Here is a 57,671-nt window from a genome sequence, read left to right as displayed (position 1 = left end):
GTTGTTATTTCTCCTTTTTTTATAACTGATGGAGCAACACCATGAATACTTTTAAATGCACGATTAAAGGCAGTTGGAGAAGAATATCCATATTTTAAAGCTACATCAATTATTTTTTTATCATCATTCTGTAATTCTACAGCTGCCAAAGACATTCGTCTACGACGAATATATTCAGAAAGTGGTACATCTGCCATATAAGCAAACATTCTTTGAAAATGATATGTAGAACAACAAGCTATTTTTGCAACTTGTTCATATTCAATTTCTTTTGTTATGTTTTCTTCAATATAGTTAATTGCTTTGTTTAATCTTTCAATCCATTCCATAAAATCAGCTCCTTGTAATTTATATAATATATATTTTAAAATAGTTAATCCTCTCTTTCTATGCACTAATTAACTAGCTTAATAAAGAATGAACATGAGAAAGTCTGTAATTAACTACAAAAATGAACAAATAGTATTGTTTTTCACATTAAAGTATATCACAAATTAGTATCTAATTTTTATAGAAGATAACAGTTTTAATTGATTATGAAATTTTTATAATATTTTAGGTTAAACATTTAATTATATATAATATTTTATTCATAGTTAACTATTTTTGAGGGTTTGCTTTTAATCAAGCAAAGCTTAGTTACTCAATTATAAATAATCATTGAGAATAGGACAATTTTTAAGATACATAAAATATAAAGAGGAGGGGATTTAAATGCCAAAGATAGAAAAAGACTTGGACGGTACAACTACTATAATATATCTCGACGACGATGTAGATGTTCCAACAGACGAGAATGGTTATAAAATATCCATGACAGTACTACATGGAAAGACAATCTGTCATGTAGTATCTCCTGAAACAACCTTAGGAAGAAAGTTCACATTAGAAGAAAAACAAGAAAAAGATACAATAATATATGAAGCAATAGAAAAAATAATGGTAGATAGACAATTACAAATAAAAGATTCAAACAAAGAAGTTGCTAGTCATTAGCACTTCTTTAATAAGTTAAGTAGGACAAGTATTTTTTATAATATTATTGACTTATAGTCTAATTAGACTATAATATAAACATAGATAGTCTAATTAGACTACCATGAAAAATAAATACAACAAGAGTTTAAGAAAGGACAATAACAATGATTAAATCATTTTTAATGTTAGGACAGTCCAATATGGCTGGAAGAGGATTCATAAGTGAAGTGACTCCAATTTATAATGAAAGAATACAGATGTTACGTAATGGAAGATGGCAAATGATGACAGAACCTATTAATTATGACAGACCAGTTTCTGGGGTAAGTCTTGCTGCATCATTTGCAAATACATGGTGTTGTGAAAATCAAGAGGATAGAATTGGGCTAATTCCTTGTGCTGAAGGAGGCAGTTCCTTAGATGAATGGAATATAGATGGTATACTTTTTAAACATGCTATAAGTGAAGCTAAATTTGCCATGCAAAGCAGTGAATTGACAGGAATTTTATGGCATCAAGGAGAAAGTGACAGTAATAATGGCAACTATAAATTTTATTATAAAAAATTACTTTCTATTATTGAAGCTCTTAGAAAAGAATTAAATATTCCAGATATGCCAATTATTATTGGTGGATTGGGAGACTTCTTAGGAAAAGTAGGTTTTGGGAAAAGTTGTACTGAGTACGTATTTATCAATCAAGAGTTACAGAAATTTGCTTTTGAACAAGATAATTGTTACTTTGTTACAGCAACAGGCCTTACATCTAATCCTGATGGTATTCATATTGATGCAATATCTCAAAGAAAATTTGGATTACGTTATTTTGAAGCTTTTTATAATAAAAAGCATATTATGGAAGCATTAGCTAATGAAAGTGAGTTGATAATACCAAGTAATTCCAAGACATATACAAAAACAGAAAAAATATATATAAATAGTATGGACTTGGCACTAGGAAAGATATCATATGATGAGTTTGAATCTAAACTTATTAAACTTAATGATAATTAGATAAAATATTCATTAATATATTAGTAAATATAGCTTGAAAAAAGAGGTGATTTTTTGATACCATTATTAATTTTAGGATTATTAAAACAAAATCCAAATTCTTATGGATATGAGTTGTTAGCATTAATGGAGAAGAAGCATTACAAGTACATAGTAAATTTCACTAAAGGTTCTTTTTATTATAATTTACAGCAACTTGAAGAAAAAAAGTTTATTGAAAAAGTTGAAAATAAACAATCTAATAAAAGTAGAGAAACTCATAACTATATAATTACTGAACTTGGATGTCAAGAATTTGAAAAACTAATGTATAAGTATGGTTCTAAAACAGAGTATATAAATCTATCATTTTACGCAACACTGTTATTTGCCAATGATTATAAAAATGAAAAGTTAATAGAATTGTTGGAAACGCAAATTAAGCAAACTCAAGTAAGAATTTCTCTGTTAAATGAATCCATAGAAAATAACAAAACAAATTCACATTATTTTAATAGAATGCTAGAAAATTCTCGTTCTCACCATTTAGTTAATATTGAATGGTTTGAGAAGTTACTAAATGATATTAAAGATTGATGTTAATAATTGATGTTAATAATAAAAAAATCTACATATATACTTTATATAAATGTAGGATATATAGATTAAAATAAGGCAGATAATTTCCAATTGGATATCTGTCTTTTTATTATATAAGATGTTAAAAGACATTTATACTATGTAAATAAAATTTATAAATATAAAGTTATTAATCGTTGAATTACAGACACTTAAGATGAAAAGTATGACATCTGATATAATAAAATTGTTTGAGTATTAATTAATGGTATAAATAGTTTTAATATAATTGTATTTATAAATAATTATAAAATAATAAATTAATTTTTTTATACTGACTTTTTTATAGTATAAATCGTTATATATAATGACGGAGGTGATAATAGTGAATGATGCTCGGATTATATCAAGAATAAAAGCAGGGGAAAAAGAATTGTTTGATACTCTAATCAAAAAATACTATGATAGCATCTATTGTTATTGTTATCGCCATGTAGACAATCAAATGACTGCACAAGACTTAACCCAAGATGTATTTATAACAGTTATAAAAAATATAAGTGATTATAAACATTATGGTAAGTTTGAAAACTATTTATATGTTATCGCAAAAAATAAGTGTAAGGACTTATGGAAGAAAAAGCAACCGATATATTTGGAGTCATTAGATAAAGAGATGTCAAAGCAAGAATTAGCAGATGTTGAAAACAAAATATTTGTAAAAGAAGCTTTGATTAAATTACCAGAAGTAGAGTTTGAAGTGATAATTTTAAGGTATTATCATGATTTAAAATTTAAGGATATTGCTAAGATTATGGGTTCAAGCGTCTCTGTAACAAAGTATAGAATGAATAGAGCATTAAAAAAACTAAAATTATATCTGGAAGGAGGTAAATTATGAATAATAAAAAACTTAAAGAAAGTCTATTTGAATATAAAGTTCCAAAATATGATGTTTCAGCAATTGAAAAAACGGTTAAAGCTATACATGAATTAACATTTAATAATGCAGATAAAAGAATGAATAGTATAGAATTTTTTATCTCTCAAATTGGCTTTATACGAAAAAGAACTTGGATTATGCAATTTTTAGTACTGTGTATAATATGCTTATTTTTATTTAGTACATCAAGAGATAGCAATTCACTTTACAATACTTTATCCTTGATTTCCGCAACATTTCCACTTCTCATATTAACTAATATAGAAGAGTTAGCAAAAGTATATAATAGTAGTATTTTAGAGATAGAATTTTCAACCAAAAATACACTACACAAAATTATTGCTACAAGAATGCTTGTATTTGGAATAAGTGATTTGTTGCTTATGCTTATTGTCTTGATATCTGCAAAACAAACTATTAATTTAAATGTACTGTATATAATAATTTATATACTAGTGCCCTTTAACTTAATGTGTATAGGATGTATGGAAATTATAAATAGAAACAAAGGTAAAAATACGAATTATTATTGTATGATATATGGTGTATCTCTTGTATTATTGATATTTACACTAGGTACTTTTAGAAAAAGTATATATCAATTTGAATCAATAAACCAATGGCTAATCGTTTTTATAATCACATCATTAATATTAATTTATGAAATAAGAAAAACATGGAGACATATTCGTTCGTTTGAAAATATTATTGTGTAAGAAAAAAATAAGAATATACAGTATCAGGAGGAATAAGTATGGAGCTAAGTGTAGAAGGATTAACAAAACAGTATAATAACAAAGTTATAGTAGATAAAATAGAATTTAGATTGAATGAAGGTATATATGGATTTTTAGGAGAAAATGGGGCAGGAAAGACCACTCTTATGAGAATGATTTGTGGGATATTAAGTCCATCATCTGGAGAAGTAAAGATAGATGGTAAAAATAACTTGGATATGGGAGAAGATTTTAGAGATATGATTGGATATCTTCCTCAAGACTTTGGATATTATCCAGATTTTACTGCAAAAGAATTTATGCTATATATAGCTTCATTAAAGGGATTGATACCTAGCCATGCAAAGAAAAAAACACAAGAATTATTAGAAATGGTTGGTTTATCAGATGTAATCAATAAAAAAATAAAAACATTCTCTGGAGGGATGAAACAAAGGCTAGGATTTGCTCAGACACTACTTAACGACCCTAAAATTTTAATATTAGATGAACCAACAGCAGGATTAGACCCTAAAGAACGAGTTAGATTTCGTAATTTGATTTCAAAATTCTCTAAAAAGAAAATTGTTATTTTATCTACTCATATTGTATCTGATGTAGAACATATTGCAGATAAGATTTTAATAATGAAAAAAGGAAGATTCATTTTAACTGGTTCAGTTGAAGAGGTAACTTCAAAAATAGAAGATAAAGTATGGAAATGTGTAATTAATGAAAATGAAGTAGAGTATATGTCTGATAGATATTGTTTAGCAAATATTCATCATTCTGGAGGAGTCGTAAATCTTAGAATTATAAGTGATATAAAACCACATGATAATGCATGTAATTTGAAACCAACATTAGAAGATTTGTATTTATATTGTATCAATGAGGAACTATAAATATATATAAGGAGATAAGTATGTCTACATTAATTAAATTTGAATTAAAAAAAATAATAAAGAGAAAGTCTACAATAGCAGTTATTTTAGGAAGTCTAGCCTTAAGCATAATCCTTTTTTCTTTAATGCCACTTCAAGAAAAAGCTAATGATGAGAATGGAAAAGAGTATAGAGGTCTACAGGCCATTGAAATAAAAAAACAACAATCTAAATTAAATGATGGGTACATAACAAATAAAAAAGTAGAAAACTCAGTTAAAGAATATCAAAAAATGTTTAATAATCCAGATAATATTATAAAAGATGAAAGTGGTTTTTCAGATTTTAAACCAGATATTTATTGGAAATTTTTTTATCCTAGTAAGAGTTTTTACAGTTTTATAATAGAGTCATATAGTAAGCCTAATGATTTTGATTCCTCTATAATTAGAACAATGTCACTAAAGAATGGCATTGATTTTTATAAGTCTAGAAATGAAAAAGTAAATACAATCTTAAATATGGAATATGCAGATGGAAATTATACACAAAAAGAAAAGGAATTTTGGTTATCTAAGAATAAGGAAATAAGTGAGCCCTATTTAAATGGATATTATCAAGGTTGGGATTATTTCATATTATCGAGAGATTTACTGATTTTTACTATATTAGCTATTTGTATAAGTATAGCTTCTGTATTTTCAGGAGAATATCAATCAGGTACTGATTCAGTGATATTATCTTCTAAATATGGAAAAAGTAAAGTTATAACAGCCAAAATAATAAGTTCCTTTTTATTTGGGACAATTATTTTTATTATAAACACAATTGTATGTGTTGGAATACTCACTCTGTCTTTTGGAATGGATGGATGGAATTTACCATTACAACTTACAACTAGTTCAGTTCCATATCCATATACACTTTTACAGGCAACATTACTAAGCATATTAGTTATTTATATTATATTAATAGCATTAATTAGTTTTACACTTTTATTATCTTCTTGCATGAAATCACCTTTTCCAGTTTTAATTACAAATATAATAATACTTTTCGTACCAATATTTTTACAATATAGTGAAACAAACAAACTTTATAATCTGATTTTACGAATTTTGCCATCAAATGCTATTTCATTTTCGTTTGCCAATTATATAGATTACAAGATTGGTAATTTAATAATAGATTTACCAACTATGATTATTTTTACATGTTTAGTACTTGCAATTATTTTCTTACCTTTTACTAAAAATAATTTTAAAAAACACCAAGTTAATTAAACTATATAATATAAAAAGCTTGAGGATACAGAAATAAATTATAGTTAATTTCTGTATATTCAAGCTTTGAAGTTTTGTGTTTAAGTTGAGCAATTATAAAATATGTAGTTTAGAGATTATAAGTTTATGTTATAAACATACTGATTTTTGTACATCAGTTCTTACATTAACATTACCTGCTTTTAGATTTTCTCCTATAGTAAGCCCTTTGTCTTTTAGAACATATTCAAAAGTCATAAGTGGAACTCCACCTTTTCTGCCACCTAATATTTCTTTTCCTTTTAAATCATCATAAGAGAAATTAGACATTTTTTTTCTAGCTACTAAAAAACTTCCATCTCTTTTAGTCAATTGAGCAAAGTTCACTGCATAATCATTTTTATTTTGATTATATACATATATAGATGCTTCAGGACCCATTAGACCTACATTTGCTTCACCTGAAATCAAAGCTGCCATAGTTTTATCAGCACCTTGAGTATTTATAAGGTCGATTTTTATACCTTCATCTTCAAAAAAACCTTTTGTAATAGCAGCATATTGTGGAGCGTAAAAAACGGAATGAGTAACTTCTGCTATAGTTACCTTATCTAGATTTTTAGATGAAGAGTCATCTTTTTTATCATTGGAACTAAAATCACATCCAGTTAGACATAGCGTGCCTATAACAACAGAACTTGCAATTGCAACTATTTTTTTAAACATAATAAATACCTCCCATAAGACATCCGAATAATATATAGTATTAAATATTTATTGTAGTTGTTACAAAAATGTATCTATATTTATTCAATTTCTACAAAAACCTAAAAATAAATTTAAGTTTTATGTTTTAAACAATGTTTAATCTTGGGTAAATTATATTGATTATTTATAATTTAAAGGGTAAAATTAAAATAATATTATTTTAGAGTACTATATATAAATACTAATTTATATGAAAAGAATTTATATATAAAGTTAGATTATTTTTATATGAAATAACCTAACTTTATATTTTGCAATTACTTGAGTATTACTGGACAAACATAATTAAAATGGAGGAAATTATATGAAACAAAATAAATATGATAATGATGAATTCTTTGATAAATACAGTAAAATGGAACGTTCTATAAATGGTCTAGCAGGTGCTGGAGAATGGCATGTTTTAAAAAAAATGTTACCAGAATTTAAAGGAAAACGCGTTTTAGATTTGGGCTGTGGATTTGGATGGCACTGTCAATATGCAGTTGAAAATGGAGCAGATTCTGCTATTGGAATTGATATTTCAGAAAAAATGCTAAAAGAAGCTAGAAACAAAACAAAATTTGATAATATAAAATACATATGTATGCCTATTGAAGATATTAATTTTCCAAAAGATAGTTTTGATATAGTTATTAGTTCTTTGGCACTACATTATATTCAATCATTTGAAGATATATGTAATAAAATAAGTGACTGCCTTTCAAGTGGAGGTGAGTTCGTATTTTCTGTTGAACATCCTATATTCACTGCATATGGAACTCAAGAATGGTATTGTGACAAGGATGGTAATCATCTTCATTGGCCAGTTGATAGATATTTTACAGAAGGAGTACGTAAATCTAATTTTTTAGGAGAAGAAGTTATAAAATATCATAAAACACTGACAACTTATCTAAATACTTTAAATAAAACTGGATTTGAAATATTAGAAATAATCGAACCTCAACCAGAAGAAAAACTATTAGATACAATTCCTGAAATGAAAGATGAATTACGCAGACCTATGATGTTACTTGTAGCTGCAAGAAAAAGATAGTAAAGAATAGTTAATTTAGCTTATAGAGAAAATTTTAAATGCTAAGCTGAAAGATTAATTGTATTTTTTAAAGAAGGCAAAAGTAATGATTTCTTTTGCCTTTTCTAGTAAGTAATAATTATACTTCTACATAATATATTTCATTTCCATTTTGCTCTATAAGTTTTTTCATGTCTTCAAATTTCAAAAACACAGTAGCTGTGTTGTCATTTGGATGTATACCTATTTTATCCATTTTTAATAAATCTTTATCAAATACAACTTTTACAACAGCATCTGTATCATTTAATATACCAAAAGGAGTTACAGCTCCCTTAGTAAGTTTTAAGTATTTCTGAAGTCTTTCTTCTGATGCAAAACTAAGAGGCTTACTATCAATTTGTTGACGAATGTCTTTTAAATCTGCTTTTTTATCCTTACCTAGTACAACTAAAAAATGTTCTTTCCCTTTAGCATCACGAAGAAATAAATTTTTTACAACAAATTCCATATGTAATGTTTCTAATTGTTCCATTTCTTCAATTGTATAAACTGGTGGATGATTTATAGCTTCATAAGGTATATTTAATTCATCCAATTTTCTATATACTTCTTGTTGTTGAGTATCCATAATATCCTCCTATTAGAAATTTATTTTATATATAAACAATATTATCACATAAAACTTCAAAAGAAAACGTTTTATGGTGTGTAAATGCTATATTATTTGCTTTTAGATAAAGCTCTAATGTACAAATATAATTCTATAAAGTTAAAAAATTTTAAAAATACTTGTAAAAAGGACATTATTTACTATTTATAAATTATATAAAAAGAGATTATATAAAGTCACATATGAAAAAACTATATTATACTATCTTTTCTTTTTGGAATAAACTATACTTTAAATAGAGATATTTAATTTTAATAAATTTTACAGTATTAACGGTAAATTACCTTAGAAAGGAACGTGCTTTATATGTCTACAGACAAAGTTGTTGGAATCATAGATGAAGAAACTGCAGAACTTGCTGGAATTGAATATACTGGTAAAATTTATGCTTCTTCTGGTGTTATAAAACATATAAAGAAAAAACACAGGTGTCAATTAAGTAAGGATATTGTTAATGATATAATAGATACTATAAAAATGGTACTCAAATCTCCTGAATATATAGGCAGTCATCCTAAAAAGCCTGGAAAAAGTGTGGAGTTTATAAAAAAAATTGGTGATTATATTTTAGTGGCTACAGAACTAGATACAAAAAAGGGATATTTATATGTATCTTCACTATATGCTATAAAAGAAGCCAAATTAGAAAGTAGAATTAGTAGTGGAAGAGTAAAACAATACGAAAGTTAACATAATATTATTATTTTTGAAACTATTGAAAAATATTGTTAAATAAGTTATAATATTAATATATATGTAGATATTTATTAGTTAGATTTGAGGTTGGAAAGGGCACCCAATACGCTACTATGGAGTAGTTAATAGAGATGCAGGATACGCCGCCCTGCCAAATCTAATTACATTTAAAAGAGAGGATTAATTCCTCTCTTATTGTTTTTTGAACTATTAAGTAAATTTATATAAAAGATTTGAAGTATAAGAATACTTACTTTATCCTAAATAATTTCTTAGATATTCATATAATGTGATTTATGGAATAATATGAATAATCTTATATCTATAAAAAAGTATTTTTTTGTATTAGTTTCTAAAAATTTAGTTAGAAACTATATCATTATGGAAAAAAATGTATTATAATATTTAGAAATATTATAATAAGGGGCGATTAGATATGAGTTTATCAAAGAAAATAGAAGATAAGAGAAAAGCTAAACAAAGAGCTGAAAAAGTTAAGCAAGCTAAAGTTGCTACAGCTGGTGTAGTGTTAGGAGCAGTTACTGGTGCAGTGAGTGGAGTATTGTTGGCTCCTAAATCAGGAAAAGAAACAAGAGAAGACATAAAAGATGCTTCACAACAGATTGTTGAAAAAATAAATATTAAAACAGTAGATGTAAAAGATAAAATGTCTAACAAGCTAGAAGATAGAAGAGGAAATTTTATGGAGTCAAAGAAAAAAATAAGAAAGTATATAGATACTAAAAAGAACATTGAGCATTCTAATGAGGAAGATAAAATAATAGATATTGTTGAACCAGTTAGTGTCACTGAGGAATAGGAATGAACAATACAATAACAATCAATATAAGTATAATATATATATTATTAGCTATACTTGGATGTGTTGCTTTAGTTTATTTAATTATTGTACTTGCTAAATTACATAAGATTTTAAGTAATGTTGGAACTGTTTTAAATGATAATACACAAAATATAAATACAACTTTAAATAATCTTCCTAGTGTTGTAGAGAATTTTGGAGAAGTAGGAGAAAATATGAAAGATGTAACTGAAGCAGTTACTGAAGTTACAGCAGATTTTCTTGTTACTAAAGACAGTGTCAAATCAAATATGGATGTTATAGTTGATATATTGACTATAATCAAAAACATTTTTTTAGATAAAAAATAATTCTAGTTTTAATGAAAAAATTATTAAAACAGAAAATAATTTATCGATAAAGTTAATATGAATAAATAAAGATGTATCTATTAATTAATAAACTAACAAGTAGATACATCTTTTTATTAGATTTTTATAAAATAATCATTCTCTTATAATTTATCTATTTGTTTTAATGCTAATTTAACAGTTTCATATCTATCAGCACCATTTATTACTACATCACCTTTTACAAGTTTATTAGCTTCTCCACCTATAACATAAACTTTTTTCCCTAAACCTTGCTTATAACTAGATGCTTCAACCATTAAAGCATCTTTTAATTGCCAGTATAAAATCTGAGCTGCTACTTTGTCAGCATCTCCTGTATAAACTATTACATTTTCATACACTTTATTTCCCCCCTGAGAATCTGATATAGATTTATTTAATATTCCTTCTGCTATCAATTTAGCAACTTTATCTTTATTGTTAATGTAGTAATCTGTATCTGCCTTACTATCTACAAAACATACTTCTATTAATATTGCTGGTGCATCAGTATGATTAAGCCAATAAAGACCTCTAACATCAGATTTTGCTCCTCTGTTTTTAAATACTGTAGCTAATTTAGCATTTACTCTTTCTGCATGTATTTTCCCATTATTAGTTTTATATATTGTTTCTGTACCTTCTGGAGCTGAAGTTGTGACATTTGCATTAAAATGAATTTGAACAGCTAAATCAGTTTCTTGTTTGTTTGCTATTTTACACTGGTCTGCTAAATGATTATTTGATTCATCAACTCTTCCTGTGTAAACAGTAGCTCCCCCCATTTTAAGCCATTTGACAATCAAGTCATTCATTATTCTTGTTTCTTTACCTTCATTTATATATCCAACAGCTCCTGTACCTTTTCCAGTTAAAGTATGCCCTGGTATTACTACTACTTTCAAGCTATGCATCTCCTTTTCAATTAAATTTAACCTCTATTTAATATATGCATAACTTAGAAATTTGTTTCTTTTTATGTCTTATAGATTTAATATAAGATATCTTGTAAATTCATAGAGCATTTAGGTAAAATGTATTAAAGTTATAGTTTTGTATATAATACATTGCTTGATTTCAATAATTTTATAGCATATTCATCCATTCTATATCCATTTCTATAATATATATGTTTAATTCCAGATTGAATTATGGCTTTAGTACAATTTAAACATGGAAAATGAGTTACATAAATGGAACAATCTTTAACTGCGATACCTTCTTTGGCACAATAGTAAAGAGCATTTTGTTCAGCATGAATTGTCCTAATGCAATGCCCATCTCTCATCTCATGACCAACTTCACTGCAATGCTTATCTCCAGAAATACTACCATTATAACCAGTAGATACAATTCTATTTTCTGAATTTACAATTATAGCACCTACATAGGCTCTATCACAAGTACCTCTTTCAGCTACTGTCTCACATAATCTCATAAAATATTCTTGCCATGAACATCTATTTTCAATTTTATTTTCCAAATTAATCCCTCCAAACTTATGTCTAATATATAAAGTTTATACCTTAAAAATAGTATTAAAAACAAATTTATATATAAATTTGTTAGAAACAAAGCAATTTAAAATAAGAAAACTGTCTCAATAAAATCGAGACAGTTTTATAATCAAGGTTTATAATAGAAGTTCATATTTTTCTTTAAATTCTTTTACAGCTTCAGGCCATGCCTTTTGCTCTGTAATCCCTTTTTCTTTAGCTATTTTAATTGCAATTTTTCTTATCATTGCAGCTCCCTCTAATATTCCCATTTTTAATCTCCCTTCAAAATATCTTTTTGTATAGAATATAAATAGTGCTAAGATTTATTACATGCTGCATATACAATATTTATACAACATGTAACTTCTAAATTCCTTTTATTTTCATACGTCTTTAACCGACATATAATTATATTCAGTAAGTTTTAAAATTATCACTTAAATAATTATTATTTAATCTTTTTTATTATTTACTTTCTTATTTACACACTAAAAACTGTAGGTAAATTTGTCTTATATCTTCACAAATATTCCTACAGCTTTAATTATTAAAAATGTATCTCTTTAATTTCGAAAAATGATTACTTATAAGAAATCATTCCTTATTATAATCACTAAAATAATCAAATATCTTGAATAAAATTTTACTTATCTAGAATTGTATATTTTTTCTATAATATTAACTACAGCGTACATTGCCCATGCACAGATAGCCAATACAAATACGCCCATCATTACTAAATCTAATTTGAATACTTGAGAGCCATATACTATTAAGTATCCTATTCCATATCTTGAAACCAAAAACTCTCCAACAATTACACCTACCCATGCCATACCAATATTAATCTTAGTTAAATTTATCAAATTTCCTGTATTTGCGGGTAGTATAAGTTTAAAAAGTATTTGGGATTTACTTGCTCCAAAACTTTTTAGCATTTTAATTTTCTCTTCATCTATATTCATAAAATAATTGTAAGCTGAAAGTATAGTAACAACAACCGAAATAGTTACAGCTGTTACGACGATTCCTTCTATTCCAGCACCTACCCAAACTATAATTATAGGAGCCAAAGCAGTCTTAGGAAGAGCATTTAAAACTACCAAAAATGGGTCTAATATTTTTGATAATTTCTCTGACCACCAAAGAGCAATTGCTACCAATATACCTAAAACAGTCCCTATAACAAGACCAAGGACAGTTTCATATACAGATATTCCAATATGCTTAAATAACTGTCCACTAGATGCATATTGAATAAATAAATTGTAAATATCACTTGGTTTGCTAAATAGAAATGTATTTATAACATTTAAGTCAGCTAGAAGTTCCCAGACTATGATAAAACCAATTAGAATTAATAACTGGTAGAACAATACATTTCTTTTTTCTCTTTTTACACCTTTAACATAGTTTATATATCCTTCTGATCTTTTATTAAGCCTCATGTGTATCTAGCTCCTTCCATAATATGTCGAAATACTTTTGAAAATCCGGAACTTTACGTGTTTTGAGAGGCGTTTTTGTTCCATCCATATTAAGTTCAATGTCGTAAATGTTTTTTATGGTAGCAGGTCTTTTAGATAATATTGCAACCTTATCTGATATGCTTATTGCTTCTACTATCACTAAGAAAGTGCAACTAATTATTTAAAGAAACAGAATCATCTATTTCAGCACCCATATAAAGAATGTTAAGGTCTCCTAAACTACTATCCCAAATAATAGAATCAATAATAGTAGACAATAATAATCTCTTATCATCCAGGCTAGCATTATCAACTTCATTATTAAATTTCTTCAAATTACTAACAATAATGTCCAAATTAAAACAATCACTACTAGTATTTATATCACTAGACTCTAAGTCATCAATCTTACTCTTTAAGATACTAATCTCATTATTTAAACTTTCAACTTGAGAAATTATGTAATCAGAAGCGATACTGCCAGTATTTTTTGCAAGCTCTTTAATTAAATTGTTAATAAGTTTTTCCTTCTCTAAAACCTTGTTTTTAAGTAAATCAGTCTCGGAGTGTAAATCATTAAAGGCATAATCAATCTTGATTTTATTACTATCAAATGCACTTATGATAGATTCTAAATCACAATTTTTAATTTTATCTACAACTAAACTTTCAACTAATGGACCATTAAGATTTTTACAGTTACAACCATCAACACCAAGTGTTTTTTTAGTTCCACATACATAATAATATTTTAAATCTTTATCAGTTTTTTTACCTTTATAAGTGATTCTCATATTAGCACCACACTTACTACATTTTATAAGACCAGATAAAAGAGCAGTTTTACCAGTTGCTATTCTAGGTGCTTTATCACGATTTTTATCCAGTTGATTTTGTGTTTTAAGCCATATCTCAGGTTCTATAACTCCAAGATGCTTTGCAATTGCAGCTATGGAATCAGATGTATTTTTAGCATATGTCAATATTCCACATTTTCCGTCTGGAGTTCCTATAACCTCCATACCATTGTCTCTGAGATATTTTAAAATTTCATCATTAGCTTTTACATATGCTGGATTTCTAAGTATTCTAGATAAAGAGCTAGGGTCAAATTTACCACCATGAGGACCTCTTATACTATTGTGATAGACATATTTATATAATTTTGATAAGGACCTAAATTCTAAGTACTTATTATATATTAGCTTTACAATCTCCATTTGTTCATCATTTACTTGGAGTTTATACATACTTCTTTCTTTTAGATTTTCATCCAAAAAAGTGATTTTTTCACTGTTAAATCCATGAGGTGTTTTGCCTCCAAGCCATCTACCACTACGAGCCAATTCATACATATTATCTTTTACACGTTCTGCAATGGTTTCTCTTTCTAATTGAGCAAATACACTTGATATAAACATCATAGCTCTTCCCATTGGAGTAGAGGTATCAAATTGTTCTTTAATAGATATAAACGATATATCTAGTTTGTTTAATTTTTCTATTAAAGTAGAAAAATCAGATACATTTCTCGAAATTCTATCCAATCTATAACAAATTAGATAATTAAATTTTTTGTCCTTGGCATCTTGCATCATTTTTTTAAATTGTGGTCTATCTATATTACTACCACTAAAGCCCTCATCTTCATATATATAAAAATCTTCTATACCAATAGATTTGGCATAATCCATACATAGTTGTATTTGATTTTCTATAGAATCACCTTTCCCAGTGAATCTTGATTTTCTTGAATAAATTGCAGCTTTCAAAATTAAGACCTCCTATAAATTCGAGCTATCTATTTTAAATTATTTATTATAGTATTTCAAATGAATATATTAATTAATTGAATTTATATAATTATCCCCTTTATAATATATGACTATTTATTTTTTTTATTTCTTTGCCATTAAAATTCCAAATGAGTTAGGCAAATTGATACTTAGTTGTATCAGGACAAATCTATAACTTCATAGATTAATATAAGATACTTAAAATCCAGATATTTTAAAATATGATTTTTAAAACTAGTAGTTATAACAAAAATGTGTAGGGGGCTTGCATATGGAAATCAAGGTTATAGAAATTTTTCCTAAAGATGAAGCTAAACTCAATGAAATAGAAATGGCTAAAGCTAATTGGTTTGTAAATATAATAAGTAAAAAATATCCTAAAGAAATTTTAGGGGAGGCTTTTACCCTTTTAGAAAAAGAATTAAACGTAAGTAAAGCTGATACATAAGCTTCGATTATTGATTTTAATGTACTATGACTTGACATTATATTAATCAAATAGTATATTTTAAAATATAACACAATGAAGTGTTAAAAGAGCAATGGAGCTCCATAGATAAAGTCTATGGAGCTTTTTTGCGTATTTAACTTAAGGAGGATGGTAATTTGAATAATTTTGAGATTAAAACTAAAATAAAATTTGGAGAAGGTTCACTAAAAGCACTACAAGAATTAAAAAACAAAAATGTATTAATAATAACAGACCCATTTATGGTTAAATCAAAAACAATAGATAAAATAACATGTAATTTAATAAATTCAACATATCAAGTTTTTGAAGAAATAGTGCCAGACCCACCAATAGAAATAGTAGTAGCGGGAATAGAAGCATTTAAATCTATAAATCCAGATGTAATAATAGCATTAGGTGGAGGTTCTGCAATAGATGCTGCAAAATCTATAATGGATTTTTCTAAAAAAATATTAAAAACTAATGAAGTAGAATTTATAGCAATACCAACAACAAGTGGAACAGGTTCAGAAGTAACATCATTTGCAGTAATATCAGATAATCAAAAGGGATGCAAGTATCCATTAGTAAGTGATGATTTACTTCCAAATATGGCAATACTAGACCCAGAACTTATAAAAACTGTACCAAACTTTATAACAGCAGATACAGGTATGGATGTATTAACACATGCTATAGAAGCTTATGTATCTACAAAGTCTAATGATTTTTCAGATGCATTAGCCGAAAAAGCTATAAAACTAGTATTTAAGTACTTAATAAAGGCATATAAAGATGGAAATGATATAGAAGCTAGAGAAAAAATGCACAATGCATCTTGTCTGGCAGGTATGGCATTTAATCAAACATCACTTGGTATAAATCATTCTATAGCACATGTATTAGGTGGAAAATTTCATATACCACATGGAAGAGCAAATTCAATATTACTTCCACATGTGATAGAATATAATGCATCAATAGTAGGATATACTAATACAACTTACTCAGATACAGCCATGAAATATGCGCAAATAGCAGAATTAGTAGGGTTTGGAAATGGTAATATAAGGATAGCAGTTAAAAACTTAGTAAATGAAATAAAGAAATTGCAAAAAGAAATGAATATGCCAACTAAATTAACACAGTGTAAATTAAATTTAAAAGATATAACTAATGAAGAAAGAGAAATAGCAAAACTTGCTATAAAAGATACTTGTACATTAACCAATCCTAAAGTACCAACTGAAGAGGATATAATAAGCATATTAAATAATATTAAATAATTACATTTTATTACATGCAAACATAATATTATACAAATAGGGAAAATGTTTTTAAAAATATAAATAATATATTGACAAATATAAAACATAAAACTATAATGAAAGTATCACAAAGGCGTGATACTTTAGTAAAAAGCAACGGAGCTTCTTAGGAATATTAATATTATTCTTATGGAGCTTCTTTTATTTTAAGCAAATAACTTTTTAGTAAACTATATTTAAAGAAAGTAGGGAATAAATTTGGCTGAAGAATCTAAGCAAAGAGTCATTCAAGAATATGTTCCTGGAAAACAGGTTACATTAGCACATATAATAGCTAACCCTAATGAAGATATATATAAGAAGTTAGGATTGGTACTTGATAAAAAAGATGCAATAGGAATACTTACAATAACACCCAGCGAAGCATCAATAATAGCAGCAGATGTTGCTACAAAATCTTCAAATGTATCTTTAGGTTTTATAGATAGATTTAGTGGCTCTGTAGTAATATCAGGAGATGTAAGTTCTGTAGAATCTGCATTAGATGATGTTTTAGAAGTTTTAGGAAATATGCTAAACTTCTCATCTACAAAAATAACAAGGACATAATAATATAATGAAGAATATAATATTTATGGGAAAGACGGGTAGTGGAAAAACTACTCTATGTCAAAAACTAGACCAATTGGAATTGAAATATAGAAAAACTCAGTCAGTAGAACTTTATAATAATGCAATAGATACTCCAGGTGAATATATAGAAAACAGAAATCTATATAATGCATTAATAACAACATCAGCAGATGCAAAGATTATAGCAATAGTGTATGATGCTACACAAGAAGAAAATTATATAGCACCAGGGTTTGCAAGTATGTTTTGTAAAGATGTAATAGGGATTATAACTAAAATAAATAAAGCTACTGAAGATGAAATCAACATAGCTTATGAGAGACTATTACTAGCAGGAGCAAGTCAAATATTTAAAATAGATACAGTGGATAATATTGGGCTTGAAACATTATTTAAATATCTAGAAAAATCTAAAAATATAGATGAAATTTAAGGGGAAATGTTTTTTTAACTAAAAAATATGATAAAATTATATGGATAGTTAAAGAAAATATAAATTAGTATTTTATAAAGAAATATATAAACTATTCTAAAAAGATTTAATCTTTAAGTGAGGTAGGAACATGGGGAAAAAAATACTATTGGTTGATGATGAACCACTGTTAAGGATGGATACAAAGGATATACTAGAAAGTCATGGTTATGAAGTAATAGGAGAAGCAAGTGATGGATTTGAAGCTGTTGAAATGTGTAAAAAACACAAACCTGATTTAGTTATAATGGATATAGAAATGCCAATACTTGATGGTATAAAAGCAGGCAAAATAATATGTAAAGAAAATCTAGCAGGTGGAGTGCTTTTATTAACTTCATTTGAAGATAAAGAATATATAGAAAAAGCCAAAAGTATAGGTGCTTATGGATACTTGGTAAAAACAGCAAGTGAAAAGTCATTTATCCCAACTATAGAAATGTGTTTAAATAAGGTAAATGAATTTGAAAAAATGAAAAAAGATTTAGAAAAGGTAAATTCTAAATTGAATGAAAGAAAATTAGTAGAAAGAGCAAAAGGTATACTTATAAGAGAGTTTAAGATTTCTGAGGATGAAGCATACACTAGAATAAGAAAATTAAGTATGGATAAAAGAACTACAATGATGGAAATTGCCAAAATGATTATTATAGGATACGATGACTAATACGATAAAAAAAATAGCAACTACACAAACATACTTAAATAATAATGAAATTGAAAAAATTATAGAAGTATCAAAATCCTTAGATTTAATGGCTTCCTTTTATGAGGCTGATGTTTTTATAGATGTACTAAGTAAACTTGATGATGAAGCGATTGTTGTGGCACATAGTAGACCTAAAGAAAAGTCAGTCTACAGTGAAAGTGTTGTAGGTAAAAAGGCTCTAATTGAAAATGAACCAGGAGTTATAAAGTGTCTAAGAACTGGAGAAAGAGCAAGAGATATAAAAGCTTTAACACAAGAATACAAGCTGGTTAAACAAAATATTCAGCCAATAACATTAGATGACAAAGTTCTAGCAGTATTAATAGTTGAAAAAGATATAAGCAGTGAAGTTAAAAGTGAATTTGAAACTAACGAGGATGAAGAAAATAAGAATTTACATCAGTTTATAAAATTGATAGGAAATAATGATTTTTTAGTTGACAATTTAAATTCTGCCATCCTTATATTTGATAAAAATGGAAAACTAAAAATTAAAAATCGTATTGCAACTGAGATGTATAAAAACCTTGGATTTGATTGTGACATACAGGATATGCATTACAACGACTTATATATAGAAACTAAAGTATTTGAAGATATATTAATAGATGAAAATTATGATGAAACAAATGAAGTTTCGATAGGTAATATGTTTTTCAAAATAAAAACTATATACATCAAAGATGATGAATTTAAAGTTTGTAAAATAGTACAAGATATAAGTGATTTAAAACGAAAAGAAGAAGAACTAGTTTTAAAAACAGTAGCTATTAGAGAAGCTCATCATAGAGTGAAAAATAATCTTCATACAGTAATATCTATAATAAAAAAGCAAAGTAGATTATCTCAAAATGAGGAAGTTAAACAATGTTTAGATAATATAATAAACCGAGTGTTTGCAATACTTTCAACTCATTATCTGTTATCTAAGGAAGTAGATAATAATATATCTATACGAGAAGGTATCAACTTATTAGTATCAAATATTCAAGGTGGTTATTTGTTTAGTAAAGATATAGATATATGTATAACAGGTGAAGATTTTAAAATTAGTGGAGAAAAAGCAACCGCCATACTTTTAGTTATAAATGAAATATTACAAAATTGTTATGACCATGCTTTCATTGATAGAGAACGTGGCAATATACAAATACTAATAAATAAAGATAATGATTCTAGAAATATAGCTATTATAGATGATGGCGTTGGATTTGATAGTGATAATATAAATAAAAATAGTTTAGGAACATATATAATAGATAGTTATATAACTCAAATGTTAAAAGGAAGTATAAAAAGAAAGAGTAGTAAAAATGGGACAGAAGTATTAATTACTATACCTACACAAATTAATATTTAAATAATAACTCATCTACAAAGTAGTAGTTTTAATTGAGCAAAGAGGCTTAAGGTTATTAATAAATTAAGTTAGTTGAATATATTTATAAAACTTGTAAATATGAATTCAATTTAACAGATATTTATTATAGCTTTAAGCCTCTTTGCTTGTTTAAGACATACTTAAACTTTAGGAGGTGAGAAAATGAGAGAAGAGTTATTAAGTGTTGGTATTGACATTGGAACAAGTACTACTCAGTTGATTTTTTCTAAGTTAATAGTAGAAAATACTGAATCAAATTTTTCGGTACCTAGGATAAGTATAGTAGACAAAGAAATTATTTATAAAAGTAAGGTTTATTTCACTCCCCTTATCTCAAATAATGAAATAAATGGACAGCAAATAAAAGAAATAGTTGAAAGTGAATATAAAAAAGCAAATATATCTAAAGTAGATATACATACAGGAGCAGTAATAATAACTGGCGAAACAGCCAGAAAAGAAAATGCAAACGATGTGCTTCATACTTTAAGTGGATTTGCAGGAGATTTTGTTGTTGCAACAGCAGGTCCTGACCTAGAAAGTATAATATCAGGTAAAGGAGCTGGAGCTCATATTTATTCAAAAGAACATTCAACTACAATTGTAAATATAGATATAGGTGGGGGAACTAGTAATATAGCCTCATTTAAAAGAGGAGAAGTAACTGATACCGGGTGCTTGGATATAGGTGGAAGGCTTATAAAAGTAGATAAAATAAGTAAAGAAATAACTTATATATCACCTAAAATAAATGAAATCATAAAAGATAATAATTTAAATCTTCAAGTTGGAACTGTAGCTACAATAGAAAATACAAAACCAATAGTTAATATAATGGTTGACTTATTAATAGAAAGTATAGGATTAAAAACTCAGACACCTTTATTTGATTTTATAATAACTAATAAATCAATCAATATAGATGAAGATATTAAGAATGTCTCATTTTCAGGTGGGGTAGCTGATTATATTTACTATGATGGAGAAATAAAAGATTATTTTGAATATGGTGATTTGGGAATTTTACTTGGTCAAGCAATAAAAAATTGTGAGTACCTTAAAAAAGTGAACATAGTCAAATCTATGGAGACAATAAGAGCTACAGTAGTTGGTGCAGGTTCTCATACTACTGAGGTAAGTGGAAGTACAATAACTTATACTAGTGAAAATTTTCCACTTAAGAACTTGCCAGTTTTAAAATTATCAATGGATGAAGAAGTAGGTACTTCAAAACAAATCAGTGAAGCTATAAAAAACAAACTTAACTGGTTTAAGTTAGAAAATGATTTACAGAAAGTTGCTATAGCTATGATAGGCAAGAAAAACCCAGCCTTTTCAGATATACAAGAATATGCCAAAGGATTTGTGGATGGAATGCAACAAATCATAGAAAATGATTTGCCTTTTGTAGTAATTGTTGAAAACGATATGGCAAAAGTATTAGGTCAAGCAATATATGCATTATTAAATTATGAAAAAGAAATTGTCTGTATAGACAGTGTCAAGGTCGAAAATGGAGACTATATTGACATTGGGAAACCTATAGTTGAAGGTAAAGTTTTACCTGTAGTAATAAAAACATTAGTTTTTAATTAATAGAAGGAGGTAAGTAAATGATTTTAAAGACAAAATTATTTGGACGTACTTATCAGTTTAAAAGCTTATATGATGTAATGGCTAAAGCAAATGAAGAAAAATCAGGAGATAAATTAGCAGGTCTTGCAGCAGAATCAGCTGAAGAAAGAATAGCAGCAAAGGTTGTTTTATCACACATAAAGTTAGAGGATATAAGAAATAATCCTGCAGTAGCATATGAGGAAGATGAAGTAACAAGAATAATACAAGATGCTGTAAATGAAAAAGTTTATGAAGAAATAAAAGAGTGGACAGTATCAGAACTTAGAGAATGGATATTAGATTCAAATACTACAAGTCTTGATATAAGAAGAATATCAAGAGGATTAACTTCTGAAATAATAGCAGCAGTTGCAAAGTTAATGTCAAATATGGACTTAGTCTATGCTGCTAAAAAAATAAAAGTTACTGCTCATTGTAATACAACTATAGGAGAACAAGGTACATTATCAGCAAGACTTCAGCCTAATCACCCTACAGACGACCCAGATGGAATACTTGCATCACTTCTTGAAGGTTTAACTTTTGGTATAGGAGATGCAGTACTTGGTTTAAACCCAGTTGATGACTCAGTTGAAAGTGTTACTAAAGTGTTAAAAAGATTTGAAGAAGTAAAACAAAAATATCAAATACCAACTCAAACATGCGTATTAGCACATGTTACTACACAAATGGAAGCAATAAGAAACGGTGCTCCTGCAGATTTGATATTCCAATCTATAGCAGGTTCTGAAAAAGGAAATGAAGCATTTGGATTCAATGGTGATACTATCGAGGAAGCCAAACAATTAGCTTTAAAACATGGTACAGCTACTGGACCTAATGTTATGTATTTTGAAACTGGACAAGGTTCAGAATTATCTTCAGAAGCACATCATGGGATAGACCAGGTTACTATGGAAGCTAGATGTTATGGATTTGCTAAAAAGTATGAACCATTCTTAGTAAATACAGTTGTTGGATTTATAGGGCCTGAGTATTTATATGATGCTAGAGAAGTAGTAAGGGCAGGACTTGAAGACCATTTTATGGGTAAATTACATGGATTACCAATGGGTGTTGATGTTTGTTACACTAACCACATGAAGGCTGACCAAAATGATATGGAAAACTTAGCTATACTACTGACAACAGCAGGATGTACGTATTTTATGGGAATACCTCATGGAGATGATGTAATGCTTAACTACCAAACAACAGGATACCATGAAACAGCATCACTTAGAGAAATGTTTGGATTGACTGCAATAAAAGAATTTGATGCTTGGATGGAAAAGATGGGATTCTCTAAAGATGGTAAGTTAACAGAGTTAGCAGGAGACGCATCTATATTATTAGGATAGGAGGTATTTAGTATGAATGAGAAGGATTTAAAAGCATTAGTAGAACAGTTAGTTGGACAAATGGTTGGAGAATTAGATACTAATGTTGTATCTGAAACGGTTAAGAAAGCAACTGAAACTGTAATTGATAACAGTGCTTGCATAGATGATATAACAGAAATTGATATAAGAAAGCAATTACTAGTAAAAAATCCTAAGGATGCAGAAGCTTACTTAGATATGAAAGCCAAAACACCTGCAAGATTAGGTATAGGAAGAGCTGGTACAAGATATAAAACAGAAACAGTTTTAAGATTTAGAGCAGACCATGCTGCTGCACAAGATGCTGTATTCTCTTATGTAGATGAAGAATTTATAAAAGAAAATAATATGTTTGCAGTAGAAACTTTATGTAAAGATAAAGATGAATACTTAACTAGACCAGACCTAGGAAGAAAATTCTCTCCAGAAACTATAAATAATATAAAATCTAAATTTGGAACAAATCAAAAGGTTTTAATATTAGTGGGAGATGGACTTAGTTCAGCCGCTATAGAAGCAAACTTAAAAGATTGTGTGCCAGCTATAAAACAAGGTCTAAAAATGTATGGAATAGACTCAAGTGAAATTTTATTTGTTAAACACTGTAGAGTTGGTGCTATGGACCACTTAGGTGAAGAATTAGGTTGTGAAGTTATATGTATGTTGGTTGGAGAAAGACCAGGATTGGTTACTGCTGAATCAATGTCAGCATATATAGCATATAAGCCATATATAGGAATGGCAGAAGCAAAGAGAACAGTTATATCAAATATTCACAAAGGTGGAACAACTGCAGTCGAGGCAGGTGCTCATATAGCTGAACTTATAAAAACTATGCTGGATAAAAAAGCTTCAGGAATAGACCTTAAATAAAGTCGAGGGAGTGTAGAATATGAAAAACGATATGATTCGTCCTAATATACTAGGAGTTAAAATAATTTCGAATATAAGTCCAGAAATGGCACAAAAACTAGAATTAAAATCACACCATAAAAGCTTGGGGTTAATAACTGCAGACTGTGATGATGTTACATACACAGCTCTTGATGAAGCAACTAAAGCTTCAGAAGTTGATGTTGTATATGCAAAATCAATGTATGCAGGTGCAGCAAATGCTTCAACAAAACTTGCTGGTGAAGTTTTAGGAATAATAGCAGGACCAAGCCCAGCCGAAGTAAGAAGTGGATTAAATGCAATAATTGATTTTATGGAATATGGAGCAACTTTTATAAGTGCAAATGATGATGATTCAATAGCATATTACGCTCATTGTGTATCAAGAACAGGCACATACCTTTCAGAAGTAGCAGGAATAAGAGAAGGTGAGGCATTAGCTTATTTAGTAGCACCACCACTTGAAGCAATGTATGCTTTAGATGCAGCGATGAAGGCAGCAGATGTTAAAATGTGCGAATTATTTGCACCTCCAACTGAAACAAACTTTGGTGGAGCATTACTTACAGGTTCTCAATCAGCTTGTAAAGCAGCATGTGATGCATTTGCCGAAGCAGTAAAATCAGTTGCAGACAATCCAACAGGCTTTTAGGATAATTAAATGGATGCTATAGGCTTAATAGAAGTAATAGGGTATGTTGCTGCAATAGAAGCTTCTGATGCTTGTTTAAAATCTGCAAATGTTAATCTTGTAAGAATTGATAAGGCTGGAGCAGGTATTGTTACTTTAACAATAAGTGGAGATGTTGGTGCTGTTAAATCTGCTCTAGAAGCAGGTGAAATGGCAGCTTCAAGAGTTGGTACATTAAGGGCATCACATATTATACCAAGAATCCATAATGAAGTAACAGATACTTTATTTAAAAAGGAAGAATCTAAAGTCTGTGAAGTTTTGGAAAAGACAGATAAGAACTTTGAAAATATATTAGAAATAGATAACGTAATTTTAGATGATATTGAAAATAATGATAAACAAGATAGTAATATAAAGAAAGTTAAAAATGAAATAGAAACAGTCGATGATAGTTTAACTGAAGCTAATGAAGAAAAAATAGAAAATTCTAATGCTCATAAAGAAGTATTAGAACAAGTTAAAATAGAAAACACTGATTTCGATAAAGATGATTTATCAAAAAACAGTGTAAAAAAACTTAAAGCTATAGCTAAGAAATTAGACTCTTCAATAACTTATAAAGATTTAAATGTTCTTAAGAAAGAAGAATTAATAAACTTAGTTAAAAAGCTTAGCAGAGGGGATAAATAGTTATGACACTTTTAGATAAAGATTTAGTATCTATACAAGAAGTCAGAACTCTTGTAAAAAAAGCTAAAGTGGCTCAAGAGAAACTTTCTAAAATGAGCCAAGAGCAAATAGATAAAATAGTAAAGTCTATTGCAGATGCAGCATTTAATAATGCTACTAAGTTAGCTAAAATGGCAAATGAAGAAACTGGATTTGGAAAATGGGAAGATAAAGTAATAAAAAATACTTTTGCATCTATGGGAGTTTATGAAACTTTAAAAGATACAAAAACTATTGGAATAATTGGCGAAGATAAAAAAGAAAACACTATAGATATAGCTACACCAGTTGGAGTTGTAGCAGGGCTTATACCTTCAACAAACCCAACATCAACAGTAATATATAAAACCATAATATCTATAAAGGCAGGAAATACTATAGTTTTCTCTCCACATCCAAATGCAAAAAAATGCATACTTGAAACAGTTAAAATAATAAACGAAGCAGCTATAGATGCTGGAGCACCAGAGGATTCAATATTATGTATAACTAATCCAAGTATAGTTGGAACAAGTGAATTAATGAAGCATAAGGATACAAACTTAATATTAGCAACTGGAGGAGAAGCAATGGTTAGAGCTGCTTACTCTTCAGGAACACCAGCTATAGGAGTTGGCCCTGGAAATGGACCAGCATTTATAGATAAGTCAGCAAATGTTAAGTTGGCAGTCAAGAGAATAATAGACTCTAAAACTTTTGATAATGGTGTTATATGTGCATCAGAACAATCGATAGTGGTAGAAAAGTCCATGGAAGAAACTGTTTTAAAAGAACTTAAAAACCAAGGAGCATATCTTTTAAATGAAGAAGAAAGTGAAAGATTAGCAAAGTTCATATTAAGAGCTAATGGTACTATGAATCCGCAAATAGTTGGTAAGAGTGTTGAGGTGATAGCAAATTTAGCAGACCTTGCAAATGTACCTAAAAATACAAAAGTCTTAGTTGCAAGAGAAACTAAAGTTGGTCACAATGTAGCCTATTCAAGAGAAAAACTTACACCAATACTTGCATTCTATGTTGAAGATAATGTAGATGCTATTATGAATAGATGTAGAGAAATACTATTAAATGAAGGTGCTGGACATACTTTCTCAATGCATGCAAATGATGAAGAATTGGTAAAAAGATTTGCTCTTAACATGCCAGTATCAAGAATACTTGTGAATACTCCTTCAGCACTTGGAGGAATAGGTGCATCAACAAATCTTGTACCAGCACTAACACTTGGTTGTGGTGCGATAGGTGGAAGCTCAACTTCAAACAATGTAGGTCCACTTGATTTAATAAATATTAAAAGAGTAGCTTATGGAATCAAAGAAATAGAAGAACTTGGTAGAGATAAATCTCAAGTTGAAAAATCAATGTTTGACTCAATGGATAAAGAAGAATTAATAAATCTTCTAGTTCAAAGATTAGTCAAAGAACTAGCATAATTAAAATAAACAATGAAACTTATAGTTTATAACTATAAGATTTCTAAAAATAAAAAACTATAAAATAATATTAAATTTTTGGAGGATAAGATTATGGCAAGTGCAAATGCATTAGGAATGATAGAAACTAAAGGATTAGTAGGAGCAATAGAAGCAGCAGATGCAATGGTTAAAGCTGCAAACGTACAATTAGTAGGAAAAGAGCAAGTAGGTGGAGGATTAGTTACTGTAATGGTAAGAGGAGATGTTGGAGCTGTTAAAGCTGCTACAGATGCTGGAGCTGCTGCTGCTGAAAGAGTTGGAGAACTAATATCAGTTCATGTTATACCAAGACCACATTTTGAAGTAGATGCTATATTACCAAAAGTATCAGCTGAGTAATATAAATGTAATTTGAAAATTTAAATTTTGATTAAAAAAGAGGCTATCTCAAAAATGAGTCTTACTAATAAACTCAATGTATTTTGAGGTAGCCTTTTTTATACATCTAATAGGAGATGTGATAAAATGGGTGTTTTAACAGAAAATGAAGTGAAAAGAAAAATTGGAAAAAATAAAGATAATATAACTGAATTTTGTATAGAAAAAGGGCAAATAATAACTCCTTCTGCAAAATCTTATTTAGCTGAGAGAAGTATTGAGCTTAAGTATGTTGATAAACTTCCAGTCATAAATAATGAACCTAAGGAAGTTATAAAAGAAGTAGTTAAAGAAAAAACATATAGATATACTACTGTATTTGGTGCTAAATTGGATGAGAAACCAGAACATATGACTCAATTAAGTGGAAATCTTTTAGTTTTTAAAGACCATAAAAGAATAATACTAAGAGGTAAAATAGATTCACTTGAATCAGAAATACTGAAAACTCAAGTTCTTTGTCAAAAGCTAGATATGCCAAAGCTTGTTAAGGAATTACAAGAAGTATTAGATTTTGTAAGAAATATAATGAGATGTGAAGTTTTGGAAGAAAAACTAGAAGACTTTAAACTTTTAGGGTTAACTCCTCAAGAACTTAGAGAACAATCTCACTATCCTAAAAAATATTTTGGCATAGGACATGAATTCCCAAGTTATGAAATGGGTGAAGCTGTAGTTGCTATAAACAGTATAAGAAGCAATGCTAGAGAGGTTGAACTTGCAGCTTATGAAGCATTTAAGGGTGAGTATGGAAATGTTAATAGAGAAGATTTAATAAAGGCACTTAATAGATTGTCATCTGTATTTTGGATAATGATATATAAAGTTAGGACTAATAAGTATAAGTAGTTGGAGGATGTAATGGAAAGTCTATTAAACGAAATAGTAGAAGAAGTAATAAATAGAGTTAAAAAAGAAGCCTTTATAGAGGTTGAAGCATCAGGAAGACATGTTCACTTAAGTAGAGAAGACGTAGATAAATTATTTGGTAAGGGGTACACTCTTACAAAATTAAAAGACTTATCTCAACCAGGTCAATATGCTTGTAAGGAAAGAGTTACTATTACAGGGCCTAAGGGAAGTATAAAAAATGTAGTTGTACTTGGACCATGTAGAGAAGAAACTCAAGTGGAAATCTCTTTAACAGATGGTTCAACTCTTGGATTAAAAGCTCCTATAAGACAAAGTGGAGACTTAGAAGGAACTTTAATGGTTAAAATATCAACACAACATGGTGAAGTTGAACTCGATAAAGGATTAATGGTTGCTAAAAGACACATACATATGACGCCTGCTGATGCAGAAAAATTCAATGTATGTGACAGAGAAATAGTTGAAGCTAAAGTGATGGGTCAGAGACCTCTAACATTTGATGATGTAGTAATAAGAGTTAGTGATAGTTTTAAAACTTACATGCACATAGATTATGATGAAGCTAATGCATGTGGTTATTCAAAAGGGACTGTTGCTAAAATAATAAAGAAAGCATAGATTTAACCTGCTATATAGATTACCTCTAGGGAGGATTTAATATGAATTATGATAAGCTTGTAGATTTAGTAATAGAAGAAATATATAAAAAAATAAATAATGATGAATTAAAAGTATCTAATAAACCTAAAGCTGTAACTGTGTTTGAACAGGATAACAGTAAATTTAATTTATTAAAAGATGAATTTGAAATAGTAGAATTTAATAAAAGCATAAAAGAATGCGAGGTCGTGATAGTTTCAAAACTTTGTATGAGAGGATTATCAAACTTAGCACTTGGAAATTCAACAAGTGACGAAGAGAGATTTATACTAAAGATGCTTATTAAAGGTAAAAAAGTATATGTCTTAGATGAAGGAATTGAATACAAACGATATAAAGATACTGCACCAAAAGCATTGTATAAAAAATTTATATCATTTGAAGATGAAATACGTAAATTTGGTGTTGAAATTATAAAAGACTTAAATACTATAGCTAAAAGTAAGTTAAGTATAAAAAATGAAACTACAGAAATTTTAAATAAAGATACTATAAGTTTAATCAATACAGAGAATACAAAGATAGTTAATGAGTTTAGTTTAGATTTAAGAAATAAAAAGCTTATATCAGAAGTTGATTTAAGAAAACCTACTATAAATGGAGTTAAAAATATATTAGTTAATAAAAAAAGTATAATAACTCCATTAGCTGTAGATTTTATGAGAATACACCATCTCGAACTAAAGAAAATGTAAGGAGGTAATTTTATGGATATAGGAAAAGTTGTAGGTAATGTTTGGGCCACAAGAAAAGATGAAAAATTGTGTGGTCAAAAACTTTTAGTCGTAAAAATTTTAAAAACTAAAGACACATACAAAGAAGGCTTCATGGTTGCGGCCGATAATGCAGGAGCAGGAAATGGAGACTTAGTTCTTATATCCAAAGGTTCCTCAGCAAGAGAATCTATTGAAAAAAAACATGTTCCAGTAGATGCAACTATAGTTGGAGTGGTTGACTCCTTTGAGGTATTTGATGAATAAAAGTATAGGCGCTATAGAGTTTAAAAGTATAGCTAAAGGTATAGAAGTATCTAATGAAATGGTAAAAAAATCATCAGTCGATGTATTATACTTAAAAAGTATTTGTCCAGGTAAATTTTTAATAATAGTAGGTGGAGAAACTTCCTATGTAAATGAATGCATAAGTTATGGAATGGAGCTTGGAGAAAAGTACATTGTAGATAATTTTGTAATAAATTCAATTTCACAAGAAATATTAAATGGATTTAAAAATAGGTACCAAACATTAGATAATATAGTCTCTATAGGTGTTGTTGAAAGTAGTAAAGTATGTGCTGGAATAAAAATGCTTGATAATACTTTAAAATCAGGCGACTTAGTATTAGTAAAGCTTCAATTATCTTTTGCTATAGGTGGAAAGTTAGTATATATAGTCGCAGGAGATTTAAGTAGTTTAGAATATGCATTAAAAGAAAGTGAAAAAGTTGTAAAAGAAAAAGAAGTAATCTATAAGACTGTAATATCATCAGTAGACAGTCAAATAATAAAAAGTCTAATAAAATAATGGGGGGCATTATGAGTATAAACGAAATTATAATCTATGTAATGGTAGTCTTCATGGCACTTGGAGCTATAGATAAGTGTATAGGCAATAAATTTGGTCTTGGAGAACAGTTTGAAGAAGGTATAATGGCAATGGGTTCGCTTGCAGTTGCAATGGTTGGTGTTATATGTCTAGCACCAGTACTTGCTGATGTATTAAGACCAATTGTAGTGCCAGTATTTGATATGCTTGGAGCTGACCCAGCTATGTTTGCTGGAAGTTTATTAGCTAATGATATGGGTGGTGCGCCACTTGCTCTTGAGCTTGCAAAAGACCCAAATGCTGGATTATTTGGCGGATTAATAGTAGGAGCTATGATGGGACCTACAATAGTATTTATAATACCAGTTGCACTTGGGATAATAGAAAAAGAAGACCAAAAATTCTTAGCAACAGGAATACTTGCAGGAATAATAACGATACCTGTTGGGGCGTTTGTTGGTGGATTAGTTGCAGGATTTGAGGTAATGATGGTTCTTAGAAACTTAGTGCCAATAATAATATTTGCAGTAGTTATAGCACTTGGATTATTGAAGTTTGAAAATGCTATGATAAAAGGATTCACATACTTTGGAAAAGGTGTAGTAATAGTTATAACTTTAGGGCTTGCTGCTGCGATAGTTGAAGCCTTAACAGGAATAGTTGTAATACCTGGAATGAAACCAATAGGTGAAGGTATAGAAATAGTAGGGGATATAGCAATAGTTTTAGCAGGGGCATTCCCACTAGTGTTTGTTATAACAAAAGTGTTCAATAAACCACTGATGGCTTTAGGAAAAGTTCTTGGAATGAATGATGTATCAGCAGCAGGTCTTGTTGCAAGTTTAGCTAACTGTATACCAATGTTTGGTATGATGAAAGATATGGATAATAGAGGAAAGATAATAAACGTGGCATTCTCTGTTTCAGCAGCATTCGTATTTGGAGACCACTTAGGGTTTACAGCAGGGTTTAATGCTAATATGATAACACCAATGATAGTTGCTAAATTGGTTGGTGGTATAACAGCAGTCCTATTAGCTATGGTTATAGCAAATAAAACACTAAAAAAGGAGAATGCATAAGATGGATATAACAAATATAGATAAAAACTTAATTGAAACATTAGTAAGACAAATAATAGAAGAAAAAGTAAATGGAACTAAAGATAGTGTAGATTTCGTTAGAAATAAAGATGCTAGTGGAATAACTTCTATAAAGTTACCAACAGTAAAGGTTAATGAATCTGATAGATTAGATACAGGAAATCCTAATGATGTAGTTTATACAAAAGATTTATTTACATTAGAGGAAAGTCCTAGATTAGGCTGTGGTATGATGGAGATGAAGGAAACTACTTTTGACTGGACTCTAAACTATGATGAAATAGATTATGTAATAGATGGAACTTTAGATATAATAATAGATGGAAGAAAGATATCTGCTTCTTCAGGTGAGTTAATATTTATACCAAAAGGAAGTAAGATACAATTTTCTGTACCTGATTATGCTAGGTTTATATATGTAACATATCCAGCAGACTGGGCATCTCAAAATTAACAAGAGAATACTTTAAATATATTTAAATTCTTGAAATGTTTCTGTGTATTCTTTAAATAAAATTTTACTTTTAAAGTGATAATTAAAGATTTGTTAGTAAGGCTATGGCTACAAAATCATAGCCTTATTTTCATATTTAATAGCTTATAATTACTTTTGACTCAAAGTTGTCTTCTTAAATATTTAAATTTATTCTGAAAAAACGGAATATATACTTTTTATCTCCTAGTGTTGCACTTTTATACATAGTGCTTCACCAATATCATGCGTAACCAAAATAGTAGACTTATTCTCATTTTTAATAATACTATAAACATCATCACAAACTAACAATCTCGTCTGATAATCAAGAGCTGAAAAAGGCTCATCTAAAAGTAAAATATCTGGATTTACAGACAGGGTTCTAATAAGTGCAACCCTTTGTCTCATACCACCAGATAATTCTTTTGGGTACATGTTTCTAAAATCCCATAATCCATAAGTCTTTAAAAGACTTTCAACTCTATCTAAAGATTTTTTATCTTTTTTGCCTTGAATTTCTAAGCCAATAGTTATATTATCTATTATATTTCTCCATTCAAGCAAATTATCTTTTTGAAACATATATCCAATATTTCCAGTAATCTTTACGTCGCCACTAGTTGGTTTTAAAAGATTAGTAAGAATATTTAAAATTGTAGATTTACCGCTTCCAGAAGGACCAAGCAAAGTCAATATTTCTCCTTCTTTCAAGTTAAAATTAACATCTTTTAATACTTCAAGCTCGCCTTCCTTAGTGTAGAAGTTCATATTTATATTTTTAACCTCTACTATGTTGTCATTCATTATGCCACCCCCTATAACTTTTAGCTCGTATATATTATGTTATTAACAATATGACCTATTTGTACCATTTTTCATAAATATAATATAAATATTTTGTTTATTTACGTATTTTCTTAGTAACTTGTACGTATAAATTATAGATAAATAAATTATAAGGTAGGGGATAGAATTGAGTAACATAATAACTAATTTAATAGAGTCAATATTTACTAATCCGATAACTATATTGTTTTTACTTGCAATAACTTTATATTCTGTTTTTAAGATAATAGAAAATAACAGAGTATACTCGTTTGTAAGTTCAAAACTAGAAGAAATCAATAGAAACCATAAAACGAGTGAATTTTATGGAAAGGTAAGGAATGATTACTATACATATAGCAAAGAAAATCCTTATTCTGATGTAAATATAACTTCTTTTATAGAAGAAGTTGTATCAGATTTAAAACACAACAACTTACCACTTTTAGAGAAGATTAGAAGTATAAAAAATTCATCTTCAATAAGTATTTTGCTTGGAGTTTTAGGTACATTTGTTGGACTTTCTACAATGCTTTTATGTGTTGATACCAAAGACATTATAAATTCACTTCCTTCGACTATTAGTAGTATGCAGACTGCATTTACAACAAGCATCTTTGGAGTTGTATTTTCTCTAATTATAGGCTACTGTACAAAGATAAAAGATTGTGAACATGTTTTAATACAGATAATGTTAAAATGCGAAAATTTATTAACATCTGAGATAACTCATTTTAAATCAGAAAGAATGGATTTAAAAGTAGAAGAGGTAAAAAATACAATAAAACAAATAAGTAAGTCTATAGAAGCTATTGAAAAATTTGATAAAATATCTAAAGATTTAAATGACTTTAATGATGAATTCATAAGTGGAATAGAAGCTTTAAAAAGCCTTTTAGAGGGTTCTCAAAGCTCTATTAAGACTTTTGACCAAAGCGTAAGAAAATTAGATAAACAGTTTAATATTTTAAATGTAAAGTTTGTAAAACTGTTTGATAAGTATGATAATCAAGACAACATAAATAAAGAGATTTTATTCGACATAAAAGAATCTTCAAAAAATATATACAATGCTACTGAAAGCCAGTTTAAAATTAGAGACTACATAAAAAATATAAATGCAGGATTTGCTTTATATGAAAGAAGTGCCCAAGATTTATTAACTAAATTAATGACTCATGAAAATAAAATATCTCAAAATCAAAAAATCCTTTTAGATGAAAAGTTTACTCTAGATGATTCAATAAAAAATCTTTCAAGTATTATTGAAAACTTTTCTAATGACCTACAAGTTAAACTAGATATAATGTTTGAGAATTCTTTAGATATTCAAGATAAATTAGACGTTATGTTTAATAACTCTTTTATGCATGATGAAGTTCCTCTTGATAGTGAAGAATTATTTAAAGATGATATCGATAGTGTATTTAACCCTTTCAGCGAAGAAATTTATGAGATAGAAAATAATGAAATAAAGGTCATAGGTGAGGATGAGTTAAATGAATAATAAATATAGAAGAACTGTTAACAGAGAATTTGAAAAGAGTAGCTTTTGGCCAACATTTACAGATTTATTATCAACTGTATTGATGGTTGTGATTCTTATCTTATTTAGTTCAGAAAGTATTTCAGGTTCTGTCGAGCAAGATTTGGCCAAGAACGTCAATGCTTCTGTTGAGGAGACATTTAAAAAAAGTGGTATTCCTGTGAAAGTAGATAAGGTTAATGGTCAAGTAACCTTTGGTGAAAGAACCATGTTTGATGTAGATAGTGATGTTTTAAAACCAGAGGCTAAAGAAATGTTAAAAATGTTTGTTCCAAAGTACATAGAAACTATTTATAAAGATTATGGGGATTATATATCAAAAATAGTTATAGAAGGTCATACAGATGATGTAGGGAGCTATATATACAATTTAGACCTGTCCCAAAGAAGAGCATATAGTGTTGCAAAGTATATAGTAGGGGATGAGATTGGTGACTATAAATATAAAGATAAGGTTACTAGACATATTATTGCAATAGGAAGATCAAAAGCTGAACTTATAAAAGATGGAGATAATGGAGTAAACAGAGATGCATCTAGAAGAGTAGAGCTAAAATATGAAATAAATATTAATCAAAATAAATAATTGAATTTTTATAAAAAAAAAGAAGGCAGTTGGTGTGAGCTTTAAGCCTTCTTTAAGGAAAAAGTTTATTTATTTTTGTTGATATTTAACATATTATAGTTTTTAGAAAAAATTTGCAATATCTTAAACGTAAATGGTCGTTTAAAATGCATAACTGGGTACTACTGATGTAAAATATTTCATTTTATATAATATAAAATTTATAAGCAGTCAATTGTTGATATTATTATACGATAACAAGTCATTTAAAATAATATGTAGAAAAATATCATAAAAACCCATATAATGCTAGAGCTATTAGTATATTATATAGAGCTTAGAATAATTTAATTATTTATTAATTAGATTATAGTAGAAAAATAAAAAGGTAACAACTAACCTTAGTTGTTACCTTTTTATTTCTAATGAGAAAATTTAACTTTAATCATTTTTTTATCAATTGATAACCAAAACAGATTCCTGCTCCTCCAGATTTCTTAATTTGATACATTGCTTGGTCTGCTTTATTGATTAATTCTTCTGCATTATTTCCATCTTCTGGATAGCAAGCTATGCCAACACTAGTATTGCAGTATACTGAGCCATTTTTTAAATTCCATGGTTTTTTAAATCTATTATGTATAAAATTTATTAAATTGCGAATATTATCTTTTGTAATATCCCCACCAATTACAGCAACAAATTCATCTCCACCATTTCTATAAACAGAATTCTTAAGAAGTGGAATTGAAGAGAAAAAATCCCCAAGTTTTACAAGGAATTCATCACCAGCATCATGCCCATAATTATCATTAATTACCTTAAAGCCATCAATATCGAAAAAGATTACATATCCTTGTTCATCTTCTTTAGCATTGTCGATTCTATTTTTACATTCTTCAATAAGCATCCTTCGGTTTGGCAGACCTGTTAACACGTCATAATTTGCCATATATTCAATTAATTCTTCATTCTTTTTATTATCAGTTATATCTGCACTACTAACAAGATGAGCAAGACGACCATCAACCCACCTAAAAGCTGTACTAAATACTCTAAACCACGCTCCATCAAAAGGTCTTTGATAATTCCATGTATATACTCCTGTACTAGTCCCATTTTCATCAATAAGATTTTCTTGTGGACAAAACTCACAAGGAGATGTCTGTCCTGGGAAAAGAATTTGCCAGCATTTATGGTTTGAAAATTGAGATACGCCACCATAAGGAGCAGCCATTGACTCATTGACATATAAAATATCATATGTATAAAAATCAATTATATAAATATCTATGCCTGTATGATTTATTATTCCTTCAAGTGCAGTCTGTGTGAATAAAACTTTATTTCTATGTATTCTTATTCCTAAATACTTTTCAAGCATTGAAAGTACAATGGCTAATGTCTTAAGTTCAGAATCAGAAAAATCTACTTTACTGCATGTAGTATTTAGAAATAAGATAAAACCATAGTTATTAAAATATTCATCTACTACAGAAATTCCAAGCAAAGATTTTGCAGAAAAAATATTCATAAAGTCAATCTCACATGATTTATAATCTTTATTTTTATCTAGGTAGATTATTTCTTGATGAGCTAATTGATTTTGAAAATCTGACTTAATTTCACATGCATTGAAACTATTGCATAATTTTATATCATTCAAACTATAATTTTCAATTAAATTAAATTGATTATATTGGTCTGCTTCATATACTAAACCACATTCAAATGAGAAGGTATTACAGATAAGTTCAAGAGATTTAGTAATTGTTTTTGTATCTATCTGTTTTCCAATGAGCATATTAGCAAGTGCTTGAATAAGTGTATAATGTGAGTTATCTTTCATTTTTACCTCCTAAGTAAAAATCCTGTCAATAACTCATCATTTGGCTAAGTTTGAAATGAGAATTTCCTTCCTCAAATATAGGTTAAGATAGTTAAACTGACAGTTATCAAAGTTTAAAATTATATTTTTATATTACTAATAATGACTTATTTAGCTATTTTCTTTTAGTTAATACATATATTATAGTATATTTTTTTAATGGATTAAAGCTTAAAAATTCCTTATGATACAATTTATTATTATCACTATTATATTAAACATTATTACTTAAAAATACATAAAAAAGTAACAGTTTATATTGTAAAAATAAAGAAATAATAAAGGTATTATTTTTTCAATGTTAAGTCAATATAATCTGACTATATAAGAGAAATATTGATACTAAATAGTTAATTATGATAAAATAAGTCGATAGATGTTGTAAAGTATTATGAAAATGGAGGAGTAGTTTGTGATAGGAAGTAGTATAAAAAATAGTAATATAAAAAGTAAAAGAAATTCTAAATTTAAAGCTTTAGTATTTTTACTGATAATATCTATATCGATTTATTTGACTGGTTGCGATACATCAGATAATGCCAACAATCAATCAAATAACAAAGATTCCTTATCTAGTAGTATATCAAGTGATAAAAATGTAAAAATTCATTTTATTAACACTGGAAATAGTGATGCAATATTGATTCAAGAGGGTAAAACTTTTACATTGATAGATGGTGGGGATAATGATGATGAAAATTTAATGGTAGATTATCTTAATAAGCAAGGTGTAAAAGATATTAAGTATCTTATAGCTACCCATTCTCATGCAGATCACTTAGGTGGACTTGATTCTGTTGTCAAAAACTTTAACATAGAGAATGTTTTTGTATCAAATGGTTCAGCAGAAACAAAGAGTTATAGAGAATTTATAAATGCTTTGGTAGATAAAGATTTATCTCCAAGTGTACCACTTGAAAATAAGAAGTTTTATTTAGAAGATTCTTACTTTGAAGTTTTAAATACAAATGGTGGAGATACGACTAATGAACAATCTCTAGTTCTTGCATATACTAATGGTAAAGATAAAGCTTTATTTACAGGTGATGCTGAAGAAGGTACAGAAAAAGAGATACTATCAAAACTTAGCAAAGTAGACCTTTTAAAAGTGGCTCATCATGGTTCTCGTAGTAGTTCATCTCAAGCGTTTTTAGATAAAGTAGACCCTGAGTATGCAGTCCTTTTAGTAGGTAAAGGTAATTCATATGGTCATCCACATCAAGAAACAATGAACAAATTGGAAAAAATGGGAGTAAAGGTACATAGAAGTGATGAGTGTTCAGACATAATATTTGAATCGACAGGTGATGGAGTATTTACAAGTTGTAAAGATGGAAGCTATAAAAAAGGGGTTAGAGAAGATGGAAACTCTGAAAAATCAAATAACAATACAATAAAAAATGAACCTCTAAATAAAGAACAAAATGTATCTAATACATCAGAAATAGTGTATTTTACTCCAAAAGGGAAGAGTTATCACTCAACAAAAAATTGTAGTGGTCTTTCAAGAAGTAAAAAAATATTATCAGGTACTATTTCCGAAAGTAAAAAAAATGACCCATGTGATATATGTTATGGAAAATAATAAAAGAGCAAATAATAAAAAATAAAATAAATGCATAAAAAAAATAAGCTATAATTAGTAGATAACACATTTTATCTATACGAATAGCTTATTTTTTTAGTATTCTTTAAATAGTTATTTTATAACTCTAAATACACCAGTTACAATACCTACAATTTCAACTTCTGAATCATTAAGCATAATTGGTTCCATAAAATCATTTTCTGGCTGAAGTCTTATTAAGTGTCCTTCTTTAAAAAATCTCTTAACTGTAGCAGATTCACCATTTATAAGTGCAACTACTATCTGAGAATTCAAGGCTGTATTTTTTTTGTCTACTACAACGTAATCTTCATCTAAAATTCCTGCATTAATCATGCTTTCGCCTTTTACTCTTAATACAAAATTATTACTGCCCTTTACTAAACTGGCAGGGAATGGAATGTATTCCTCTATGTTTTGTTGAGCTAAAATGGGTTCTCCAGCTGTTATTTGACCTACTAATGGAAGTTCTATTATTTCTTGATTAGCTCCAGAAACATCATTTACTTTACTACGTTCTAAAACTTCAATAGCTCTTGGTTTAGTAGGGTCTTTTCTTATGTATCCCAGTTTTTCAAGTTTATTTAGATGAGAGTGTACAGTTGAAGTAGATCTTAACCCTACAGCAGTACATATTTCTCTTACAGCAGGTGGATAACCTTTTAATATGATTTGAGACTTTATAAATTCCAATATCAAGACTTGCTTTTCAGTTAGATCTAAATACATAACATCACTCATTTCTAAACATATTTTGTTTTTATTTCCATACGTTTTATATTTTTAATTATAACATAATCCATTTATATCTGCAAACATTTGTTCCTGATTTTTAATCATCCTCAATCCATTCAAAATTCTTAACTATATCACGTTTTACATTCTTTTTATGAGCTGCATAAAGCTGAGTAGTTGTGACATTATCATGGTCAAGTAAGTTTTGAACATCGTATATAGAAAATCCTGTTTGGATTAGGGAAGTCGCAGCAGTTGCTCTTAATTTATGAGGACTATATCCATTATCTCTAGTCGTATCCAGTGGAATAGAGGTATATTTTTTTACCAATGTTCTTATAGCTTTTGCTGTAATTCTCTTGTTTTGAAGAGATAAGAATAAAGCATCTTTTTCATCATCGTTTAATAAATCATCTCTTATTCTTTCATTTTGCAAGTAGTCTTTTATTACATGTTCGCAAGTATAGTTTATAGGCATTAAAACTTCCTTTCCACGTTTTCTATATATTTTAAATTCTCCTCTTGAAAAATTAAAAGAGGATATGTTTAATTCTCTAAGTTCGTTTAATCTAAGCCCATATGTAACAAATAGAGCTAAAATAGCTTTATCACGCAATTTAGTCTTTCTCCAATATACTTTTTCTTTTTCTGTAAGACCTTCACCTGTTTCTACTGATTCTAACATCTTAGCAACTTCATCTATTTCAAGACGTTTAATAGCATCTGGTTGAGGTTTAGGAAGTTTTATTGGATTAAATCCATCAGTTATATTATTATCTATTTGAGAGTTCCTATATAAGAATTTAAATAGAGTAGAGATGGATGATTTTTTTCTTGCCAAAGCTCTATTATTATTTTCAAAAATTAATGTGTTTTTTTCTGTATTTTTATAATATCTACTACAATAATCACCTAAGAATAAATTTATATCTCTTGATTTTATTGTATTAAAATCATCTTCAGTAATATCTTTTATACAATCTGCACTTGTTAATTCTTTAGTTTCAACCAAATATGAACAGAAAAAATTTATATCTTCTAAATAAGCAAGTCGTGTGGAAACTGCAACAGAGCCTTTTAAATATATAAAATAATCCTTCATAAATATAGGAAGTTTATTTTCCAAAAGTAGACATTTTTCTATAAGCTCATTTTCCTTGATGACGATATTATCAGGTTTATCTGATTTATTATGTATTTTTATAATTTTCTTATCATTATTCAAAATTAAACCTCCTAAAGTAAAAATATAAATCTTTTAAATTATATAAATTAATTATAAATCTTTAATTTAATTATTTTTGTATTTTTAAGAGATTAGTAGTGCTTTAATCGAGATTAGCACTAACTATTCCCTAAATCGACATTTAAAGACTAGTTAAGTTTGAGTACTCTTTTTTATTTCTCAATATATTTTAAGAATTATTCTATAAATATATTGAGAAATTTTATACTCTACTCAAATCTTTTTTATTTAATATTTTTATATGCTTCTAGTAAAGCTAAATATATTGTAAAATATACAGCTCTTTAATTAAAGTTTTTAAATGGACTGACCAAACTTAAAATATAAGATATTATTAGAGTTACCACTGAAAAAATAAGCCCTATCGCCATGAAAAAACTCACAAATATATTATATTGAACTATCAGACTGGATATATTCAAGTTATCAGGTCCAAGTAAGTATGTAATTAAACTTATCGCAAAAATAACTATGATTATAAAACTCAAACCATTTAAGCTGTTTTTTAAATCAGCACTACTAAGTGACATATGTGTAGATATAGAATACATTAGGAACATAAATATAAAATACTTAAATGAATATATACTAGGTGTTAACAACATTACTTTTATAAAATTAGAAATATCATCTATAATAATGTGTATAAAACCGTTTATATTGAAACTATTAATCATACTTACATATAATTTTAAGTCTATATTTTGTGTCACTTTCATATAACTCTCTGGCAACAATATATTAAAAAGTAAAATAATCATTATTGTTCCACCTATAATAGGTGCAATTCCTATAAAGAAATTTCCTATACTTTGATAAAGACTATCTTTCTTATAACTATGACTTACATATCCTAATATGCCATCATTTTTACTTTCTATTGGTCTGAAAAATTTAACTGAATTTATTTTATGCATAAAAATCAAGCACATTATCAAATGACTAAGTTCATGAATAAATGTTCCTATAGCTCCAGTTACAATAATCCCAGTTTTTCCAAAAGATGAAAATATAAATTTATTGTTTAGATTTTCTGTAATACTAAAAATCAGTCCAAAAACAATAAATATTCCTAAAAAGCAAAAGATATTTATCATACTTATTTTTAAAATTTCGATTATATGAATCATAAATTAAAACCTCATGTAGAAGTATCTGACTACTCTACTTCATATCCATTACAAGTTAGAATTTTACAAGCATTTTCTATATCTTTTTCTTTTATTAAAATATAATCTGTATCATATGTAGAAATTGCAAATATGCTTATTTTATTTTCTGCTAATAAGCCACTTAGTTTAGATAAAATTCCTATAAGTGAAAAATCTAAAGGCCCTAGCATCTTAAGTATTCTCCACTCTTTTTCCGACTTAACATCAGAAGGAATATTATTATTTGAACATACAACACTTAATTCATCCTCAGTCTTAGTTATAGAGTAAAAGTTTTTTGTATCTATCCATGTTGGTATTTTACTATCATTATTTAATCTACATACTGCATACTCTTCTGCAAATAATTTTAATTTCATAATGTACATCTCCTCCAAACTTATTTGTTTACTTAAGATTATACATTAAAAATTATATAAAATAAAACATATAACGTAAAAAAGGTTCACTATAGTATCCTATTTCTATAGCCAACCTTTAAAACTTAATTAAATTCTAATAAAAGATATATTATCTAGGTTCAATTATAAGTTTAATGGCTGTTTTCTTATCACCCTCGATTTCTATATCAGTAAATGCGGGAATGCAAACTAAATCCATTCCACTAGGTGCAACAAAACCTCTTGCTATTGCAATTGATTTTATCGCTTGATTTAGAGCTCCAGCTCCTATAGCTTGTATTTCTGCAATACCTCGTTCTCTCAGTACTCCAGCCAAGGCTCCAGCTACAGAATTAGGATTAGATTTTGATGAAACTTTTAGTACTTCCATTTCAACATCTCCTTGTTAATTTGTTAAAGTATCCATTACCTAAAGTACTAAATCACAATTGCCATTTACTAATTACAATCATCATTTAAAGTATACTTTTATAAAAATATACTTCTATAATTGTTTTAAGAAAACCTTTATTTTTTAAAACCATTTTATAATGAAAAAACTACAAATTTCTTTATATTCTATAAGCATTTTCCAATATTTCTAAATTTATTATATCTTTGAGTCATAATTTCTTCTTTATCCATATCTTTATAATGATTTAATCTTTCTAAAATATAAGCTTTTATTTCCTTTGAAACAGCTTCTACATCTTTTTGTGCTCCTCCAAGAGGCTCTTTTATAATCTTATCTATTATTTTTAAATCATACAAATCATCACTTGTAAGTTTCATAACATTACAAGCTTCTTTAGCTTTAGAAGAATCTTTAAATAGGATACTAGAAAGACCTTCAGGTGATATTACAGAATAAACTGAGTGTTCTAACATGCAAACATCATTACCTACTCCAATACCCAAAGCTCCTCCACTACCACCTTCACCAATTACAAAAGTGATTACTGGAACAGAAAGTTTACTCATTTCAAGTAAGTTTCTTGCAATAGCTTCTCCTTGTCCTCTTTCTTCTGCTTCTAAACCACAAAAAGCTCCTGATGTATCAATAAACGTTATTATTGGTCTATTGAATTTCTCAGCTTGTTTCATAAGTCTTAGTGCTTTTCTATATCCTTCTGGATGAGGCATTCCAAAATTTCTTTTTATATTTTCCTTCGTATCTCTTCCTTTTTGATGACCAACTATAGTAACATTGAATCTTCCTATCTGACCTATTCCTCCAACAATAGAAGGGTCATCTTTAAAAAGCCTATCTCCATGAAGCTCTAAAAAATTAGAACAAATGTGTTCTATGTATTCTAAAGTCGTAGGTCTTTTTATATCTCTACTTAACATCACTTTTTCATATGGAGATAGATGGGAAAAGGCTTCTTCTTTAAGTTTTTCCAATTTCTCATTAAGTGAATTTATTTTATCACTTAAATCTATATTATTTGCCTCAGAAATAGTTATTAATTGTTTAATATCATTTTCTAAAACCTTTATTTTTTCGCTATTATTTTCAATCAAAACAGTTCCTCCTTCATGCCCTATTTCTTGTGCATAGCAAGAATTTGATATAATACTTCCTTCATTTTTCTTCTATCTACTATCATGTCAATAAAACCTTTTTCAAGTAAAAACTCAGAAGTTTGGAATCCTTCAGGAAGTTTCTGATTTATTGTTTGTTCTATTACTCTTGGACCTGCAAAGCCTATCAATGTATTTGGTTCAGAAATTATAATATCTCCAAGCATAGCAAAACTAGCAGTTACTCCTCCTGTAGTAGGGTCAGTTAGAACTGATATATATGGCAATGATTTTTCTTCAAGTTTAGAAAGTGCTTGAGAAGTCTTTGCCATCTGCATAAGAGATACCATACCTTCTTGCATTCTAGCTCCTCCTGAAGCAGAACAAATAATTATAGGTAAATTATTTTCAGCAGCATATTCTATTGAATAAGTTATTTTCTCTCCAACAATAGAACCCATACTTCCCATCATAAAATCAGGATTCATTACACAAATAACTGTTTTAATTCCATTTAATCTTCCATAACCTGTGACAACAGCTTCTGACTCATTCGTTTTTTCCTTATAAGAGTCTACTTTTTCTTTGTATTTAGGAAAGTTTAGTGGGTTTTGAAATTCTACCTCAGAATTAAACTCCATAAAAGTTCCCTTATCAATCAATAAATTTATTCTTTTTCTTGCTCTTAAGCCATAATGTCTTGAACATTTTGGACATACAAATGAATTTTCTTCTATGTCCTTTCTAAATACATGACTATCGCAACCTTTGCAATAAGTCCAAAATTTATCATCTACACTATTCTTTTTAAAGTTGTCATCTAAAGAAATCGTAACATACTTAGATTCTTTTGATGATAAAAATTTTTTTATCATAATCTATTTACTCCTTATAATGTAGCAAATTCTTTCTTCATAAAGACATCTTCTATAAATTTGGTATGATGAGTATCTTCTCTAAACTCTTCACTTGTTACAAGTGCCTTTTGGAATTCTACATTTGTATTAATACCTTCTACAATAATTTCGTCTAGAGCTCTATACATTCTATTTATACATTCTTCTCTAGTCTCAGCCCAACATATTAATTTACCTATCATAGAATCATATAAAGGTGGTATGGTATATCCTGCATATACAAAAGTATCAAATCTAACACCAAAACCTCCAGGTAAATTTAACGATTCTATCTTACCTGGTGATGGAGCAAAGTTATTTGATGAATCTTCAGCATTTATTCTACACTCAATAGCATGACCTCTAAAAGTAATATCTTCTTGTTTAAAAGTAATTTCTTCCCCATTAGCTATAGATATTTGAAGCTTTATAAGGTCAAGACTTGTTACCATCTCTGTAACTGGATGTTCAACTTGTATTCTTGTATTCATCTCTATAAAATAAAAGTTTTTATCTTTGTCAACTATAAACTCAATAGTACCAGCACCAATATAACCTACACCTTTTACTATATCTACTGCGATTTTATGAAGTTTTTGTCTCTCTTCATCTGAAAGGTATGGACTTAAAGATTCTTCTATTACTTTTTGATTTCTTCTCTGCATAGAACAATCTCTATCACCTAAATGTATTGCATTTGAGTGTTTGTCCCCAAATACTTGTACTTCTATATGTCTAGGATTTTCTATGAATTTTTCCATATATAAATCGCTATTAGAAAATGCCGCTAGAGCTTCTGAACTTGCCATGTCAAAATTTGAAAAAAGTTCTTCTTCTTTTCTAACGATTCTCATACCTTTTCCACCGCCTCCACTTGAGGCTTTTATCATAACAGGATAGCCAATTTCTCTTGCAACTTCTAAAGCTTCTTCCTTAGTTTTCAAAACAGATTCTGAACCAGGAACAACAGGGATATTTAATTCCATCATAGTTTCTCTTGCTCTAGATTTATCTCCCATCAAAATCATTTGTTCTCTTGTTGGACCTATAAAAATAATATTATTCTCTTCACATTGTCTTGCAAATTCAGGATTCTCTGATAAAAAACCAAAACCTGGATGAATAGCATCACACTTTAATTTAAGAGCAAGGTATATTATATTTTCTATATTGTTATAACTCTTGCTTATATTGTTTGGCCCTATACAAATAGATTCATCAGCTATATATCTATGAAAACAATCTTTATCTATTTCAGAATAGATAGCAACAGTCTTTATACCTAATTCTTTACATGTTCTGATGATTCTAACTGCTATATCGCCTCTATTTGCAACTAGTATTTTTTTTATCAACTTAAATACCTCCTACTACAATGGTTTTATCTTAAATAAAGGTTGATTATATTCTACTAGTTCTTCATTATCAACTAATACTTCAATTATTTCACCTTTAATTTCACTTGTTATCTCATTCATAAGCTTCATCGCTTCTAATATACATAAAGTATCGCCTTCTTCAACTACATCGCCAACTTTGACAAAACTATCTGCATCTGGACTTGGAGAATCATAGAATGTTCCCATCAAAGGAGCTACTACCACTGATAGATTCTCATTAGATGCGACAGGTATATCGTTTACAACTGGCTTTTCTAAAGAAAGATCCACTACTGATTCTTGTTGTACGCTTAAAACAGGTGAACTTGTAACTTGAGCTTTTTTAGATACTTCTAATTTTAAATCGCTGCTTTCAAGTTTTACATATTCTAAGTTAGTTGAGTCTATAACCTTTAATAATTCCTTAATTTCATTGATGTTCATGTTGTTACCCCCTTGTATTATTACCTGGTGCTAATATTATATCACAAAAAACAAATTTATAAAAGAAAAAGTGCTGACTAGAGAATCAACACATTAATATATATTTTAATTTTAGATTAACAACAAGTAACTTATATTTGTTTTAATTTTCCATTATTAATATAGATTATAAGTATAAAATGAATAAAATTCAATATTTTTTGCAAAATACAAGAGAATACAAATTAATACCTCGGGGATTTTTAAGACAAATACCAATATTATGCAATTTAGACTTCGCTTTCTTTCAAATTAGTATCATTTTCTTTATCTTTACATAGAATATACTTTAACTTAGTTATTAAAATATCACTATACATGTTAAAAGTTATTAAAATTGCAGGAATTATAAAATAAACTCTAGCACCTATAAAGCCAAAAACTACTGTAAGAAATATTAATCTTTTATTTAAAGTAAAAAAAGGTATATTAAAGATACTTTTATCAGATGTCTTTGGAGTATAAGAACATATAATTCCAAAAATTACAGTTAACATACAAAGTGGGAGTAATATATAACTTGAAATTATTCCTAAAAAGCCGATACTTTCAAAGTATTTACTAGCACTATTTGTATAAACAAACATGTATCCATTTAAGTAAGCGCATATACACGATATAATGCCAAAAGTTCCTCCTAGGGATTGAGTGTACCAATTAAAAAATTTAGATTCCATATACCTCACCTCCTAAAACTGTATATATAATGATATGCGTTTAAATAATGAAATATATCTTTATATGCTTATGAATAAATTTTTGTTAATTTCATTAATTTATGTTTAAGAAATTTGAAGTATAGTGTAGTATATATTAATGTAGATAAAGTTTTATGCTACTCAATTAATTTATCTCATTATGGATTTAACACAGGTTTAAAAATTATTACAGGGTTTTATATTTTTGTTGAGCTGAAAAATTTATTATAAATGAAGGGATGTTTTCGCTTTGGTAGATACATTAGAATTTGGTCTTAAAATTTTATTTTTTATATTATCAATTATTTGGATGGGTAAAATAATGATTTTAAGAACTGATAAGCAAATAGTAATCAATCCTTTGCTTATTGGTATATCTGCAGTCCTTGTGATGTTGCATACCTCACAAAGTAACATTGAATTTTTTGGACTAGATGTCCAGTATATAAGAATAGTTTTATATATCATATATTCATTAATAATTTTAATAGGAATATGGGCTACTAACAGAAGAAATGGTATTTTCTAGATAATCTATTTTTAATAGATATCTAAAGGTTGCTAGTAACAAAGTGCTAATAATAGTGCTCTGTTACTAGCAACCTTTATTTTAGTTATACATTTAAATTAAAAATTAAATTATTAAGTAAGTTGACATATACTTATTTTACATTGAAAGTGATTAGAACTTCTTGAGATGTATTTAAATCATTTTTGTCACTTAGTACAACTTTTACTACAGCTTGACCTGTTTTATTACCTTTAACAGTCATACCTTCATATGAAATTATGTTTTTATCACTTACAGATACAGTAAAATCTAAATCCTTTGGAAGGCTATCAGTAACTTCCCAATACTTATAATAGCTATCAATTTTCTTTGTAATTATTTTTCTCAAATCAATACTTTCACCTTTTGCTATATCAACATTATGATATTTAGAATCCAGTTTATATTGATTGTCTTTTGTATCAATAAAATTCAAATCACAATTCACATCCACACCATTATCAGAAAGAGAATTTACTACACCATCATCAACCAGATAATTATTTGCTAAATTGATTGAATCCATATCTTTTAGACTTAAAGCTTCCCTAGGAACTTCTTTTATGTTATTGTTCCAAAAAATAAAATTGTCTACATTTTCAAGATAGGATATTCCTTTTAAATTTGAAATGTTTTCACCAGTTGCATAAAATTCTCCATCTAAAGCCTTTATATTGCTTATAGTCATCTCATCTGGGTTTATATATCGTTTTACAACTGCTCTTAGATTGGCATCAGGAAAAATATTTTTAAGTTGATTGTCGCTTAAAACATTATCATTTGAATTTATTGGACTTAAAGCTGCCGCAGAAATAAGAAATGGTATTACATTAGCTAAATTCATAGTACCCTCCCACATAAATTTTTTATATATAGTAATTTAATTTCTATGAGAGGGTTCTGTTTCCTTGTTGTATATACCTACTTTCGTACACTTTATTAATATAAATTAAAATAAATTTCTACTATTAAACTTATAAACATATTGCTAGTTACGTTTTTTAGCCTCACATCTAAATATTCGCATACCTTGTGACATAAATTTGTCCTCATACTCTGTTGTAACATTATTTTCATACTCACTATTTCCTAAATCAAGAGAAATATTCTTCAATAGCCAATTATTTGCAGCAATTTCATTTAAACTAAACTCGAATAATTTTTCATTATCTGTTTTAAAGTGAATTTCGCCATTATCTTCTAAAACCTTGTTATACATATCTAAAAATCCAGAATGAGTGAGTCTTCTTTTACTCCATCTATTTTTAGGCCATGGGTCACAGAAGTTTATATAAATTCTTGACAATTCTTTAGCTTCAAAGTAATCTAAAATATTACTTACATCTCCCCATAAAAATAATATATTATTTAAATTAGAAACATCAGCCTTTTCAACAGCCTTTAAAAGAACTTCTTCTTTAAGTTCCATAGCAATATAATTTATGTCAGGGTTTTGCTGGGCTAAAGTTGTTATAAACTTACCTTTACCAGTACCAAATTCCACATGTATTGGATTATCATTACCAAACTTAAAACTCCACTTACCTTTTAATTCTTCTATATCGTCTCTTAAAACGTATTTTGTATAACTTAAAAGTTTTTCATCTGCACCTTTTTTTCGTCTTCTTCTCACAATAATTCTCCTTATATATAAAAATTAGTAAAATACATTTTTTATTATACATTATCTAAGCAAAAAATAAAAAGAACTCTCTTAAAATAGAAATCTATTTCTATAAAGAGAGCTCTTAATCTGCTAAAAAATTAATCTTAGTGGCACCCTGAACACCCAGAGCATCCTCCTCCACCTTGATCTTTCATATTTTCAGGAATAACTCTAAATCCAAATCCTGTATCTTCTATTATTATATCTCCATACTGACTATATTCATCAGAGCTCATTACAAATTGTAATTCTCCAACTTCATAAGTTAAGTCATCTTCTTTTTTCTCATCTAAAGCTAATCCAAAAGAAGGACCTCCACAACCAACACCTGCAAAGTATACTCTTATATTATTAGGTTTATCTTGATTGTCTTTTAAGATACTTTTCAAAGTATCAATAGCTGTTTCTGGTAAAGTAATTTTCATTAAATCATTCCCTTTCAAATATTTTATTAAAACAATATCTATTATATACCCATATAAGGTACATAATCAATTAGTTTTTGCATATTTTACTAAAACTTCTGCCAAATATTACTTAAAGCTTTAAAATATTTTATATGATATTTTATTTACTTAAGTAAATACCCTATTGTATGCATAGTAAACAAATAAAAGTTTTGCTAAAAAATATAATTCTTTTATTTGTTGCCTTAATATTATAACACATTTGATAATGACCAATTCATATATGCAAAATTTATATATTTGAAAGCTTCTCTGTATACAACAAGAAAAGCACAATGGTACGTATCATCGTGCTTCTTCTTTCTTTTTATAATTTCCATTTGTAACTACTCAAAGATGTTGTGGCTATAACAATGCAAAATGGCTACTCTCAATAACTGATTTCATCTGACATAAGCAAAAAGGATGTCCAGCTGGGTCAAACATAACTTTCCAATCATCAGAAAATTGCTCTTTTGCGATTGTCGCTCCACAATGAATTGCATACTGAACTGCCTTTTCCAAATCATTAACAGCAAAATCCATATGAGCCATCTGCTGTTGAGCTTCGGGCTTTCCTGGCCATACAGGTTGTTTATACTCAGGATTTCGTTGGAACGTTATACCAGGATATGTACCTTGATTTGTTCCTGGAGCACCAACACATGCAAATTCTTCATTATAAAATGGTATTTCCCACTTAAGTAATGTTGCATAGAATTTTGCTAATTCATATGGGTCTTTACAATCCATTGTAAATGAATACATTTTTATTTTCAATTCATCATACATAACTTAATTACCTCCAATAATCTAAATTCAAACATTGAGTTTGTAAGCTATTTTACGTGTCCTTATATTATGTATTAAGTATTTAGTTCTTGCAATATAAAAAAACTTATATTTTAACATTTTATAATTATTGAAACTGTTTAATAAATTCAGCAGGCTACATCGTATGTTTTGAAACTTCTTCAACACTCAGACCTAGTTTTAACAACCTTTTTATGACACTTTCCATGCTCTCTGAAACTTCTAATTTATTGGTAATTCATATCCTAGCAACTCATTATACAATTAAACCATCTAAAACTGTAATAGTACGGCTACTACTTTTAGCTGCTTCTAATGAGTGAGTTACCATAATTATAGTTTGACCACTTTCTTTGTTTATTTTACTTAGTAAATTTATTATTTCTGTTCCTGTATTGCTATCTAAATTTCCAGTAGGTTCATCAGCAAATAAAATTTCTGGCTTTCCTATTAAAGCCCTAGCTATAGCAACACGTTGTTGTTGACCACCAGATAACTCTCGTGGTGTATGTTTACGTCTATCACATAAACCTACTATATCTAATATTTCATCTAATTGATTTTTATAATCTTTTAAATTCTTACCATCTAATAATAAGGGAAGCATTATATTTTCTTCAACATTTAGATTTGGTATTAGATTATAAAATTGAAATACAAATCCTATATTTCTACGACGTATTATACTCATATTATCATCATCAAAATGTGATATATCAGTTCCATTTATATACACTTTTCCATTAGTTGGAGTATCTAAGCCTCCTAAGATATATAAAAGAGTGCTTTTCCCAGAACCAGATTGACCCATAATAGAAACAAATTCACCTTTCATTACTTGCAAGGATATATCTTTTAGCACCCTAGTTTTTGCATTTCCAATTTTGAATTCTTTAATAATATTTTTAGCTTCTACAGCTAAACTCTTAAATGTAGTTTTCATATTAACCTCCATTATTATTCAAATTTAATTTCTTCTACTAGATTCATTTTCTTACTTTTTACAATTGGGACTATTGAACCTATTAAAGTTATTACAATTCCCAATAATCCCACAATAATAAATGTTTTAAAATCCAATTCTGGGGACATTGAAATCTTTGGTCCTGCAACTATGAATATAGTTTGAATTTCCATTATAGATATTACAATTCCAATAATAGAACCTAGCAACCCTGAGGTAAAACCTTCAATCAATGTCATTTTTACATTTTGTTTATTACTTTGCCCTACGGATTTATACATAGCTATAGAACGTCTTTTTTGAATATAATTAATTATTAGGTTATTGATAATCCCAACTGTAGCAAGAATAAAAATGAAATAGGTCATTTTATTCATAGGAGATAAAAAACTATTTATAGTTTTTAAAGCATCATTATTAAATTCTTTAACTGTACGGCTCCAGTTAGATGTATCTTTAAATAAGTCTCTTATCTGAATCATAACAGCATCTGGATTAACTGCTGTATATGTTAAAAGACCATAATTAGTTTCATCAAAATCACTAACAGCATAATGTGATGGTATAACAGCTTCTACATCACTTGCACGAGATTTAAAACTACCTAGTATTTTATAAGAAAATTCATATTTATCATTAGATAAAGTTACTGTCTCTCCTATAGATAAACCTAGTTTTTTTAAAGTATCTTCGTTCAAAATAACAGAACGCTTATCTTCAAAAGATTCAATTACTTGTTTTTTCATATCAGAATTTGTATAATTGATTGCAAGCATAGAACTATACAATTTTAAATTATCTGTGGCTTCTAGTCTTGAAAATGTTGTATTGTTACCACAAATCTTATTATTCATAACATAAATAGGTAAAATATTTTTAATTCCACTTATATGTCTAACATCTTCAATAAACTCTTCATCCATCTTTCCATCTGCAAAACCTTGTAGTTCTGCATCACGAAATACATCACCTACATAAGTTTTGACAAAACTGCCAACAACACTTATTACAATCACTGCAGAAATACTTATAAATAATAACGTAATATTCTGTGTAATATTTTTGTTATTTTTCATATTTCTAGCAGCTAATTTCCCCTCATTACCTAAAATCTTTTCATAAACAAACTCAAAAATTGTAGACATGGTATCAGTAAAAAGAGGTATTAACACAATAGTAGATACGATTAATCCCAGTAATGAAAATCCACCAGCTAAATACAGTGTATTTTCAGGTGATATTCTTGGTAGTAGAATAGACAAAATAAGTATAATAGTGCCTATAAAAAGTATATGACGATTTGAAACATTCTTTTCTTCTACAGTTCCTAATACGACATTTTTAATAGGTAAACGACTAGCTTTTCTAACAGGCATATATGCACTAAATAAAGAAACAATTATTGCTACTATAACAGAGACAATCACCCCAAGAGGAGATATTACTGTTGGAATTGATATTCCTTGTTCAAGAGAATTTCCAAGTCCATGTAGCATAATATTTAAAACAACGATACCAATAGGAATAGCAATCACTTCTCCAATACTTCCATATAGCAAACTTTCAAACATTAAAATATAAGTTACAGTTTTTTCATTAGCTCCAACACTTCTAAAAGTACCAATAAATGGAATGCGTTCTAGTGTAATCACTTTATAACTACTGTATATGATAAATATACTAAGAGTTAATGCGAAAAAGCTTATTAAGAAGAAAGGCATTGTTTTTTGTCTAGCATCTGCAACTATCTTACTTTCATTTATGGTACTTGATACCTTGTATTTTTCAGTTGTAAGTTCTTCAGACAATTTACTTACTAGACTTTCTGTCTTTTCTCCTTTTGATTTGATAAGAACTCTTGTATATCCATTTCCTTTATTTAATATTTTAGATAGAGTTTCTTTAGGTAATAGTGCATTTACACCTCTTGTATGTCTCAAAAATACTGTATCATATGAAGCAATATCACTAACTTCAAAAGTATAGGGCTTCCCATAGATTTGTAAAGTAATGGAATCATCTTTTTTTATTTTATATTTTGATGTAAAACGGTTGGGAAGAATAATCTTATCACCAGAAAAATCAGTAATACTATTCCCGTTTTCCAATCGTGGTTTGTTGATTTTATTCAGTTGATTTAAGTCTGCTGATATAAGACTGAATGATTCATAATATCCATCTGTATGATAAATAGCAGAACTTTCTAATATCCCAACCTTTGATTTTATAGAATTTAGATTAGGAATATCTTCTAGACTAGTTAACATATCTGGATTTTTATTTTGGATAGATATAGTTGCACTACCAAACATACCTCTTGCCATCTTTCTCTGTGCACTTTCGTAAGATAATCCAATCGAGAACGAAACAAAAAGTAAAACTGTCGATAAAACTATGGACAATAACATAACTGTCGTCCTAATTTTTCTTTCTCTAACATTTGTTAAAATATACTTTAATATAATCTTCAAATTTACACCTACTTCCTTAATTAAATTTAACCTAGACTTAGATTTAATCCAATCTATGTAGAATCTCTAATACAACTTTTTATTCTGTTTTCAACTAAACAAAATCCTAAATAAAAAAGATTGATAAACTATTATATAAACATAATAATCTACCAATCTTAATATATTTTTTAATTAACCTTAATTAACCTTAATTAAGTGGAAAGCAGATATGAAATGAACTGCCTAGACCCAATTCACTTTCAATAGATATATCTCCTTTATGAATTTCAATGATTTGCTTTGTTATTGCTAATCCTAAGCCAGTTCCATTTTTTCTTTGCTTTTGCGTGGTTCCTCTATAATAACGATTAAATAAATTTGACACTTCTTCGCTTGTAATCCCTTTTCCATTATCTGAAATAGTAATTTCAATTTGTTCATTCAACGCTATATTCACAACAACTTTGGTATCCTTATTTCCATATGTAAAAGCATTAATGATAAGATTACTAAAAGCACGTTTTAATAGTGTATAATCAAAACTAAAGTTAATAATGTCTGTATCATTTTTAAATTCAATTATATTTGACTCATACTCTGGGTAGTTTAAAATATCAATGGACAATTCCTTCAAAAACCTTACTAAATCATCATTTTTCTTATTTAAAGGAATAATTCCATTTTGTAATTGATAGGTTAACTTTAAATCGCTTATAAGTTTATTTGTATATTCTATATTTTTTAACATGATTGAAGCGTATTTATGTATCTTTTCGGATGAATGAGTAATACTGTTATCTGCAAGGAGTTCTGCATATCCTTTTATTGGTGAAAGTGGAGTTTTTAAATCATGGGTTATATTTGAAATCCATTCTTCTCGCATAATATCAGTTTTCTTTTGTATCTCGTCACTTTTATGAATTTCTTCACTCAGAAGATTTAAACTATTATAAACATCAGCAAAAACTCCTTTAATCTTAATTGGTAGATAGCTTCTTTTTGAAACATCACTAACAGCAATTGTAATATTGGAAATACACTTTGTTACCCAGTAACTATAAATGACTCCAAAAATCAAAATTATTAAAAATATAATTACTATAATTGAAAATATAATTGACTTTCCACCTATAAATTTATTACCATCAAAAAACATATTTACTTTAGATATATTTAATGGAAAATGTATAATATAAATAAAATCATTTTTGTTATTTGTAATAGTATTAAAGTATGTAGTGCCATCACTAGAATTATTTTGCTCAACTAATGATAACAATTCAGAATTAGAATAGTAATTTTTATGGTCTTTGGGTTCCGAAAATCCATAAACTATATTTCCATTAGAATCTAAAATTTGCAACCACAATTTGTTTTCTTGAAGTTTTTCTAAACCATATTCTTTTATTTGTGGTTTATTATCTATAAACATTATTTGTTCATTAAAATCTTCTGTAAATTTTTTAGCCCAATCACTATGAACATACTTCCCATTTGGCTGTTGAATAGTAATAAGGGATAAGAAAATGCCTATTACAATAAAAATTAAACAAAGAAAAATTACGAAAAAAATAAGGTATGAATGGAGTATTGTCTTGTAACTAGGTTTACGCATTTAATCAACTCTTTTCTTAAGCTTGTATTTTGATTTAAAAATATAACTATCTATATAAATTATATTTATATTACTTTATGTTATCAAGATAGTTATTGTCTTCAATAAATTCAAATAAAAGTATATCAGCATATTAAACAATATAAAGAAATTCTTCATATAACTGTCTTTATAGGGGATACTTTATAAAAGAACTAAAAAATTATAACATATAAAACTTTCATAGATAAATAACAATATTAGTAAAAATATTAAAACACTATATAAAATTCACAAATATTAAGAATAATGAAACACTTGAAATTACTTATATCAAGAAAAATTTATATAATATAAATTGGTCAAATATGTTATAATATTAAATTGTGACAAGTTCATGGAGGTGTTTATATGAAAAAACAAAAGTCGCCAATTTTACTTGAGATGTTTGGTCTATTTTTTGGTTGTATATCAATGAGTATTGGTATAAATATGTTTTTAAAACCACATACAATTGCTCCAGGGGGGCTTAGTGGTCTATCATTAGTATTAAACAAGGTTACAGGACTTCCAGTATCAGCCATCATGTTAATTATAGGTATACCATTAGTAATACTTGCTTTTAGAATTATGGGAACAAAAAATTCATTAAAAACGTTATTTGGTACAATCGTGTTTTCTGCTATAGTCCAATTAACAGACCCATTATCAAAATTAAGATTTACTGATGACTTACTATTATCTGCTATTGCAGGTGGAATATTAGTTGGTATTGGTTTAGGAATAATGTTTAAGTCAGATGCTTCTACTGGGGGAACAGATTTAATTGCACTCATACTTAGTAAAAAATTCCCAGGAATAAAAGCTACAAAATTCATGTCGTGTTTAGATGGAATGGTTGTTATATCTTCTGGTATAGTAAATCGTAGTTTAGAAACTGCTCTTTACTCTGGTATAGCACTTTGTATATTAATAAAAATAGCAGACATGATAATAGAAGGATTTGACCATTCAAAAGCATTTTTTATTATTTCTGATGAGCCAGAAAATTTAAGAAAAGCTATAACTGAAGAACTTGATAGAGGTCTTACTATTCTAGATGGTAAGGGTGGATATACTAGAGAAAATAAAGAGGTCTTATTAGTTGTAGTTTCTAAAAAACAAGAGCTTTATCTAAAGAGATTGGTTAAAAGAACTGACCCTACTGCATTTGTTATAGTTACAGATGTACATGAAGTTCTTGGAGAAGGATTTAAAAAATTAGAAAATTAATTATAAAGTTAATACTTTAATTAATTTTGCTTAATAAGAAGTTTATATAAAAGGGCATGAGTCTAAAAGTCTCATGCCCTTTTTGTTTAAACTTTATTAGTATATTAAATACTTATATCTATTATTTTCTCAATTCATATTGATAACAAGGAACATTTTTTACAATACTACCAGCATGAATTTTCTTAATATGTTTTCCCATACATTTAAATCCTAGCAAATCTAATGATTTTGTAGAATTCTGATTTTCTTCATATGTTATAGCAATGATTTTATTTAAGTTTAATTCTCTAAACCCATACTGTATTACTCTTTTAGTTATCTCAGTAGCAAAATCATGCCCCCAATAGTTTGGGTTGATACATATACCTATTTCTGCTTCCAATGCTTTGGGATTTATATTATTAAACCCCATATTTCCAATAACTTTATTGTCTTTTTTATATACTATAGCAAAATGACCAATCTTTCCTTTTTTATAAGGATTTAGAAAAAAAGATTTTATAAACTTTCTTGTGTCTTCTAAAGATTTGTGTTCACTAAATGGTAAATGCTTTACTACTACTTTATTTTTATAACAATCAAAAAAATCTTCAACATCCTCTAAGGATGCAGGTCTTAGTATACAGTTTCTAGTTTCTAAGGTTTTCATTTGAGGATATCCAGAATCAGACATTTCTAATCCCCCTTTATACATTAATCTAAATATACTGTTCATATTTAAAATACGATATTAATTATATAAATGTTCTCAAATTAACCTTATTTCTATTTTTAATAAAAACTAGCTTATTATATGAATCTTTCAAACGTACAAACTTGTA

65 protein-coding genes (1 of these 65 cut by a window edge) are annotated in these 57,671 nt (G+C 28.0%); 36 read left to right on the top strand and 29 right to left on the bottom strand.

Annotation, left to right across the window (positions count from 1 at the left end):
* Window positions 1-329 carry the start of an AraC family transcriptional regulator gene (locus Q3223_RS05650; protein WP_054270324.1) on the bottom strand. Its footprint begins 526 nt before the window's first position, so only the first 329 of its 855 coding nucleotides appear in the window; its start codon is at window positions 327-329; its stop codon lies beyond the left edge, outside the window.
* A gap of 385 nt (window positions 330-714) precedes the next feature.
* Here Q3223_RS05650 and Q3223_RS05645 point away from each other — a divergent pair, with 385 nt between their 5' ends.
* From Q3223_RS05645 to Q3223_RS05615, 7 genes are all read left to right on the top strand, one after another.
* Window positions 715-996, top strand: coding sequence for a hypothetical protein (locus tag Q3223_RS05645; RefSeq protein WP_054270325.1), 282 nt, complete (start codon window positions 715-717; stop codon window positions 994-996).
* 146 nt (window positions 997-1,142) lie between these two features.
* Window positions 1,143-1,991 (top strand): sialate O-acetylesterase, encoded by an 849-nt coding sequence (locus Q3223_RS05640; RefSeq protein ID WP_407811753.1) that lies wholly within the window; start codon window positions 1,143-1,145, stop codon window positions 1,989-1,991.
* Window positions 1,992-2,045: 54 nt separating this feature from the next.
* Window positions 2,046-2,567, top strand: coding sequence for a PadR family transcriptional regulator (locus Q3223_RS05635; protein ID WP_054270327.1), 522 nt, complete (start codon window positions 2,046-2,048; stop codon window positions 2,565-2,567).
* A 367-nt stretch (window positions 2,568-2,934) separates the two neighbouring features.
* A complete protein-coding gene (locus Q3223_RS05630; protein WP_074178152.1) occupies window positions 2,935-3,450 on the top strand; it encodes an RNA polymerase sigma factor in 516 nt (171 codons plus the stop codon).
* Entirely contained in the window at window positions 3,447-4,208 is a 762-nt protein-coding gene (locus tag Q3223_RS05625) for a hypothetical protein (RefSeq protein ID WP_054270329.1), read from the top strand. Before Q3223_RS05630 ends, Q3223_RS05625 begins: the two co-directional genes overlap by 4 nt.
* A gap of 38 nt (window positions 4,209-4,246) precedes the next feature.
* The gene (locus Q3223_RS05620; protein ID WP_054270330.1) at window positions 4,247-5,113 is read left to right on the top strand and encodes an ABC transporter ATP-binding protein; all 867 of its coding nucleotides are present in this window, start codon (window positions 4,247-4,249) and stop codon (window positions 5,111-5,113) included.
* Window positions 5,114-5,133: 20 nt separating this feature from the next.
* Window positions 5,134-6,375, top strand: coding sequence for an ABC transporter permease (locus tag Q3223_RS05615; RefSeq protein WP_054270331.1), 1,242 nt, complete (start codon window positions 5,134-5,136; stop codon window positions 6,373-6,375).
* A gap of 129 nt (window positions 6,376-6,504) precedes the next feature.
* Here the strand turns inward: Q3223_RS05615 and Q3223_RS05610 are convergent, their stop codons facing one another.
* Window positions 6,505-7,080: an ABC transporter substrate-binding protein gene (locus tag Q3223_RS05610; RefSeq protein WP_407811752.1), complete on the bottom strand. Its 576-nt coding sequence runs from the start codon at window positions 7,078-7,080 to the stop codon at window positions 6,505-6,507.
* 346 nt (window positions 7,081-7,426) lie between these two features.
* Between Q3223_RS05610 and Q3223_RS05605 the strand changes: the two genes are divergently transcribed.
* Window positions 7,427-8,161, top strand: coding sequence for a bifunctional 2-polyprenyl-6-hydroxyphenol methylase/3-demethylubiquinol 3-O-methyltransferase UbiG (locus tag Q3223_RS05605; RefSeq protein ID WP_054270333.1), 735 nt, complete (start codon window positions 7,427-7,429; stop codon window positions 8,159-8,161).
* A 118-nt stretch (window positions 8,162-8,279) separates the two neighbouring features.
* Here the strand turns inward: Q3223_RS05605 and Q3223_RS05600 are convergent, their stop codons facing one another.
* Complete coding sequence (locus tag Q3223_RS05600) at window positions 8,280-8,771, bottom strand: prolyl-tRNA synthetase associated domain-containing protein (protein ID WP_407811751.1); 492 nt, start codon at window positions 8,769-8,771, stop codon at window positions 8,280-8,282.
* Between the two features lie 348 nt (window positions 8,772-9,119).
* Here Q3223_RS05600 and Q3223_RS05595 point away from each other — a divergent pair, with 348 nt between their 5' ends.
* The 3 genes from Q3223_RS05595 (at window position 9,120) to Q3223_RS05585 (ending at window position 10,682) form a co-directional block, all read left to right on the top strand.
* Window positions 9,120-9,503: a PBECR2 nuclease fold domain-containing protein gene (locus Q3223_RS05595; RefSeq protein WP_054270335.1), complete on the top strand. Its 384-nt coding sequence runs from the start codon at window positions 9,120-9,122 to the stop codon at window positions 9,501-9,503.
* A gap of 442 nt (window positions 9,504-9,945) precedes the next feature.
* The gene (locus tag Q3223_RS05590; protein WP_054270336.1) at window positions 9,946-10,329 is read left to right on the top strand and encodes a YtxH domain-containing protein; all 384 of its coding nucleotides are present in this window, start codon (window positions 9,946-9,948) and stop codon (window positions 10,327-10,329) included.
* A gap of 2 nt (window positions 10,330-10,331) precedes the next feature.
* Entirely contained in the window at window positions 10,332-10,682 is a 351-nt protein-coding gene (locus Q3223_RS05585; protein WP_054270337.1) for a hypothetical protein, read from the top strand.
* Between the two features lie 143 nt (window positions 10,683-10,825).
* Here Q3223_RS05585 and Q3223_RS05580 read toward each other — a convergent pair whose 3' ends face one another.
* From Q3223_RS05580 to Q3223_RS05560, 5 genes are all read right to left on the bottom strand, one after another.
* On the bottom strand, window positions 10,826-11,617 hold the full coding sequence (locus Q3223_RS05580; protein ID WP_223195921.1) for an N-acetylmuramoyl-L-alanine amidase: 792 nt from the start codon (window positions 11,615-11,617) through the stop codon (window positions 10,826-10,828).
* Between the two features lie 131 nt (window positions 11,618-11,748).
* A complete protein-coding gene (locus Q3223_RS05575) occupies window positions 11,749-12,186 on the bottom strand; it encodes a cytidine/deoxycytidylate deaminase family protein (protein WP_074178160.1) in 438 nt (145 codons plus the stop codon).
* A 150-nt stretch (window positions 12,187-12,336) separates the two neighbouring features.
* A complete protein-coding gene (locus Q3223_RS05570; protein WP_054270339.1) occupies window positions 12,337-12,471 on the bottom strand; it encodes a hypothetical protein in 135 nt (44 codons plus the stop codon).
* Between the two features lie 378 nt (window positions 12,472-12,849).
* Window positions 12,850-13,650, bottom strand: coding sequence for an ABC transporter permease (locus Q3223_RS05565; protein ID WP_054270340.1), 801 nt, complete (start codon window positions 13,648-13,650; stop codon window positions 12,850-12,852).
* A gap of 194 nt (window positions 13,651-13,844) precedes the next feature.
* Window positions 13,845-15,443, bottom strand: a complete 1,599-nt coding sequence (locus tag Q3223_RS05560; RefSeq protein ID WP_407811750.1) for a recombinase family protein — start codon at window positions 15,441-15,443, stop codon at window positions 13,845-13,847.
* Window positions 15,444-15,738: 295 nt separating this feature from the next.
* Between Q3223_RS05560 and Q3223_RS05555 the strand changes: the two genes are divergently transcribed.
* From Q3223_RS05555 to Q3223_RS05460, 20 genes are all read left to right on the top strand, one after another.
* Window positions 15,739-15,915: a hypothetical protein gene (locus Q3223_RS05555; RefSeq protein WP_167640365.1), complete on the top strand. Its 177-nt coding sequence runs from the start codon at window positions 15,739-15,741 to the stop codon at window positions 15,913-15,915.
* 158 nt (window positions 15,916-16,073) lie between these two features.
* Window positions 16,074-17,204 (top strand): 1-propanol dehydrogenase PduQ, encoded by a 1,131-nt coding sequence (locus Q3223_RS05550; RefSeq protein WP_407811749.1) that lies wholly within the window; start codon window positions 16,074-16,076, stop codon window positions 17,202-17,204.
* A gap of 240 nt (window positions 17,205-17,444) precedes the next feature.
* On the top strand, window positions 17,445-17,795 hold the full coding sequence (locus Q3223_RS05545) for a BMC domain-containing protein (protein WP_021384706.1): 351 nt from the start codon (window positions 17,445-17,447) through the stop codon (window positions 17,793-17,795).
* Between the two features lie 7 nt (window positions 17,796-17,802).
* The gene (locus Q3223_RS05540) at window positions 17,803-18,252 is read left to right on the top strand and encodes a EutP/PduV family microcompartment system protein (protein WP_407811748.1); all 450 of its coding nucleotides are present in this window, start codon (window positions 17,803-17,805) and stop codon (window positions 18,250-18,252) included.
* A gap of 130 nt (window positions 18,253-18,382) precedes the next feature.
* Entirely contained in the window at window positions 18,383-18,958 is a 576-nt protein-coding gene (locus Q3223_RS05535) for an ANTAR domain-containing response regulator (RefSeq protein WP_054270346.1), read from the top strand.
* Window positions 18,951-20,360 (top strand): histidine kinase N-terminal domain-containing protein, encoded by a 1,410-nt coding sequence (locus Q3223_RS05530; protein ID WP_054270347.1) that lies wholly within the window; start codon window positions 18,951-18,953, stop codon window positions 20,358-20,360. The genes Q3223_RS05535 and Q3223_RS05530 overlap by 8 nt, the downstream gene beginning before the upstream one ends.
* Window positions 20,361-20,543: 183 nt before the next feature.
* Window positions 20,544-21,977 carry an ethanolamine ammonia-lyase reactivating factor EutA gene (eutA, locus tag Q3223_RS05525; RefSeq protein ID WP_284181932.1) on the top strand — a complete coding sequence of 478 codons (1,434 nt, stop codon included), beginning with the start codon at window positions 20,544-20,546 and terminating at the stop codon, window positions 21,975-21,977.
* Between the two features lie 17 nt (window positions 21,978-21,994).
* Complete coding sequence (locus Q3223_RS05520; RefSeq protein WP_407811747.1) at window positions 21,995-23,359, top strand: ethanolamine ammonia-lyase subunit EutB; 1,365 nt, start codon at window positions 21,995-21,997, stop codon at window positions 23,357-23,359.
* Between the two features lie 12 nt (window positions 23,360-23,371).
* Window positions 23,372-24,253: an ethanolamine ammonia-lyase subunit EutC gene (gene eutC / locus Q3223_RS05515; RefSeq protein WP_054270350.1), complete on the top strand. Its 882-nt coding sequence runs from the start codon at window positions 23,372-23,374 to the stop codon at window positions 24,251-24,253.
* 19 nt (window positions 24,254-24,272) lie between these two features.
* Window positions 24,273-24,926: an ethanolamine utilization microcompartment protein EutL gene (gene eutL / locus Q3223_RS05510; protein ID WP_054270351.1), complete on the top strand. Its 654-nt coding sequence runs from the start codon at window positions 24,273-24,275 to the stop codon at window positions 24,924-24,926.
* A 9-nt stretch (window positions 24,927-24,935) separates the two neighbouring features.
* Complete coding sequence (locus Q3223_RS05505) at window positions 24,936-25,598, top strand: BMC domain-containing protein (RefSeq protein ID WP_407811746.1); 663 nt, start codon at window positions 24,936-24,938, stop codon at window positions 25,596-25,598.
* 2 nt (window positions 25,599-25,600) lie between these two features.
* Complete coding sequence (locus tag Q3223_RS05500; protein ID WP_054270353.1) at window positions 25,601-27,070, top strand: acetaldehyde dehydrogenase (acetylating); 1,470 nt, start codon at window positions 25,601-25,603, stop codon at window positions 27,068-27,070.
* A gap of 93 nt (window positions 27,071-27,163) precedes the next feature.
* Window positions 27,164-27,451, top strand: coding sequence for an ethanolamine utilization microcompartment protein EutM (gene eutM / locus Q3223_RS05495; protein ID WP_003423991.1), 288 nt, complete (start codon window positions 27,164-27,166; stop codon window positions 27,449-27,451).
* Window positions 27,452-27,577: 126 nt separating this feature from the next.
* The gene (locus tag Q3223_RS05490; RefSeq protein WP_407811745.1) at window positions 27,578-28,339 is read left to right on the top strand and encodes a cobalamin adenosyltransferase; all 762 of its coding nucleotides are present in this window, start codon (window positions 27,578-27,580) and stop codon (window positions 28,337-28,339) included.
* 12 nt (window positions 28,340-28,351) lie between these two features.
* Window positions 28,352-28,981 carry an ethanolamine utilization phosphate acetyltransferase EutD gene (eutD, locus tag Q3223_RS05485; RefSeq protein ID WP_407811744.1) on the top strand — a complete coding sequence of 210 codons (630 nt, stop codon included), beginning with the start codon at window positions 28,352-28,354 and terminating at the stop codon, window positions 28,979-28,981.
* Window positions 28,982-29,022: 41 nt separating this feature from the next.
* Window positions 29,023-29,718 carry a TIGR02536 family ethanolamine utilization protein gene (locus Q3223_RS05480; protein WP_407811743.1) on the top strand — a complete coding sequence of 232 codons (696 nt, stop codon included), beginning with the start codon at window positions 29,023-29,025 and terminating at the stop codon, window positions 29,716-29,718.
* A gap of 12 nt (window positions 29,719-29,730) precedes the next feature.
* On the top strand, window positions 29,731-30,003 hold the full coding sequence (locus Q3223_RS05475; protein ID WP_021384701.1) for a EutN/CcmL family microcompartment protein: 273 nt from the start codon (window positions 29,731-29,733) through the stop codon (window positions 30,001-30,003).
* On the top strand, window positions 29,996-30,547 hold the full coding sequence (locus tag Q3223_RS05470) for a BMC domain-containing protein (protein ID WP_054270357.1): 552 nt from the start codon (window positions 29,996-29,998) through the stop codon (window positions 30,545-30,547). The genes Q3223_RS05475 and Q3223_RS05470 overlap by 8 nt, the downstream gene beginning before the upstream one ends.
* A gap of 11 nt (window positions 30,548-30,558) precedes the next feature.
* Window positions 30,559-31,650: an ethanolamine utilization protein EutH gene (gene eutH, locus Q3223_RS05465; protein WP_054270358.1), complete on the top strand. Its 1,092-nt coding sequence runs from the start codon at window positions 30,559-30,561 to the stop codon at window positions 31,648-31,650.
* Window position 31,651: 1 nt separating this feature from the next.
* On the top strand, window positions 31,652-32,125 hold the full coding sequence (locus Q3223_RS05460) for an ethanolamine utilization protein EutQ (protein WP_074178171.1): 474 nt from the start codon (window positions 31,652-31,654) through the stop codon (window positions 32,123-32,125).
* A gap of 225 nt (window positions 32,126-32,350) precedes the next feature.
* Here Q3223_RS05460 and Q3223_RS05455 read toward each other — a convergent pair whose 3' ends face one another.
* Entirely contained in the window at window positions 32,351-32,950 is a 600-nt protein-coding gene (locus tag Q3223_RS05455) for an ABC transporter ATP-binding protein (protein ID WP_407811742.1), read from the bottom strand.
* Window positions 32,951-33,119: 169 nt separating this feature from the next.
* Between Q3223_RS05455 and Q3223_RS05450 the strand changes: the two genes are divergently transcribed.
* Both Q3223_RS05450 and Q3223_RS05445 read left to right on the top strand, forming a co-directional pair.
* A complete protein-coding gene (locus Q3223_RS05450) occupies window positions 33,120-34,478 on the top strand; it encodes a hypothetical protein (RefSeq protein ID WP_407811741.1) in 1,359 nt (452 codons plus the stop codon).
* Window positions 34,471-35,103, top strand: a complete 633-nt coding sequence (locus Q3223_RS05445; RefSeq protein WP_054270362.1) for an OmpA family protein — start codon at window positions 34,471-34,473, stop codon at window positions 35,101-35,103. Before Q3223_RS05450 ends, Q3223_RS05445 begins: the two co-directional genes overlap by 8 nt.
* 424 nt (window positions 35,104-35,527) lie before the next feature.
* Here Q3223_RS05445 and Q3223_RS05440 read toward each other — a convergent pair whose 3' ends face one another.
* Window positions 35,528-36,931, bottom strand: a complete 1,404-nt coding sequence (locus Q3223_RS05440; RefSeq protein WP_284181937.1) for a GGDEF domain-containing protein — start codon at window positions 36,929-36,931, stop codon at window positions 35,528-35,530.
* A gap of 466 nt (window positions 36,932-37,397) precedes the next feature.
* Between Q3223_RS05440 and Q3223_RS05435 the strand changes: the two genes are divergently transcribed.
* Window positions 37,398-38,555: a ComEC/Rec2 family competence protein gene (locus Q3223_RS05435; RefSeq protein WP_407811783.1), complete on the top strand. Its 1,158-nt coding sequence runs from the start codon at window positions 37,398-37,400 to the stop codon at window positions 38,553-38,555.
* Between the two features lie 114 nt (window positions 38,556-38,669).
* Here Q3223_RS05435 and lexA read toward each other — a convergent pair whose 3' ends face one another.
* The 10 genes from lexA to Q3223_RS05385 form a co-directional block, all read right to left on the bottom strand.
* Window positions 38,670-39,305, bottom strand: a complete 636-nt coding sequence (gene lexA / locus Q3223_RS05430; protein WP_054270364.1) for a transcriptional repressor LexA — start codon at window positions 39,303-39,305, stop codon at window positions 38,670-38,672.
* Window positions 39,306-39,408: 103 nt separating this feature from the next.
* Window positions 39,409-40,536, bottom strand: coding sequence for a tyrosine-type recombinase/integrase (locus Q3223_RS05425; RefSeq protein WP_407811740.1), 1,128 nt, complete (start codon window positions 40,534-40,536; stop codon window positions 39,409-39,411).
* 305 nt (window positions 40,537-40,841) lie between these two features.
* Window positions 40,842-41,687, bottom strand: coding sequence for a hypothetical protein (locus Q3223_RS05420; RefSeq protein WP_054270366.1), 846 nt, complete (start codon window positions 41,685-41,687; stop codon window positions 40,842-40,844).
* 29 nt (window positions 41,688-41,716) lie between these two features.
* Window positions 41,717-42,088, bottom strand: a complete 372-nt coding sequence (locus Q3223_RS05415; RefSeq protein WP_407811739.1) for an ACT domain-containing protein — start codon at window positions 42,086-42,088, stop codon at window positions 41,717-41,719.
* A gap of 151 nt (window positions 42,089-42,239) precedes the next feature.
* Window positions 42,240-42,500, bottom strand: a complete 261-nt coding sequence (locus Q3223_RS05410; RefSeq protein WP_003424039.1) for a stage V sporulation protein S — start codon at window positions 42,498-42,500, stop codon at window positions 42,240-42,242.
* Window positions 42,501-42,688: 188 nt separating this feature from the next.
* Window positions 42,689-43,633: an acetyl-CoA carboxylase carboxyltransferase subunit alpha gene (locus tag Q3223_RS05405; RefSeq protein ID WP_054276744.1), complete on the bottom strand. Its 945-nt coding sequence runs from the start codon at window positions 43,631-43,633 to the stop codon at window positions 42,689-42,691.
* Window positions 43,634-43,653: 20 nt separating this feature from the next.
* Window positions 43,654-44,508, bottom strand: a complete 855-nt coding sequence (gene accD, locus Q3223_RS05400; protein ID WP_054270369.1) for an acetyl-CoA carboxylase, carboxyltransferase subunit beta — start codon at window positions 44,506-44,508, stop codon at window positions 43,654-43,656.
* A 14-nt stretch (window positions 44,509-44,522) separates the two neighbouring features.
* Window positions 44,523-45,884, bottom strand: coding sequence for an acetyl-CoA carboxylase biotin carboxylase subunit (accC, locus tag Q3223_RS05395; protein ID WP_219673993.1), 1,362 nt, complete (start codon window positions 45,882-45,884; stop codon window positions 44,523-44,525).
* A 15-nt stretch (window positions 45,885-45,899) separates the two neighbouring features.
* Window positions 45,900-46,352 carry an acetyl-CoA carboxylase biotin carboxyl carrier protein gene (gene accB, locus Q3223_RS05390; RefSeq protein WP_054270371.1) on the bottom strand — a complete coding sequence of 151 codons (453 nt, stop codon included), beginning with the start codon at window positions 46,350-46,352 and terminating at the stop codon, window positions 45,900-45,902.
* 269 nt (window positions 46,353-46,621) lie between these two features.
* On the bottom strand, window positions 46,622-47,068 hold the full coding sequence (locus tag Q3223_RS05385) for a hypothetical protein (RefSeq protein WP_054270372.1): 447 nt from the start codon (window positions 47,066-47,068) through the stop codon (window positions 46,622-46,624).
* A gap of 271 nt (window positions 47,069-47,339) precedes the next feature.
* Between Q3223_RS05385 and Q3223_RS05380 the strand changes: the two genes are divergently transcribed.
* A complete protein-coding gene (locus Q3223_RS05380) occupies window positions 47,340-47,618 on the top strand; it encodes a hypothetical protein (RefSeq protein ID WP_003424072.1) in 279 nt (92 codons plus the stop codon).
* Between the two features lie 133 nt (window positions 47,619-47,751).
* On the opposite strand, the gene Q3223_RS05375 is transcribed toward Q3223_RS05380, so the two are convergent.
* The 8 genes from Q3223_RS05375 to Q3223_RS05340 all read right to left on the bottom strand — a co-directional run bounded on the left by Q3223_RS05375 (window position 47,752) and on the right by Q3223_RS05340 (window position 55,596).
* Window positions 47,752-48,483: a hypothetical protein gene (locus tag Q3223_RS05375; RefSeq protein WP_054270373.1), complete on the bottom strand. Its 732-nt coding sequence runs from the start codon at window positions 48,481-48,483 to the stop codon at window positions 47,752-47,754.
* A gap of 144 nt (window positions 48,484-48,627) precedes the next feature.
* The gene (trmB, locus tag Q3223_RS05370; protein ID WP_054276748.1) at window positions 48,628-49,272 is read right to left on the bottom strand and encodes a tRNA (guanosine(46)-N7)-methyltransferase TrmB; all 645 of its coding nucleotides are present in this window, start codon (window positions 49,270-49,272) and stop codon (window positions 48,628-48,630) included.
* A 137-nt stretch (window positions 49,273-49,409) separates the two neighbouring features.
* Window positions 49,410-49,730 (bottom strand): hypothetical protein, encoded by a 321-nt coding sequence (locus Q3223_RS05365; protein ID WP_003424083.1) that lies wholly within the window; start codon window positions 49,728-49,730, stop codon window positions 49,410-49,412.
* A gap of 233 nt (window positions 49,731-49,963) precedes the next feature.
* Window positions 49,964-50,092 carry a hypothetical protein gene (locus tag Q3223_RS05360; RefSeq protein ID WP_265327125.1) on the bottom strand — a complete coding sequence of 43 codons (129 nt, stop codon included), beginning with the start codon at window positions 50,090-50,092 and terminating at the stop codon, window positions 49,964-49,966.
* Window positions 50,093-50,117: 25 nt separating this feature from the next.
* A complete protein-coding gene (locus tag Q3223_RS05355) occupies window positions 50,118-50,543 on the bottom strand; it encodes a VOC family protein (RefSeq protein WP_054270376.1) in 426 nt (141 codons plus the stop codon).
* Window positions 50,544-50,820: 277 nt separating this feature from the next.
* On the bottom strand, window positions 50,821-51,507 hold the full coding sequence (locus Q3223_RS05350; RefSeq protein WP_167640353.1) for an ABC transporter ATP-binding protein: 687 nt from the start codon (window positions 51,505-51,507) through the stop codon (window positions 50,821-50,823).
* Window positions 51,508-51,521: 14 nt separating this feature from the next.
* On the bottom strand, window positions 51,522-53,999 hold the full coding sequence (locus Q3223_RS05345; RefSeq protein WP_407811738.1) for an ABC transporter permease: 2,478 nt from the start codon (window positions 53,997-53,999) through the stop codon (window positions 51,522-51,524).
* 190 nt (window positions 54,000-54,189) lie between these two features.
* On the bottom strand, window positions 54,190-55,596 hold the full coding sequence (locus Q3223_RS05340) for a sensor histidine kinase (protein ID WP_407811737.1): 1,407 nt from the start codon (window positions 55,594-55,596) through the stop codon (window positions 54,190-54,192).
* Between the two features lie 390 nt (window positions 55,597-55,986).
* Between Q3223_RS05340 and Q3223_RS05335 the strand changes: the two genes are divergently transcribed.
* Window positions 55,987-56,847: a YitT family protein gene (locus Q3223_RS05335; RefSeq protein WP_054270379.1), complete on the top strand. Its 861-nt coding sequence runs from the start codon at window positions 55,987-55,989 to the stop codon at window positions 56,845-56,847.
* 121 nt (window positions 56,848-56,968) lie between these two features.
* Here Q3223_RS05335 and Q3223_RS05330 read toward each other — a convergent pair whose 3' ends face one another.
* On the bottom strand, window positions 56,969-57,523 hold the full coding sequence (locus tag Q3223_RS05330; RefSeq protein ID WP_054270380.1) for a GNAT family N-acetyltransferase: 555 nt from the start codon (window positions 57,521-57,523) through the stop codon (window positions 56,969-56,971).
* Between the last annotated feature and the right edge of the window lie 148 nt (window positions 57,524-57,671).

This window comes from Clostridioides sp. GD02367 (genome assembly GCF_045900275.1).
Lineage (GTDB): Bacteria > Bacillota > Clostridia > Peptostreptococcales > Peptostreptococcaceae > Clostridioides > Clostridioides difficile_A.
Note: the sequence above shows the minus strand (reverse complement) of the source record. Positions and strands in the feature narration are given on the sequence as shown.

Coding starts and splice junctions, on each gene's coding strand:
- Q3223_RS05605 (WP_054270333.1), top strand. CDS start 7,427: ATGAAACAAAATAAATATGATAATGATGAATTCTTTGATAAATACAGT.
- Q3223_RS05580 (WP_223195921.1), bottom strand. CDS start 11,617: ATGCATAGCTTGAAAGTAGTAGTAATACCAGGGCATACTTTAACTGGA.
- Q3223_RS05330 (WP_054270380.1), bottom strand. CDS start 57,523: ATGTCTGATTCTGGATATCCTCAAATGAAAACCTTAGAAACTAGAAAC.
- Q3223_RS05535 (WP_054270346.1), top strand. CDS start 18,383: ATGGGGAAAAAAATACTATTGGTTGATGATGAACCACTGTTAAGGATG.
- Q3223_RS05335 (WP_054270379.1), top strand. CDS start 55,987: ATGAAAAAACAAAAGTCGCCAATTTTACTTGAGATGTTTGGTCTATTT.
- Q3223_RS05520 (WP_407811747.1), top strand. CDS start 21,995: ATGATTTTAAAGACAAAATTATTTGGACGTACTTATCAGTTTAAAAGC.
- Q3223_RS05470 (WP_054270357.1), top strand. CDS start 29,996: ATGAATAAAAGTATAGGCGCTATAGAGTTTAAAAGTATAGCTAAAGGT.
- Q3223_RS05360 (WP_265327125.1), bottom strand. CDS start 50,092: ATGGAAATTATAAAAAGAAAGAAGAAGCACGATGATACGTACCATTGT.
- Q3223_RS05455 (WP_407811742.1), bottom strand. CDS start 32,950: ATGAATGACAACATAGTAGAGGTTAAAAATATAAATATGAACTTCTAC.
- Q3223_RS05590 (WP_054270336.1), top strand. CDS start 9,946: ATGAGTTTATCAAAGAAAATAGAAGATAAGAGAAAAGCTAAACAAAGA.
- Q3223_RS05645 (WP_054270325.1), top strand. CDS start 715: ATGCCAAAGATAGAAAAAGACTTGGACGGTACAACTACTATAATATAT.
- Q3223_RS05460 (WP_074178171.1), top strand. CDS start 31,652: ATGGATATAACAAATATAGATAAAAACTTAATTGAAACATTAGTAAGA.
- Q3223_RS05570 (WP_054270339.1), bottom strand. CDS start 12,471: ATGGGAATATTAGAGGGAGCTGCAATGATAAGAAAAATTGCAATTAAA.
- Q3223_RS05500 (WP_054270353.1), top strand. CDS start 25,601: ATGACACTTTTAGATAAAGATTTAGTATCTATACAAGAAGTCAGAACT.
- Q3223_RS05445 (WP_054270362.1), top strand. CDS start 34,471: ATGAATAATAAATATAGAAGAACTGTTAACAGAGAATTTGAAAAGAGT.
- Q3223_RS05385 (WP_054270372.1), bottom strand. CDS start 47,068: ATGGAATCTAAATTTTTTAATTGGTACACTCAATCCCTAGGAGGAACT.
- Q3223_RS05490 (WP_407811745.1), top strand. CDS start 27,578: ATGGGTGTTTTAACAGAAAATGAAGTGAAAAGAAAAATTGGAAAAAAT.
- Q3223_RS05640 (WP_407811753.1), top strand. CDS start 1,143: ATGATTAAATCATTTTTAATGTTAGGACAGTCCAATATGGCTGGAAGA.
- Q3223_RS05365 (WP_003424083.1), bottom strand. CDS start 49,730: ATGAAAATTACTTTACCAGAAACAGCTATTGATACTTTGAAAAGTATC.
- Q3223_RS05600 (WP_407811751.1), bottom strand. CDS start 8,771: ATGGATACTCAACAACAAGAAGTATATAGAAAATTGGATGAATTAAAT.
- Q3223_RS05340 (WP_407811737.1), bottom strand. CDS start 55,596: ATGCGTAAACCTAGTTACAAGACAATACTCCATTCATACCTTATTTTT.
- Q3223_RS05595 (WP_054270335.1), top strand. CDS start 9,120: ATGTCTACAGACAAAGTTGTTGGAATCATAGATGAAGAAACTGCAGAA.
- Q3223_RS05375 (WP_054270373.1), bottom strand. CDS start 48,483: ATGAATTTAGCTAATGTAATACCATTTCTTATTTCTGCGGCAGCTTTA.
- Q3223_RS05410 (WP_003424039.1), bottom strand. CDS start 42,500: ATGGAAGTACTAAAAGTTTCATCAAAATCTAATCCTAATTCTGTAGCT.
- eutA (WP_284181932.1), top strand. CDS start 20,544: ATGAGAGAAGAGTTATTAAGTGTTGGTATTGACATTGGAACAAGTACT.
- Q3223_RS05620 (WP_054270330.1), top strand. CDS start 4,247: ATGGAGCTAAGTGTAGAAGGATTAACAAAACAGTATAATAACAAAGTT.
- Q3223_RS05440 (WP_284181937.1), bottom strand. CDS start 36,931: ATGAAAGATAACTCACATTATACACTTATTCAAGCACTTGCTAATATG.
- Q3223_RS05420 (WP_054270366.1), bottom strand. CDS start 41,687: ATGATTCATATAATCGAAATTTTAAAAATAAGTATGATAAATATCTTT.
- Q3223_RS05610 (WP_407811752.1), bottom strand. CDS start 7,080: ATGTTTAAAAAAATAGTTGCAATTGCAAGTTCTGTTGTTATAGGCACG.
- Q3223_RS05350 (WP_167640353.1), bottom strand. CDS start 51,507: ATGAAAACTACATTTAAGAGTTTAGCTGTAGAAGCTAAAAATATTATT.
- eutH (WP_054270358.1), top strand. CDS start 30,559: ATGAGTATAAACGAAATTATAATCTATGTAATGGTAGTCTTCATGGCA.
- Q3223_RS05565 (WP_054270340.1), bottom strand. CDS start 13,650: ATGAGGCTTAATAAAAGATCAGAAGGATATATAAACTATGTTAAAGGT.
- accB (WP_054270371.1), bottom strand. CDS start 46,352: ATGAACATCAATGAAATTAAGGAATTATTAAAGGTTATAGACTCAACT.
- Q3223_RS05585 (WP_054270337.1), top strand. CDS start 10,332: ATGAACAATACAATAACAATCAATATAAGTATAATATATATATTATTA.
- accD (WP_054270369.1), bottom strand. CDS start 44,508: ATGATAAAAAAATTTTTATCATCAAAAGAATCTAAGTATGTTACGATT.
- eutL (WP_054270351.1), top strand. CDS start 24,273: ATGAAAAACGATATGATTCGTCCTAATATACTAGGAGTTAAAATAATT.
- Q3223_RS05530 (WP_054270347.1), top strand. CDS start 18,951: ATGACTAATACGATAAAAAAAATAGCAACTACACAAACATACTTAAAT.
- lexA (WP_054270364.1), bottom strand. CDS start 39,305: ATGTATTTAGATCTAACTGAAAAGCAAGTCTTGATATTGGAATTTATA.
- Q3223_RS05480 (WP_407811743.1), top strand. CDS start 29,023: ATGAATTATGATAAGCTTGTAGATTTAGTAATAGAAGAAATATATAAA.
- eutM (WP_003423991.1), top strand. CDS start 27,164: ATGGCAAGTGCAAATGCATTAGGAATGATAGAAACTAAAGGATTAGTA.
- eutC (WP_054270350.1), top strand. CDS start 23,372: ATGAATGAGAAGGATTTAAAAGCATTAGTAGAACAGTTAGTTGGACAA.
- Q3223_RS05555 (WP_167640365.1), top strand. CDS start 15,739: ATGGAAATCAAGGTTATAGAAATTTTTCCTAAAGATGAAGCTAAACTC.
- Q3223_RS05540 (WP_407811748.1), top strand. CDS start 17,803: ATGAAGAATATAATATTTATGGGAAAGACGGGTAGTGGAAAAACTACT.
- Q3223_RS05355 (WP_054270376.1), bottom strand. CDS start 50,543: ATGTATGATGAATTGAAAATAAAAATGTATTCATTTACAATGGATTGT.
- Q3223_RS05415 (WP_407811739.1), bottom strand. CDS start 42,088: ATGAAATTAAAATTATTTGCAGAAGAGTATGCAGTATGTAGATTAAAT.
- eutD (WP_407811744.1), top strand. CDS start 28,352: ATGGAAAGTCTATTAAACGAAATAGTAGAAGAAGTAATAAATAGAGTT.
- Q3223_RS05615 (WP_054270331.1), top strand. CDS start 5,134: ATGTCTACATTAATTAAATTTGAATTAAAAAAAATAATAAAGAGAAAG.
- Q3223_RS05625 (WP_054270329.1), top strand. CDS start 3,447: ATGAATAATAAAAAACTTAAAGAAAGTCTATTTGAATATAAAGTTCCA.
- Q3223_RS05475 (WP_021384701.1), top strand. CDS start 29,731: ATGGATATAGGAAAAGTTGTAGGTAATGTTTGGGCCACAAGAAAAGAT.
- Q3223_RS05505 (WP_407811746.1), top strand. CDS start 24,936: ATGGATGCTATAGGCTTAATAGAAGTAATAGGGTATGTTGCTGCAATA.